The organism is Nocardioides sp. YR527, from assembly GCF_900101045.1.
Classification (GTDB): Bacteria; Actinomycetota; Actinomycetes; order Propionibacteriales; family Nocardioidaceae; genus Nocardioides.
In genome coordinates this window covers 391,554-447,916 of the sequence record NZ_FNFN01000006.1, presented here as the reverse complement: position 1 = coordinate 447,916, position 56,363 = coordinate 391,554, and the positions used below count along the sequence as shown (strand labels likewise).

The window sequence follows — 56,363 nt, the reverse complement described above, 5'->3', positions numbered from 1 at the left end:
GGGCACAGGTGGCCCTCGACGTACGCGACCGGGTGGAGGGCACGCCCGGGAGGTCGCTGGGGATCCCGACCTGGCACTACGGGCACGAGCCGCCCAACGTGTTCGCCGGAGCGATCGCGAAGTACTTCCGCAACGCCACCCGCGAGGCAGTGCTGCTGGAGGTCTGCGACGGCGGGATCGTCTTCCTGCCCGGTGCCGGCGGCACCGTGCAGGAGATCTTCCAGGACGCCTGCGAGAACTACTACGCCGACGCGAGCGCGGTCGCGCCGATGGTGCTGGTCGGGCGCAGCTACTGGACCGAGGAGCTGCCGGTCTGGCCGCTCCTGCAGGCTCTCGCCCGCGGTCGCGCGATGGAGGGCCACATCCACCTCGTCGACACGGCCGAGGAGGTCCTCGACGTCATCGCGGCCGACGCGCCCGGATGACGTCGCGGTAGTGGTCGACCAGGGCGGCGTTCACCGCGCCCCAGGACTTGTGCGCGACGCTCTTGCGGGCCTCGCGTCCCATCCGCAGCCGCAGCTGCGGGTCGTTGTGGAGCAGCGCGACGTGGGAACCGAGATCGTCGCGGCTGCCCGGCTCGTAGAAGAACCCGGTGACGCCGTCGGCGACCAGGTCCAGCGGCCCGCCCGATCGCGGCGCGACGACCGGGACCCCGGAGGCGAGCGCCTCCTGGACCGCCTGGCAGAACGTCTCGTGGGAGCCGGTGTGCGCGAACACGTCGAGGGAGGCGTACGCAGCCCCCAGTTCCTCCCCCTGCAGCACGCCCAGGAAGGTCGCGTTCGGGAGCAGCTGGCGCAGCTCGCGCTCCTGCGGTCCGCCACCGACGAGCACGACCTTGTACGCCGGGTTGTGGGCCAGCGCGGTCAGCAGGTGGAGCTCCTTCTCCTGAGCGAGGCGGCCGACGTACCCGACGATGGTCTCCCCACCGGGCGCGAGCTGCGCGCGCAGGTCGTGGTCGATGCGGCTCGGGTGGAAAAGCTCGACGTCGACACCTCGCGGCCACAGCCCGGTGCGCTGTACGCCGAGACCCTCGAGCTGGGTCAGGGCCGACGAGCTCGGCGCCAGGGTGCGGTCGGCCGCCGAGTGCGCCTGACGGGTGAGCATCGCCGCGGCCTGCGGGCCGCCGACCGCCTTGTACTTGTCCCAGAAGCCGACCAGGTCGGTCTGGTAGATCGCCACGCTCGGGATGCCGAGCTCCTTGGCGACCAGCACCGCCTGCCGACCGAGCAGCGCGGGTGAGGCCACGTGGATGACGTCGGGGCTGAACCGGCGCATCACCGCCCGCAGCTTGCGCCGCGTCTCGAGGCCGACGCGGAAGTCCTTGTAGACCCAGAACGTCGCTCCCCTGGTCCGGGTCACCGGGAACCCGGCGTACTCGGTGGGCCCGGTGGGTGCCACGACCTCGACGGTGTGGCCGTCGACCGCGAGATGCTCCAGCACGCGGCGTACGGAGTTCGTCACGCCGTTGACCTGCGGCAGGAACGACTCCGTGACGATGAGGACACGGAGCGGCTCCGAGTTGGCGGCGACCAGCGGGACCCGATCGAGGCTGATGCTCATGTTTCTGATCGTGAGCGCCGTCCGGCAACGCGACCCCCGACTTGGTTGACGCGTCGGTGAACCTCCTGTGGCCAGAACTCCGTGCCGGGCGTCAGGTAGTCCAGGCGGTGTCATCAGCGGAAACGCCGCATGACCCTCAGAGATCTGTCACCGCACCTCGGTCGGCGACAGAAGCCGGACAGCCGGCGTTCCTAGGCTCGCAGGATCGCGATGTGCTGAGACGCGCATCGTGACAAGGGGGACGTACGCGGACCGGTGCACAACCGGGCCCGGTCCGCGTACGTGCTAGTCGGCGGCGGCCAGCTGGCCGCAGGCGCCGTCGATCTCGCGGCCGCGGGTGTCGCGGACGGTGGTGGAGATGCCCTTGGCCTCGAGGCGGCGTACGAACTCTCGCTCGTCGGCCGGGTCGCTCGCGGTCCACTTCGTTCCGGGTGCGGGGTTCAACGGGCAGAACATGAACTGACGTGCACGCTCCGATGCACGAGGTTATCGACCGTGGCGGTAGGGAGTTGGGAATCGACGACTCCTGAGGCATTGGCGTCAGCCCGTGGCCGCGGTTCCGGGAGGTGGCCATGCACGCGGGAATGGAACGTCGAGCGTGTGCTGGTCCACGTGCTCATGGGGCGCTGCGGCGAGGATACGCCCGTCGACTGCGACCGCAGCTCCGCTGCGCAGCATCGAATCTAGGAGTTCGTGGCTGATGTCCTCGGTTGTGCGGTGCAGTAGACGGGCGGCGTCCACGAGCCATGGCTGCCGGTGTAGGTAGGGCTCGACCTCGTCGGTCGTGATGCCGCTACGGATCATCAGGGCGAAGGCGAAGATGCGCCGCGCGCCGTACCAGACGGCACCGTCGGGGTCATCGACGAGGCGCTGGGCCCGGCGCAGGGCATGGTCAAATGCGGCTGGAGTGTCGGCTGGGAGGGGCCCGTGGGCCGTCAGCAGCACCCGCGGGCGTAGGTCGGCCAGCCGAACGAGCGAGGCCACCGCTGCCTTACCCGCATCGGGGCCGTCAGCGGCAAGGCTGACCCAGCCGACGTCGTAGTCAGACAGGGCATCCCCGACGACCAGGAGGCGTTCGTCGGGTTGCCAGAACGCCAGGTGACCGGGGGTGTGCCCCGGGGTGGTGATCACCTCCCAGTCGGCGTTGCCCAGCGTGAGGATGTCGCCGTCCCCAAGGGCCTCGTCCACGTCATATGGCGGAACCGGCTGGTCGAGGTACTCCGCCGCGCAGCATCCAGGATCGCGGCGTTTGAGGGCATCGGAATCGGGTGTGCTTGCGGCGATACCCACACCGCGTTGCTGCAGGAGGGAGTTGCCGCCGACATGGTCGGAGTGCCAGTGGGTGTTGACCACGCGGTGGAGGCGGCCGGTGTGCCGTTCGACCCAGGCCGCGGTCCGGTCGGCGTGACCGACGAAGCCGCTGTCCATCAGCGCCGGTTCGCGTCCGTCAAGGAGTAGGAGGTTGGCGTCGGGGAACGGGCGCTGCTCCCAGTGCACCCAGGTCGGCAGCTCGTGCGGCACCGACTCGTTCGTACTCACCATGATGCCTCGATTCCCTTGAGCTGCTCCCAGTAGCGGCGGTGGGCGTGCTGTGCGTCGGGGCTGGTCATCTCGTCGGGCAGATCGCGATCCTGTGGATCTGAAAGCGCCGCGATGTCGCGCAGTGCAGGGGCCTGGAGAGCGCGTTTGGTGTAGGCGTACTGGGCGAGGCAGTCCTGCGGCGTGAGGTCGGCAATCGCAACGGCGCGCTCGAGCAGGTTGTCGGCGGGGACGAGGTCGTGCACGACGCCCATCGCGTGGACCTGGGTGGAGGTGAACCTGTCCCCGTGCAGACTCAACCGTGCGGCGGTCGGCTCGCCCCAGGCGTACTGGAGCATCCGCAGGTAGACCGCCGGCATCGGAATCCCGATCGGGACCTCGTTGATGCCGAACCGGGATACGTCGTCATCGACGGCGATCCGGTGGTCGCACACCGCTGCGGTGATCAGCCCGCCTGCGAACGCGTGTCCGTTGATGGCAGCGACAGTGGGGCGCCGGTAGGTGAACAGACGCATGTTGGTGGCGCGGTAGTCGCTGAACCATGCCGCCACGGCGTCGCGGTCACCGGCGAAGAGCGGGAAGTGCTCGCCGAGGTCCAGGCCCGCTGAAAATCTGCCAGCGGTTCCGGTCAGCACCACCGGTGAATCCGGATGGTCCTGCTCAAGGGTGTCGAACGCCTCGTGGAGGTCGGCGAAGAAGGCCCGGTTCTGTGCGTTCACCACGTTGGTGTTCATGGTCACCACGGCCACGTGGCCGTGTCGATCGATCGTCCAGGTCATGACGGTCCCTCCGGGGTCCCGATCTTGAAGATGTGGGCAGCATTACCGTGGAGGAACGCCGCCCGGGTCGGCTCGTCCAACTCCAGATCGTCGAGTCCAGACATGCAGTCCGGGGCGGGCCAAGCCGGGTGGTTGGAGCCGAAGAGCACCTTGCGGCGGCCATGGGAGCGTAGGTAGTCGACGAGTTCGCGGGGGTAGCGGGTGGCTTTGTATGCCGAGGTGTCGATGTAGACATTGGGGTATTTCGTGGCCAGCGAGATCATCTCAGCGGTCCATGGTGCGCCGGTGTGGCCACCGACTATGCGCAGGTCAGGGAACTCCAATGCGACGTGGTCGAGGTAGGGAATCGGCCTGCCGGGTTCGGAGGGGCACAGCGGACCGGTGTGCCCAACCTGCGTGCAGAAGGTCAGGTCGAGATCACAGCATGCGGCGTAAAGCGGGTAGTAGCGTCGGTCGTCGGGCGGGAGGTCCCACAGCCAGGGAAGGATCCGCAGGGCCCGAGCGCCATATTCCTCGACGCAGCGACGAAGCTCCACGATGGCCTCCATCGGCCGGCGCAGGTCGACCGAAGCCGCCATGACGAACCGATCGGGGTGGTCACGCACGATCCGCCCGACCTCGTCATTGCTGATCATCGGCCCGGTCGGGCCGTACCATGCGTTCAGGACACCTATGCCGACTCCCGCCTCGTCCATCTTCTCCAGGGTCCACGAGATCGGAACGTCGCCCTCGGGAATGGTGCCCTTGGACCAGCGGCGCAACGAGTCCAGGAACGGCTGCCCCAGCCAGTATCCGGTCGGGTGCTGCATCCAAGCATCGATCACAGCGGTCGTGGATTCCGTCCTGGAGTTCGCCTCAGGCGTGGTTGTCAGGTCCTGCATTGATCACTCCTCCGGCGGTCGCCCATTCAGCGCCCGCGCTTCGTGCTGTGGCACCCAATGTGGCGTAGTCGGTCTGATGTGGGCACCCCCTAAAGAGGATTGCGGCGGGCGCCGGAGGCGGTTCAGATCACCGCTTGTTCGATCAGCAGGGCGGCACCGATGGCCACCATCGCCGCTGCCGAGAACCGGCTGACGGCACGTGCGGCGGAAGGCCGCGCGCGAAGCACCAGCCGCGCACCGGAACCGATGAGCAGGTAGACGACGCCACAGTTGGCGATGTGGACCAGGCCCAGACAGAGGATCTGCACCCCGACCGGCCAGAAGCTGTCTCGGTCGGTGAACTGCGGCAGCAACGCCAAGAACAGCAGGAACACCTTCGGGTTCAGACCACTGACCCCGAACCCTTTCGCCAACACGCCCAACCATGATGCGGCCTCGCTGGCATCGGCCCCAGCGGTCGCGTGTGGCTCGGCGGGATGGAGCCAACCGCGCACGCCCATCCAGATCAGGTAGGCCGCGCCGGCAACCGTGACTCCCGCCAGGACCAACGGGGCGCCGGCAAGAACTGCGGCGATCCCGGCTGCTACCGCCACCGTCGCAAGCAGGTGACCGCCGAGCAGCCCGGCCACCGCAACAGGCACGTTCGAGCGTCGTAAACCAGCGTCGATCACATAGGCCCAGTCCAGTCCGGGCGTGATCACGAAAAGCATCGAAACCACCCAGAACGCAGCCACATGTCCGATATCCACAGCCGGAAGACTAGGTCCAAAGACGCGCAAGGTGTTCCCAACTTTCCCCCGAACGAGGTCTGGTCATGGAAGAATCAACCGCATGGACGACGTAGATAGGAAGATTCTTGCTGAGCTTCAGCAAGACGGCCGGCTCACCGTCACCGAGCTCGCCGAACGAGTCCAGCTCAGCCTCTCCCCCTGCCATCGCCGGGTACGCGGCCTGGAACGCTCCGGCGCGATTGCCGGCTACCGCGCCTACCTCGACCCTCAGGCACTGGGACTCACCTTCGAATCCCTCGTATTCATCACCATGACCGCCGCGGACCGCCTCACCCTCGACGCCTTCGAGAGCGCCGTACGCGAACTCCCGAACGTCCTCGAGGCACAACGACTCTTCGGAGACCCCGACTACCTGCTCCGCGTCATGACCCGCGACCTACCCGCGTTCCAGCAGCTCTACGACGACCACCTCGCGACCCTGCCCGGCGTCCAGCGGCTCACTTCCACTCTGGTGATGAAGACCGTCGCCGAGAACCGACCTCTGCCGCTGGGATGACGCCCGTTCGCGACTCTGCGGTCTGCACACCGTCGTGGGACGGGGCCGCTCGAGCCGCCCGGAGCCGGAGAATCACCGCCGACTGGACGTTCGTCGCACCACCGAGCGGGCGGCGTCCTGACGACTCAGTGTTGTCTACTCGGCGGCAGCGAGCTGGCCGCAGGCGCCGTCGATCTCCCGGCCGCGGGTGTCGCGGACGGTGGTGGAGATGCCCTTGGCCTCGAGGCGGCGTACGAACTCACGCTCGTCGGCCGGGTCGCTCGCGGTCCACTTCGATCCGGGTGTGGGGTTCAACGGGATCAGGTTGACGTGGACCCAGCCCCAGTCGCCGTAGGAGTTGAGGACGTCGGCGAGCAGGTCGGCGCGCCAGGCCTGGTCGTTGATGCCGCGCATCATCGCGTACTCGATGGAGACGCGGCGCTTGGTCACGCGCGCGTAGTTCCAGGCGGCGTCGACGGTCTCCGCGACCGAGAAGCGGGTGTTGATCGGGACGAGCTCGTTGCGCAGCTCGTCGTCGGGGGCGTGCAGCGAGAGGGCGAGGGTGACCGGGATGCCCTCCTCGGTGAGCTGCTTGATCCGCGGCACGAGGCCGACGGTGGAGACGGTCACGTGGCGCGCCGAGAGCCCCAGGCCCTCGGGCGCCGGCGAGGTGAGGCGGCGGACCGCGCCCATCAGCGCCTTGTAGTTGGCCATCGGCTCCCCCATGCCCATGAAGACCACGTTGGAGAGACGACCGGGGCCGCCGGGGATCTCGCCGCTGGCCATCTGCCGGGCAGCGACGACGACCTGGTGGACGATCTCGGCGGTCGACATGTTGCGCTCGAGGCCGCCCTGGCCGGTGGCGCAGAACGGGCAGGCCATGCCGCAGCCGGCCTGGGAGGAGATGCAGACCGTGGCGCGGTCGGTGTAGCGCATCAGCACCGACTCGACCAGGGCGCCGTCGAAGAGCTTCCACAGCGTCTTGACGGTGGTGCCCTTGTCGGCCTCCTGCTGACGGATCGGCGTCATCAGGTCGGGCAGGAACGTGTTGACGAGCTCTTCTCGCTGGTTGGCGGGAAGGTCGGTCATCTGGGCGGGGTCGTCGACCAGCCGCTCGAAGTAGTGCACCGAGAGCTGCTTGGCCCGGAACCCCGGGAGCCCTGCCTCCTTCGCCGCGTCCTGACGGCCGGCCAGGTCGAGGTCGGCGAGGTGGCGCGGCGGCTTTCCGCGGCCCTTGGGCGGCGCCATCACCAGGGGCAGGCGGCGCCCCTCCATCGCGGCGGCCTCGGCCTCAGGGCTGTGCGGGGCCGGTACGTTCGCAGGATCGGGCTCGGTCACTGCTTCATTGTCCCACCGGGGTGCTGCCTACGGCTAAACCTGGATCCGGCCCGCCCGGTCAGCCCGTCTTCAGCAGGATCCAGAAGACCAGCGCGCCGACACCGACCACCACCAGCACGGTCAGGATGATCCCCAGCCAGACGAACTCGGCCAGGCGGCGGGTCTTGCGCGGGATGAGCAGGGCCAGGGGCACCAGCAGGGTCAGCGCCACCCACGGGAACAGCTCCTCGGCCCGCTCCTGACCGAGCACCCATGCCAGCAGGGCGCCCCAGGTGCCGGGCACCAGGATCGCGTACGCCAGGCCGATGTAGAAGCCGACCAGGGCTGCCACGGTCGGGTGCGAGTCGTGCAGCCACGCCCACACGCCGCCGGACCCCGAGGACTCCTCCTCCGGGCCGGGATCTGCCTCGACGTCTGGATCGGAGTCCACGTCGAGGTCCGCGGGACGCTGGTTCACTCGTCAACGGTAACGCCGAACCACGTCATCCTTGGTAAAGAATCGCTGCCGCGACGAACTCGACTCGGCAGGGTCGAGCTCTCAGTGCTCCGCGGCGACGCCGCGCACCTGGATGGGTCGGCCGTGGCGTACGAGGAAGAGCATCAGGCGGGGCCTGGTCAGAAGACGGCGTAGTGAAGGATCAGCCAGACCGGGGCGACGGTCGCCAGGAGGGAGTCGAGGCGGTCCATGATGCCGCCATGACCGGGGATGATCTGGCTCATGTCCTTGAGGCCGAGGTCCCGCTTGATGACCGACTCGACGAGGTCGCCCAGGACGGCCATCACGCAGGCGACCACGCCGAGCGCGACACCGATCCACCAGGACGCGTCGAGCAGCCATACGACCAGACCGACGCCGGTGGCGACGGTGAAGACCACCGATCCGGCGAAACCCTCCCACGACTTCTTCGGGGAGATCACCGGCGCCATCGGGTGCTTGCCGAAGAGGACCCCGGCCACGTAGCCGCCGATGTCGGACATGATCGTGAGCAGGACCCAGACGATGATGCCGCGTACGCCGTCGTCGGAGAGGCCGCCCGAGGTCCAGTCGCCGCCCTCGCCGAGCATGAGCGCGACGAACGAGCCGAGGAACGGCAGGTAGAACAGGGTGAGGACGGAGGCTGCCGAGGTGCGTACGTAGCCGTCCACGCCACGGCGCAGGACCCACAGCATGATCACCAGCGCGGAGACCGCCGTGGCGGTCACCAGCGCGTCGGCGCCGAAGAAATAGGCCGCCAGGACCATCACCGTGCCGCCGATCATCAGCGGCTGCTCGGGGACGTCCATGTCCTTGGCCATCAGGCCCCGGTGGAGCTCCCAGACCGCGGCCACGACGCAGCCGACGACGATCAGCATGAACGCCGTCTTCACGAACATCAGGCTCAGCGCGATGGCAACCAGGAGGACGACGGCGGAGCCGATCGCCGCGGGCAGGTTGCGGCCGGCACGGCCGTAGTCCTTCTTCGGCGGCTCGGAAGCTGACGGAGAAGGAGACGGCGGCGTCTGGCTCACAAGGGATTCCTTCATGCTCAGGTCCTTTTCTGGTCGCGGTCCGACTCGCTTGTGGAACTCGACCCCGTGCGGGTAGATCTCGACCCGCTTCGCGGCTTCGCAAGCTCAGCCGCTGCGCTCGCTCGATCTCTTCGCGTTGTGACCCTGCGACTTCGTCGCAGGGTCACAGGCTCAGACCTCGAGCAGCTCGGCTTCCTTGGACTTGAGCAGCTCGTCGATCGCCTCGGTGTGCTTCTTGGTGAGGCTGTCGAGGCGCTTCTCGGCACCGGTGACGTCGTCCTTGCTGGCCTCGCCGTCCTTCTCGAGCTTCTCGAGACCCTGCTTGGCCTTCTGGCGCACCTGGCGCACCGAGACGCGACCCTGCTCGGCCTTCTCCTTGGCGAGCTTGATGTATTCCTTGCGGCGCTCCTCGGTCAGCTCAGGGAAGACCGCACGCAGGATCTTGCCGTCGTTGGACGGGTTGACACCGAGGTCGGAGTCGCGGATCGCCTTCTCGACGTTGGCCATCGCGCCGATGTCGAAGGGGGCGATGTTGATGATCCGCGGCTCGGGGCTGGTGAACGAGGCGAGCTGCTGGATCGGCGTCGGGGTGCCGTAGTAGTCGACCAGGATCTTGCTGAACATCTGCGGGGTCGCCCGGCCGGCACGAATCGTGGCGAAGTCCTCACGCGTGGAGTCCACCGACTTCACCATCTTGCTGTCGGCCTCGTTGAGGATGTCGTTGATCACCGGATGCTCCTGTGCGCTCGTAAGTGTTGTGGGTGTGGGTGGCGTGTGGGCTCGTGCCGCTCAGCCAGCGGTGACGAGCGTACCGATCTTCTCACCCTGGACGATCCGGTAGACCGCCCCCTCGTCCTCCGCACCGTAGACGACGATCGGCATCTTGTTCTCCATGCAGAGGGCGAACGCGGTGGCGTCGGCGATCTTGAGCTGCTTCTGCAGCGCCTCACCGAAGGTGATCTCATCGTACTTCGTCGCCGTCGGGTCCTTCTTCGGGTCGGCCGTGTAGATCCCGTCGACGCCGTTCTTGGCCATCAGGACCACCTCGGCGTGGACCTCGAGGGCGCGCTGGGCGGCGACGGTGTCGGTGGAGAAATAGGGCATCCCGGAGCCGGCGCCGAAGATCACGACGCGGCCCTTCTCGAGGTGACGCATGGCCTTGCGCGGGATGTAGGGCTCGGCGACCTGGCCCATCGTGATCGCGGTCTGCACGCGGGTGTCGACACCCTCCTTCTCGAGGAAGTCCTGCAGCGCGAGGCAGTTCATGACGGTGCCGAGCATGCCCATGTAGTCGGCGCGGGACCGGTCCATTCCGGCCAGCTGGAGCTCGGCGCCGCGGAAGAAGTTGCCACCGCCGACGACGATCGCGACCTGCACGCCGGAGGCGGCGACAGCGGAGATCTCCTTGGCGATCGAGGCGACCACGATGGGGTCGACCCCGACCTCGCCACCGCCGAAGTTCTCTCCGGACAGCTTGATCAGGATGCGCTGGTAGCGGGTCATGCCGTGGCCTTTCCTGGGGCGACGTCGTGCGGGGTGGTGCGTGCGGGGGTGACGTACGAAAGGGCCGGTCCGATGATCACCATTCGGTTCATCGGACCGGCCCCTTTCGTCGTACGTTGTTGCTCAACCTAACTGATCGCGCGCTGTTCGCGCGGAATCAGGCTCGGTCAGGCGCCGACGTCGAAGCGGGCGAACTGCTTCACCTGCGTGTTGGCGGCGTCGAGGACCTGCTTGACGGACTTCTTCGACTCGAAGACCGACTCCTGGTCGAGCAGGACGATCTCCTTGAAGAACGCCTTGATCCGACCCTCGACGATCTTGGCGACGGCAGCCTCGGGCTTGCCCTCCTCGAGCGTCTTCTTGGTGAGGACGTCCTTCTCGGCGTCGACCACGTCGGCCGGCACCTCGTCGGAGGTGAGGTACTGCGCCTTGAGCGCGGCAGCCTGCTGGGCGGCCTGCTTCGCGGCCGCCTCGTCACCCTCGTAGGCGACCAGGACGCCGAGGCTCGGCGGCAGGTCGGAGGCCTTCTTGTGCAGGTAGACCGTGGTCTCACCCTCGAAGTAGGCAACCTGGCCGAGCTCGATCTTCTCGCCGATGGTGCGGGCGAGTTCCTCGACGGTCTCGCCGACCGTCTTGTCGCCGAGCGAGACGGCCTTGAGGGACTCGAGGTCGTTGGCCTTGTTGGCGTCGGCAGCCTCGGCGATCTGCTGGGCAGCAGCGACGAAGCCCTCGTTCTTGGCAACGAAGTCGGTCTCCGAGAGGAGGCTGACCAGCGCGTTGCCGGACGCGGCCACGAGGCCGGCCGAGGTGGTGCGCTCCGCGGCGCGAGCGGCGGCCTTGGCCGTGCCCTTGACGCGAAGGATCTCGACAGCCTTGTCGAAGTTGCCGTCAGCCTCGTCGAGCGCCTTCTTGCAGTCCATCATGCCGGCCTGGGTCAGCTCACGGAGCTTCTTGACGTCGGCAGCGGTGTAAGCCATGTGTGTCTTCCTCTGACTTGTTAAGTGGCTCTTGGGTGGACGATGAGGCTCAGGCCTCGGCCGGGGCCTCAGGGGTCTCGGCGGGGGTCTCCTCGGCCGGAGCCTCGGTGGTCTCAGCAGCCTCCGCGGCGGGGGCCTCAGCGGCCGGGGTCTCCTCGGCCTTGGCCTCCTCGGCAGCCGGGGTCGCCAGGAGCTCGCGCTCCCACTCGGCCAGCGGCTCCTCGGCGGTGGCGCCCTCGGTGCCCTCGGTCTTGCCACCGGAGCGGGCGATGAGGCCCTCGGCGACGGCGTCGGCGACCACGCGGGTCAGCAGGCCGACCGCGCGGATGGCGTCGTCGTTGCCCGGGATCGGGAAGTCGACCTCGTCGGGGTCGCAGTTGGTGTCCAGGATGCCGACGATCGGGATCCTGAGCTTGCGAGCCTCCTCGACAGCGAGGTGCTCCTTCTTGGTGTCGACGATCCAGACGGCGGAGGGGGTCCGGCCCATCTCGCGGATGCCGCCCAGGGTCTTCTCGAGCTTGTCGCGCTCCCGCTTCATCTGCAGGAGCTCCTTCTTCGTGCGGCCCGAGCCGGCGACGTCGTCGAAGTTGACCTCGTCGAGCTCCTTGAGGCGGTTGATCCGCTGGTGCACGGTCTGGAAGTTGGTGAGCATGCCGCCGAGCCAGCGCTGGTTGACGTAGGGCATGCCGACGCGGGTCGCCTGCTCGGCGATGGCCTCCTGGGCCTGCTTCTTGGTGCCGACGAACATGATCGTCCCGCCCTTGGCCACGGTCTCCTTGATGAAGGCGTAGCTGCGGTCGATGTAGGCCAGCGACTGCTGCAGGTCGATGATGTAGATGCCGTTGCGGTCGGTGAGGATGAACCGCTTCATCTTCGGGTTCCAGCGACGGGTCTGGTGTCCGAAGTGGACGCCGCTCTCGAGGAGCTGGCGCATGGTCACGACTGCCATGATGTTTTTTCTCCTAGGTGGTGGCCCGCGCGTGCACCGCTGGTGGCTCGACCTTGCGTTTCTCGAGGTCGGGCGGGTGTTGGCGCGAGCCGGTCGGTTTTCAGTTTCGCGCCCATCGGTGGTGATGGGCCCTGACGCCTGCGCGCGGTCCGACCTGAGCATGCTGCTCGGGACTGAGGGCCGCGCCCGCGGGCGACCGGTGTCTCGGAGCGAGGCACCGTCGCGGTCTGCTGGCGTGCGAAGTCAGCCCACAGGGGGCTGCCGGTCCAAGACTAGCCGCCGACCGGGTTCTCGGGCCAATCCTCCGTGACCAGCTCCGGCGCGGGCCGATCAGTGTCCACAGGGGTGTCTCGGGACGGGGTTGTCCACAGGACGTACGACGCTCGTTGTGCGGGTCCTCTATCCGGGGTTGTCTGCTCGTCATGACCTCGTACCGCCTCTCCGACCGGGCCCGCGCCCTCGTCGCGGCCCTGTTCCTCGTCGTCCTCATCGCCCCGGCAAGCCCAGCCCTCGGAACGCCACGTGCCGAGGTGGCGCCGTCCGGCGCCGCGCTGGGCGGGGCCGTGGGTCACGGCGAGGGTCCGAGCCCGGTCGGAGAAGCCGAGGAGGTCCCCCGAGGCGTATGGCCGCTGGCACCCCAGCCGGAGGTCGTACGCCGCTTCGACCCGCCAGATGCCCCGTGGGGTTCGGGTCATCGCGGCGTGGACCTGGCCGGGTCTCCAGGCGCGGTCGTACGCGCCGCGATGGCCGGGACGGTCGCCTTCGTCGGACTGATCGCCGGCAAGGCGGTGGTGACTGTCGATCACGGAGCCACGCGGACCACCTATGAGCCGGTCGCGGCCACCGTGGCCGTCGGCGACCCGGTCGCGACCGGAGCGCCGTTGGGCCGGCTCGGTATCGCCGGCTCCCACTGCTTCCCGGCCGCCTGCCTGCACTGGGGCTGGATCCGCAACGCGGACGATGTCTACCTCGACCCTCTGCTGCTCGTCGACGCGCCGGAGCCGGTCCGGCTCCTCCCCCTCTGGCGCAGCGACCCGGTCAGGTAGCCCGACTCACCGAACCGCGTCCGTCCCCAGGGTTTGTAGACGGACAAGACGACGGCGATCGTGAGGGCGGTCAGCGAAACGGCCGGTGGGAACCGAAGGTTGCTGACGTCTCCTGTCAGCTCGCCGGTCGCGGTCAGGACCTCGCCGATGATCCGCACCTGCTCCATGCCCGGCATCAGGACGAAGAGGATCAGCGCCACCAGCACGATATTGACGACCAGCTTCACCGCGACCCACCAGAACCGCACCAGCCCCCACTTGCTCCCCCAGCCGAGCACCGCCCCGGTCGCCAGCACGATCAGCCCCGCCGCGAGCATCGGGCCCGCGAGATAGGTGCCGATCACCTGCAGCGCCAGACCACGGTCGGCGGCGTCGCCTGATCCCGAGCCGACCGCGGCCATGATGCCGACCACCACGTCGATGCCGAGCCAAGCTCCCACCCCGAGGAGATGGAGCACGGGCACTGCCTTGCGTACGCCGGGCCGCAGCCGCGCCGGCCTGTTCGACATCGAGTTCCTGGTCATGCCCTCAGACTGGCCGGGCACCGCCGTCCCGGCGTCCGCGCGACCGCGGTGACTGCGTACGCGATCTGGCGTAGGCCCCGCCGAGTCGGCGATTGTGGCGGCCGAGAATTGAGTTGTGGGCCACGAAAGTCGAGTTCCGCCACCCGCAACCACGGTTTCGGCCACCACAACTGCCGACTCGGGCGACGCGGGTGACGTCTCGGCGGGTCAGGCGCGGGGGTGGGCCTGGCGGTAGGCCTTGCGGAGCCGGTCGCTGCTGACGTGGGTGTAGATCTGGGTGGTGGCCAGGCTCGCGTGGCCGAGGAGCTCTTGGACCGAGCGCAGATCGGCGCCACCCTCGAGGAGATGGGTGGCGGTGCTGTGGCGCAGCCCGTGGGGGCCGAGGTCAGGGGCGCCGGGGACGTCCGCGAGGCGGCGGTGGACGAGGGTGCGTACGGCGCGCTGGTCGAGCCGGCCGCCACGAGCGCCGAGGAACAGGGCCGGGCCCGAGGACTCGGTGACCAGCTGCGGGCGGCCACGGACGACCCACCGGTCGAGCGCCCGCACCGCGGGGCCCCCGAAGGGCACCATCCGCTCCTTGCGACCCTTGCCGAGCACCCGGATGACCCGGCGCTCGTAGTCGACATCGCCCAGGTCGAGGCCGACGAGCTCTCCGACGCGGGCGCCGGTCGCGTAGAGCATCTCGAGCAGGGCGATGTCGCGCATCCCCACCGGCGTGCCGTCCTCGGCCGCGGTGATGGCAGCGGCGATGAGGGACTCGACCTCGTCGGGGCGCAGTACCGGCGGAAGCGTGCGGTGGGCCTTGGGCGAGCCGAGCGCGGCACCGGCATCGACCGGCGCCCGGCCGGTTCGGACCAGCCATCCGCAGAAGACCCGGGCCGCGGTGGCCCTCCGGGCCAGGGTCGTACGTGAGTGGCCGGTCGTCTGCTGCTTGGCCAGCCAGCTGCGCAGCGTGCGCAGGTCGATCGCCTCGGGCTCGGTGCGGCCCATCCGGCCGGCGTGGTCGAGGAGGCTGCGGATGTCGCCCACATAGGCCCGGACCGTGTGGTCGGAGAGGCCGCGTTCGGCGGAGAGGTGTCGCTCGTAGTCCCCGAGCAGCGCGGCGTAGACCTCGGGGAGCTCCGCTTCCGTGGACCCGCCTTCCGGGTCCCCGTCGGGATCAGCGCTCACCGAGCCAGGATAGGTGTTTTGCCCAGTCCTCATGTGCGAGCCGCGCCCGGGGCCAGCTGCCACCCGTCAGGGAACCGCTCGGCAAGACCGAGCGCTTCGAGTCGCGACAGCGCGGTGCCGGCCGTCTTCGGGTGCAGGCAGGCGGATCTCGCGATCGCGAGCTGTGAGGATGGGCTGCCCACCGGCACGGCGTCGAGGACCTGCTTCTCGACAGAGGTGAGCGAGTCGCGGCGGCGTACGGGGCCCCGGGGTTCCTCGGGGACCGCCTCGCCCATGTCGCCGACGAGCTCGCGCACGTCGAGACCGTCGGTCACCAGGACGCCCTTCCCGCTGCGGACCAGCTCGTGAGTGCCGACCGAGGTCATCGCACCCACCTGACCCGGCACCGCCATCACGGGCGTGTTGATGCTGTAGGCCCAGTGTGAGGTGTTGAGGGAGCCGCTGCGCGCTGCGGCCTCGACGACCACGGTGCCCCGCGCGAGGGCCGCGATGATCCTGTTGCGGGAGAGGAATCGATAGCGGGTTACGGGGAACCCGGGCGCGATCTCCGAGATCACCGCTCCGCTCTCGGCGATCGCGTCGATCAGGCGCCGGTGGCGCAGCGGGTAGGGAACGTCGACGCCACCCGCGAGCACGGCGACGGTGCTCCCTGGCGGCCCGGTGAGCGCGCCCCGGTGAGCGGCCGCGTCGATGCCGACCGCTGCCCCGGAGACCGTCACGAAGTCGTTGACCGCGAGATCTGCCGCGATCCGTGCCGCGGCGTCGGCGCCGTAGGCGGTCGCGTCCCGGGACCCGACGATGGCGACCGACCGGTCGAGGTCGCTGAGCAGAAGCGGCCCGCGCACCCACAGACCGAGCGGCGTGCCGGTGCGGTATTGAAGCGGCTCCTGCCCGGCGAGCCGCTGGACCTGAGCGGGCCACTCCTCGTCGCCTGGGATGACGTAGCGGAACCCGGCGTTGGTCGCGCGCTCCAGGTCGCGGTCGGGGTGGATCTGGGCCAACCGCAGCCTCGCTTCGAGGCCGTCGTCGCCGAGCTCGGGATCCTCCTCCGCAAAGCGCTGGTAGACCTCGGTCGCGGTGGATCCCACGATGCAGGTGTCGAGCAGCGGGGTGCCGGGCTCGATCAGCTGGGTCAGCGCGATCCGGGCCAGGCGCTCGCGCTCGAGGTCGGTGAAGGGCGGTGCGACGGGCGCCGCGGTCATGCCGACCTCCCCTCGAACGCCGATACCGTGAGCGAGCCGCCGTTGCGCAGCGCGAGGGCCGTCTCGGTCTCGGTGACCCCCGGCCAGTCGACCCCGGCGAGGTCGGCGACCGTCCACGCGAGGCGATGGACGCGCACCGCGCCGCGACGGGTCAGGGCGCCGGAGAAGATGCGCGAGTCGATGAGCGCTTCGGCCGATGGGGGCAGCGGCCAGTTGTCGCGCAGCGCGATCCCGCTGGCCTGTCCGTTGAGCCGCCAGCCGAAGTCGGCGTAGCGCTCGCGCTGACGGCGCCTGGCAGCGGTGACCCGTTCACGGATGTCGGCGCTGGTCTCCGAGCCCCACGGGTCGTGGTTCTGCTCGGACATCGGCCGCAGCGTACGGATGATGTCGATGCGGTCCGTGATCGGTCCGGAGACCTTCCGCTCGTAGGACTGGCGCTCGTTGGACCGGCAGATGCAACCGTCCTTGGTGACCGAGGCGTCGAAGTTGCCGCACGGGCACGGGTTGGCGGCGAGCACGACCAGGGCCCGCGCCGGCAGCGTCACCGACTCCTCGCCTCGCGACACCGTGATGTCGCCGCTCTCCAGCGGCTCGCGCAGGCACTCGATGACGTCGCTCTTGAACAACGGGAACTCGTCGAGGAAGAGAACGCCGGCGTGGGACAGCGAGACCTGGCCCGGACGGACTCTGCCCGTGCCACCGCCGACGATCCCGGGTTTGGAGGCGTCGTGGTGCGGGGCCGCGAACGGCGGCCGGGTCAGCAGCCCTCGGTCGACGTCGAGCACCCCGGCCAGCGACTGCACCGCCATCACCTCCAATGACTCCTCACGGGAGAGATCGGGCAGGATCGTCGGGATCCGCTCGGCGATCGAGGTCTTCCCGCAGCCCTTCGGTCCCTTGAGCAGCAGGTGGTGTCCGCCGGCGGCCGCGACCTCGACCGCATAGCGGGTCTCGGGCATGCCACGAAGGTCCGACATGTCCATGTCGTCGAGCCTGCGATCACCCCGCCAGCCGAGCAGGCTGCCGCCGGTGCCGGTCGCGACCGGCGGCGCGTCGGGCACCGGCTCGCCGCGCAGCTCGGCGACCACTTGGCCCAGCGACCGGAACCCCAAGATCTCCATCCCTGGCACCATCCGCGCCTCCGCCACCTGCGGCTCCGGCACCACCACCCGAGCGATCCCGGCGTGGGAGGCGGCGAGCACCATCGGGAGCACACCGGAGGTCGGCCGCAGCCCACCGTCGAGCGCCAGCTCACCGATGAAGACCGTGCGTTCCAGCCCGGTCGTCTCGAGCTCGCCACCGGCCGCGAGGATCGCCAACGCCATCGCGAGGTCGTAATGAGACCCGCCCTTCGGCAGGTCGGCCGGTGAGAGCAGCACCGTGATCCGCTTGGTCGCGGGCCATTCGAGGTCTGAGTTGATGATCGCCATCCGCACCCGGTCGCGCCCCTCGGCCAGCACGCTGTCGGCACGCCCGACCAGCGTCACTCCGACCAGACCCGGGGAGACATCGGCCTGCACGTCGACCAGATGACCGACCGCGCCCCGAAGGGCGACGCCATGAGCTCGCGCGTATCCCATCACAGGCCCCTGACGTGATCGACCAGCGCCGAGCCACGGGGCGCGTGCATCACCGCGACGAGATCGATCCGGATCCCCGGAGCGCGCACGTCGTGCTGCTCCAGCCAGGCGATCGCCAACCGCTTGAGCCGGTCGAGCTTGGTCTTGTCGACCGCCTCGTGCGGAGTGCCGCACCCGTCATGGCTGCGGGTCTTGACCTCGCAGACGACGAGGGTGTCACCCTCGCGCAGGACCAGGTCGATCTCCCCGTCCGTGCATCTCCAGTTGCGGTCGAGCACGGTCATGCCCGCCTCGACCAGGTGCCTCTCGGCGACCGATTCGCCGTAGTTTCCCAGCGCGATCCGCGCCGGCGCCGTTGAACTCATCATGGACCTCCTGCCATTCGGCTTCGAGGTCCAGACTCATCGCGAGCACCGACAATCAGAGCTGGGTCCGGGGCGCCTGGGGATAACCCCGGATCGAGATCGCCCTGTGGACAGAAACTGGCCCGAGATCAGCCGGCCATCAGTCCAACGGCTGGTCGATGTCGGTCGGGTTGAGCGTCTCGACGTTGACGTCCTTGAAGGTGAGCACCTTGACCGCCTTCGCGAACCGGGCCGGCCGATACATGTCCCACACCCAGACGTCGTTCATCGACACCTCGAAGTAGACGTCCCCCGAGTCCGTACGCGCCCGCACGTCGACCTGGTTGCACAGATAGAAGCGGCGGTCGGTCTCGACGACGTACTTGAAGATGCCGACCACGTCGCGATATTCGCGGTAGAGGGTCAGCTCCATCTCGGTCTCGTACTTCTCGAGATCCTCGGCGCTCATGGCATCGCTCGCTGACGCTCGCTCATGCCTAGGACTCTAGGGCCAACTCGCGGGAAGTTCCGGGAAGACTCCACGAGCGCCGGTGATATGCCGACGGCCCCAGGCGCTCCAGCGCGGCGATGTGGGCGGGCGCGGAGTAGCCCTTGTTGTCGGCCCACGCGTACTCCGGGAACTCCGAGTGCAGCGCAACCATCAGTGCGTCGCGCGAGGTCTTCGCCAGGATCGAGGCGGCGGCGACGGCGGCGCACTTCATGTCGGCCTTGATCATCGTCGTCACCGGCGGCACCTCGACCTCCTCAACCATCGCTGAGACCTCACCGAAGAGCCCCTCCTGCACGGGCGGGGTCAGATAGTTGTGGTTGCCGTCGAGCAGCAGGGCATCAGGACGTACGTCCAGGGCATTCAACGCCCGCTGACCGGCCAGCCGCATCGCGGCCATGATCCCGACCTCGTCGATCTCGGATGCCAGCGCGTGCCCGACGGCGGAGTCGACGGCCCACCGGCGCACCTTCGGCGCGAGCATCTCGCGAGCCTCGGGAGTGAGCAGCTTGGAGTCGCGTACACCCTGGGGTGCTGTGCGGGTCACCGCGGAGATCACCACGATCCCGATCGAGACCGGCCCGCAGAGCGCGCCCCGCCCCACCTCGTCGACGGCACCGAGATGGGTGACGCCCTCGCGCAGCATGGACCGCTCGACTCGCAGGGTTGGCGCACTGCTCACTGTGACGGCACGTCCTCGAAGCTCTCGGGCCGGTGGATCCACTTCGCCCGGTCCAGCGGCCAGCCCAGCGCCACGACCTTGCCGACCACGTTGTCCTCCGGCACCCAGGGCACCAGCGCGCAGTCGGTCTCGTTGGCCGTGCACATGTGCACGGTCGAGTCTGCCGAGTTGGCCCGGTTGTCGCCCATCACGAACAGGGAACCCTCGGGCACCGGACCGGCCTCCCAGTGGCGGTTGCCGGGCATCGGCCCGAAGCACTCGCCCTCCTTGTTGGGGCGGCCGCACTTGGTCTGGGAGGGCCGGGCGTACGGCTCGTCGATCGGGACGCCGTTGACGATCAGCCGACCCTGCTTGTCGCAGCACTCGATGACGTCGCCGGGGACCCCGATGACGCGCTTCACCAGGTGGCCCCCCTCGGGGTAGAGGCCGATGACCGCGAGCGCCTTGCCGAAGATGTTGCTGGGGCCCGCCGACTCGTCGACACCGAGCCAGGAGCCCGGGTCGGAGAAGACAACGACATCGCCGCGCTTGGGCGTGCCGGCGAGCCAGTAGGACGGCTTCTCCACGAGCACCCGGTCGTCGGTCGCCACCGACGGGCCGCCCTGCAGGCCGGGTTCCATGGACTCCGAGGGGATGTAGAAGGCCTGCACGAACAGGGCCTTCACGACGACCGCGACCAGCACGGCCAGCACGACCAGGACGATGCCCTCCTGCCAGGCCGACAGACGGGGCTTGTGCTCCTCCTCGCGGCGCGGGCCGTTGGCCCGGCCCGGCTGTTCAGAGGCCCAGCGCGGGGCCTGAGGAGAAGACGAGAACGACCGCGATCCCCCTGTCTCGGGCCCGTCCCAGCGGGCCTGGGGCCCTACGCCGACGGAAGGATCGCGGTCGTTCGAAGTCACGCGGTGAGTCTAGAGACTCCCTCCACAACGAGCCTCATCGACTCGCTATGCTCAGGGGCTTCTCAGGCCTCGGTCTGGGGCAGATCGGGCGTCGCTTCGCTCCGCCGATCAAGCCCCAGCCGCTCATGCTTCGCGGCGCTCCTTGATCTTGGCCTTCTTGCCGCGCAGGTTGCGCAGGTAGTAGAGCTTCGCGCGACGGACGTCACCGCGGGTGACGACCTCGATCTGCTCGAAGATCGGGGAGTGCAGCGGGAAGGTGCGCTCGACGCCCACGCCGAAGGAGACCTTGCGGACGGTGAAGGTGCGGCCGATGCCGGAACCGTGGACGCGGATCACGACGCCCTGGAAGACCTGGACGCGGGACCGGTTGCCCTCGACGACCTTGACGTGCACCTTGACGGTGTCACCGGCGCGGAACTCCGGCAGGTCGTCGCGCTTGGAGGCGTTGCCGACCTCTGCGAGTACGTTGCTCATCATTTCTCCTCACGCTCGCCACAGGCCGATCGCGGTCATCCATGCCCCTATCAGGGCGATCTTTGGCGGTGGTCCAGCCACGCTGGCCGGCGGCGTACGGTTCCCCCTGTGGCAGGAGCCCGTCGCGACACCTCCGGGTGTCATCTTCGGAGCGTGCTTCGGCCGACTGGACCGGCTCACAAGTCTGCCACAGCGCCGCGGGCCGCCGGGAATCGAGACGGCGCGGAGCGCGGAGACGTACGCGGCGCGCCCGCGCCCCGTGCGAGGATGCCCTCCGTGACCGACACCGACTGGCCACCGCACACCTACGTGACGCGCCCCTACCGGCAGCGGATCCCGCGCGGTCCGCGCGTGGACCGGCTGCTCCGTGAGGTCACGGTGGCGCTGCCGCCTCACATCGCCGACCTCGACCTGGCGCTGGAGCGGCCGGTGGCGGCGATGACGACCGCCAGCGCGGGCGCACTCCGTCATCTCGACCTGGTCCACGGCCGGGCGATGGACGGGCTCAACCACCTGCAGCTGCGCACCGAGGCGATCGACTCCTCCAAGATCGAGCACGTCGAGGCCAGCATGGCCGACTACGGGCGGGCCCTGCTCGGCATCGGCGCCAGCTCCTCGGCAACCTCGATGGCATCCGCGACCCAGGCGATGCAGCGGCTGATCAGCGAGGCCGACACCACCCGCAAGATCACCTCCGACGCGATCCTGCGCGCCCACCGGGACCTGTTCGCGCGCCATCCCGACGAGGCGGCCAACGCCGGCAGGTTCCGCGTCGTCCAGAACTGGGTCGGCGGCTCCGACTACGCGCCCCGCGACACCCTCCACGTGCCACCTCCGCCGGAGACGGTCGACGACTACATCGAGGACCTGGTCGCCTTCGCCAACCGCGACGACCTCTCCCCCATCGCCCAGGCGGCGATCGTGCACGCCCAGTTCGAGTCGATCCATCCCTTCATCGACGGCAACGGCCGGATCGGTCGGGCGCTCATCCACGCCGTGCTCCGGCGACGCCGCGCCTCCCGGCACCTGGCCGTCCCGATCGCCTCGGCGCTCGTCGCCCACCGCGACCGCTACTTCGCTGCCCTCAACGACTACCGGGCCGGCACCGCGTCCACGATCATCGCCATGCTCGCCGCCTCGACGACGATCGCGACGACGGAGTCGTGGAAGACGGCCGAGACGCTGGAGAGCATCCGGCGTGGCTGGGGCGAGGCGGCCGGTGACCCACGGCCCGGGTCGGCTGCGTACCGTCTTCTCGACCTGCTGACCGAGGAGCCCATCCTCAACGCCGAGCTGGTCACCAAGAGCCTCGGGATCGAGGACGCCGAGGAGACGATCGACGGCCTGGAGCGGGCCGGGATCCTCACCCGCGCCAAGGGCACCCGCCGTTCCCCGGTGTGGGTCGCGGCGGCGGTGCTGGCCGAGATCGAGGACCTCAGCGCCCGCATCCAGCACCAGGCCCGGCAGCTTCCGTACGGCCCTCGCTGAGGCTGTTCGTCCAGGAAGAGTCGTCCAGGAAGGTATCCCGTACGCCGCGAGGCCCGCCCCGGCGAACCGGGACGGGCCTCGTGGTCGAAGCGATGGATCAGCCGAGCTCGGAGTAGCCCGGCTCGTGGAGAACGGTGTCGATACCGGCGACCTCGTCCTCCTCCTTGGCGCGGAAGCCGACGGTCTTCTCGATCGCGAAGCCGATGACGAAGGCGATCACGAACGAGTAGACGATCACGGTGAGCGAGGAGAGGACCTGGGCACCGAGGAGCTTGAAGTTGCCACCGAAGACGACGCTGCCACCGGTGAGCGTCTCCATGCCGAAGATGCCGACCCACACGCAGCCGATGAAACCGGCGACGAGGTGGATGCCGACGACGTCGAGCGTGTCGTCGAAGCCGAGCTTGAACTTGAGCTCGACGGCCAGGGCGCAGATGGCACCGGCGACGAGGCCGAGGACGAGGGCCCAGACCGGGCTGACGAACGCACAGGCCGGGGTGATGGCAACCAGACCGGTGACGATGCCGGACGCGGCACCGACGGCGGTCGGCTTGCCGTCCTTGAACTGCTCGACGACGATCCAGCCGATCAGGCCGGCGGCCGGGGCCAGCAGGGTGTTGAGGAAGATCAGCGAGGTCTGGCCCTCGTCGGCACCGAAGACACCGGTGTTGAAGCCGAACCAGCCGAACCAGAGGATCGCGGTGCCGATCAGCACGAGCGGTACGTTGTGAGCGACCGTCTCCTCCTTGGAGAAGCCGACCTTGCGACGACCGAGCACGAGCGCCAGGGCGAGCGCCGCGGCGCCGGCCGACTGGTGGATCACGGTGCCGCCGGCCCAGTCGAGGGAGCCACCGAGGCCGTAGACGTTGTTGGCGAGCCAGCCGTAGAAGTTGCCCTCGGAGTCCACGCCCCAGATCCAGCGGAAGGTCGGGAAGACCACGAAGGTCGCGAAGAAGACGGCGAAGATCATCCACGGCCAGAAGCGCGCGCGGTCGGCGACGGCCCCCGAGACCAGGGCGACGGTGATGATGCAGAAGGCGACCAGGAAGGCGTGGCCACCGAAGAGGTTGCCCGCGTCGCCGCTGCCGGCGGAGGTGACGAGGTCGGTCATCCCGAAGTCCTCGAACGGGTTACCGAAGAGCTTGCTGCCACCGCTGGTGCCGTTGCCGGCGATGCCGGTGCCACCGTAGAGGACATAGAGGATGGTGACGACGGCGATCGAGCCGAAGCTCAGCATCATCATCGAGACGACGGACTTGGCCTTCACCAGGCCGCCGTAGAAGAACGCGAGACCAGGGGTCATGAAGATGACCAGGGCCGCGCACAGGAGTTGCCATGCAAGTTCGACAGACATTCAGTGCCTCATAGATTTGAGTCTCGGGATGGGGCTGTGACGTCACGCGAGCCACATCGCTCGTCGTACGTATTGCCCGGCATCGTTGCGACGCTTCGTTTCAGGAACAGATGTCTGGTGTTACAGAAAAGTAACAGAGTGGTCGGTTGACGAACCGTTACCGTCGACGAGCGTGCGGCTTCGTCAGGATGACGGCACCTGGCGGGGCCTCGAGGTCACGTCGAAGCCGGAAACCGGCCTTCTTGTACATCTTCTGATTCCGCTCGCTCTTCGCCCCGGTGAAGAGCTGGTACGTCCTGGTGTCCTCCGGCGCGACCGCCTGGATGTGATCCAGCAGCTGACGCCCGAGACCCCGCCCCTGCATGTCCGGGGCGGTCATCAGCCGTCCGATCTCCCAGATGTCGCCCTCGAGCCGGGCACGGACCGAGCCCACCAGGCGCCCTGCGGAGCGGACCACGTAGACGTCGTGGGTCTCCAGCGCGCGCAAAGTGTCGTCGAGCGACTCGTGCAGCGGCGGGATCGCGACGCCGGGGTTGTCGTGCATCTCCTGCACCCAGCAGGCGAGCTGGAGTGTGTGCAGCTCGGGCACATCGGCGCGTACGGCGGGCACGATCTCCCACTCGGTGGCGGCCTGGGACGCGTGGAGCAGGTCGGGGCGGCGTACGGAGGTCCGGGCCACCGCCTGGTCGTGACGCCACTGCCCGATGCGCTTGTGGTCACCGCTGAGCAGCACCTTCGGGACCTCGAGGTCACGCCAGGAGGCGGGCTTGGTGTAGACCGGGTACTCCAGCAGGCCGTCCTCGTGGGACTCCTCCACGAGCGACTCGGCGTTGCCCATGAACCCGGGGAGCAGACGTACGACGGCCTCCGTGATCGCCATCGCGGCGACCTCTCCCCCGTTGAGGACGTAGTCGCCCAGGGAGATCTCGCGGACCTCGGCGCGGGTCGCCGCGTGGTCGAGCACGCGCTGGTCGATGCCCTCGTAGCGACCGAGCAGGAAGACCAGCCGCTCCCGGGTCGACAGGTCACGAGCCAACGCCTGGGTGAACGGCTCGCCGCTCGGGGTGGTCACGATCACGGTCGCGCCGTCGATGGCCAGCTCGTCGAAGGCCTCACCGAACGGCTCCGGCTTCATCACCATCCCGGCGCCACCGCCGTAGGGCGTGTCGTCGACGGTGCGGTGGCGGTCGTGGGTCCAGTCGCGTACGTCGTGGACGTGCATCTCCAGCAGCCCGGACTCGATCGCCTTGCCCGGCAGGCTCAGCCGGAGCGGCGCGAGGTAGTCGGGGAAGATGGTGAGGTAGTCGAGCCTCACCTGGCGTCGTCCTCGTCCTCGGCGAACGGCGTGACCAGGCCGGGGCGGTCGGCGATGACGACCTTCCTCTCGTTCAGGTCGACGACCGGCACCAGCGCCTTCACGAACGGCACCAGCGCATCGCGCCGGTCCGGGGTACGGATCGTCAGCAGGTCCTGGGCTCCCCCATGGACCAGCGCCTTCACCGTGCCCAGCTCACGGCCCTCTTCGTCGAAGGCGGTCAGGCCGACGAGCTGGTGGTCGTAGTACTCGTCGGGGTCCTCGGGGGTCTCCTCGGCCGGGACGTCGGCGAAGAGCAGCGTCCCACGAGCCGCTTCGGCCTCGTTGCGGTCGGTGATCTCCTCGAAGGCGACCTGGAGCACCTGCCCGTGCCAACGGGCGCCCTCCACGGTCAGCTCCTTGGCGGCGAACGCCGATCCCTTCGGCGGCTGCGCCCGCAGCACCGTGCCCTCGGCGAACCGCCGGTCGGGCTCGTCGGTCCGCACCTCGACGGTCACGAACCCCCGGATCCCGTGCGGCTTGCCGATCCGTCCGACCAGCACCTCGATCAATTCCACGAGGTGAGCCTAGAGGGTGGCGTACGTCGGGCCGAACTCCTCAGCGATGGGCGGCGCCGCTCGCTGTAACACGTCGTTCGTAGGACTACTCGCCCTATCAGATAGGGCGAGTAGTCCTACGAACGACGTGTTACACGAGTTCGGCGGCCCGAAAAGAGCAACAGGCGCCACCCCCGCGATGGGGATGGCGCCTGTCGTGAGTTGATGCAGCCGTGCTCAGCGACCGCCGTCGACGTCGACGAAGTCGATCCGCGCGCCGCCCTTGCCGGCCAGCGCTGCGATGACCGTACGGAACGCGGTGGCGGTGCGGCCGCCGCGGCCGATCACCTTGCCGAGGTCGTCGGGGTGGACCCGGACCTCGAGGACGGAGCCGCGACGAAGCTGCTTGTCGCGCACGCTCACCTCGTCGGGGTTGTCGACGACTCCTCGGACGAGGTGCTCGAGAGCTTCGGCGAGCATGCTGCTCAGGCCTCGGCCTCAGCGGCCGGGGTCTCCTCGGCCTTGGGCTCCTCGGCCTTGGGCTCCTCAGCCTTCGGCTCCTCGGCCTTCTTGGCGGACTTCTTCGTCACGGCCTCGGAACCGGCGGAGGCGTGCGCCTCGGCGAGAGCCTTGTTGAAGAGCTCGAGCTTGTCGGGCTTCGGCGGGGCGACCCGCAGGGTGCCCTCGGCGCCCGGGAGGCCCTTGAACTTCTGCCAGTCGCCGGTCACCTTGAGGATCGCCTCGAGAGCCGGGGTCGGCTGGGCGCCGACGCCGAGCCAGTACTGGGCGCGCTCGGAGTCGACCTGGATGAAGCTCGGCTCCTCCTTGGGACGGTAGAGACCGATCTCCTCGATGACAGCGCCGTCGCGCTTCTTGCGCGAGTCGACGATGACGATGCGGTACTGCGGAACCCGGATCTTGCCCAGGCGCTTCAAGCGGATCTTGACAGCCACTGTTGGTGGTATTCCTTTGGAATCGAATATGGGTGAAGAGGCCCGTGTCGGTGTGGGGACACCCGTCAGGCAACTTCGGCGGGCACTGTTGCGCTGGGTGAGAGGGTCCCTGCGCACAGGACACGCGCCTCAGTTTGCCAGAGGTGGACGGAAGCGGCGAAATCTCAGGCGTAGATCTTCCCGCGGAGCACGACGGCGGCCGGACGCGCCAGCACGGTGAGGTCGTCGAGGGGATTGGTGTCGTAGACGACGAAGTCGGCGGGGTCGCCCTCGGCGAGGCCGGGGTTGTGGCCGAGCCACTCCCGGGCGCGCCAGGACGCGGCGCCGAGGACGACGTCGGCCGGAAGACCGAGCCGGTGCATCGCGAGGACCTCGACCGGGAGTACGCCGTGCAGCTGGTCGCCCGCGCCGTCGGAGCCCGCGTAGAGGGCCACGCCCGCCTCGTAGGCGCTCATGATCGTCTCGCGACGGCGCGCGTAGAGGTCCTCCATGGTGGCGGCGTACGTCGGGAACTTGGGTGCCGCGGCGGCGGCCAGATCGGGGAAGATCTCCAGCTGGGCGACGGTGGGGACCAGTGCGGTGCCCTGCTCGGCCATGGCCTCGACGAGGTCCGGGGTCAACCCGGTGCCGTGCTCGATGCAGTCGATCCCGGCCTCGATCAGGCCAGGCAGGACCTCGTGGCCGAAGCAGTGCGCCGTGACCCGCGCGTCGTTGTCGTGGGCCACCTTGATCGCCTCGGCGAACGACTCCTCCGGGAAGGAGGGCTTCAGGTCTCCCTCGGCCCGGTCGATCCAGTCGCCGACGAGCTTGACCCAGCCGTCACCGGAGCGGGCCTGCCGCTCGACGGCCTCGGCCAGACCCTCGGGCTCGACCTCGTCGGCGTAGTTGCGCATGTAGCGCTTCGTACGTCCGATGTGGCGGCCGGCGCGGATCAGCCGGGGCAGGTCCTCGCGGGACTGGACCCAGCGGGTGTCGGCGGCGGAACCGGCGTCGCGCAGGAGCAGGGCACCGGCGTCCCGGTCGGCGAGAGCCTGCGCCTCAGCGGTGTCCTGGTCGACCGCGCCGTCGGGCCCCAGCCCGATGTGGCAGTGGGCGTCGACGAGGCCGGGGACGATCCAGCCCGAGGCGCCGGTCTCCGCCCCCGACGGCCGCTCGTAGGTGATGCGGCCGTCGAGGACGTAGAGGTCCCGCACCTCTCCATCGGGAAGGACCGGGCCGGAGAAGCGCAGAGCAGTCATGTGACGCAGGTTACCTAGTTTCCGGAGGTCGGCACCTTCACCCCGGCCGCCTCGAGGATCGGGAAGTGCTGGGCGAGCGGGATGACCTGGCCGGTGACGACATTGTTGTCGTCCCACCCGATGGAGGTCGGTACGCCGACGAGCTCACCGTCGTCGTTGACCGCGGCACCACCGGAGTTGCCGCTGGAGATCCGGGCGGTGACGTCGAAGACGGCCCGATCCTCCCCCTCGAAGGAGAGGATCGTCGCCACGTTGCCCTCGGCGACGGTCGGCGGCTGGAAGAGCACGCCCTCCTTGTCGGCGAAGCTCTCCTTCGGCAGCATCGGGAATCCGATCGTGGCGATGAAGTCGCCGCGGTCGACCGCGTTGGAGTCGCCGAGCGAGATCGTCGGCAGGTCCAGCGAGGACGGGTTCACCGGGTTGCCCTCGCCGTCGGCGATGATCTGCACGACCGCGCTGTCGACCTCGCCGTCGGACTGGATGACCTTGGCGAGGTAGTCGGGCTCGCCGACCTTGTAGCCCTCGGCCGGGTCGGTCAGGTGGATGTTGACGACCTCGGGAGACACCTCGCCCTTGGCGGCGTACTCCGGGATCTTCGCCGGGTCGGCGACGTGGGCGTTGGTGAGGATCTTGCCGTCCGCGGTGACGATCGACCCGGATCCCATCGCGATGGTGTCCTCGGTCGGCGCGTAGGTGATCCAGACGGCGGCCCGCTGCGCGCTGTTGAGCTCGTCCTTGGTCAGGCCGGTGTCCTGGGCGGCCGGGTCGCCGCCGGGCACCACGAACATCGCGACCACCAGTCCGATGACCACGACCGCGGCCGCGGCCCCGATCCCGCCCCACAGCAGCAGCTTGTTGCGGCGCTTGGCGGCGGCACGCGCGACCTCGACCTCGGCGGCGTAGATCGGGATGACCTTGAGGATCTCGCCGGCGACCGGGTGACCGAGGCGGATCTCGGTCTCCTCGTCGATCTCCTCCCGGATCAGCGGCTTCCCCTTCAGGAACGACCCGGTCTGGGAGCCGTTCTCGAAGGTCCAGCCGCCGGGGATGGCCACCAGCCGGGCGTGCTGGCGGGAGACGCCCTGGTCCTCCAGCACGACCGAGTTGTCGGCCGCACGGCCGATGGTGACCGTGACCGGGTGGCGGAAGCGGTGCTCCTTGCCCTCGGCGACCAGCAGCAGGTCGGGGCCGCTCGGCGGGGTCGGCGGCTGGCCGGGAGCGGCCGGGCGGGCCATCCCGGGCGCGATCGTCATCTCGGAGATGTCCTGGGTCGCCGAGGGCGCCGGGGGCGCGGGCGGCAGGTTGCCGGGCGGGGGCGGAGCCGCCGGCGCCACCCCGGAGGGCGGAGCCGCCGTGGCGCCCGCCATCGCAGGCGGAGGCGGCGGAGCCGGCGCCTGAGCACGCGGAGCACCCGCTGCGACCGGCGCGTCGTCGAGGGTGACCGTGATCGTCGAGCCCGGTCCCGCCGGGCCGAGCTGGATCTCGGTCGCACCGGTCAACGGCACCTCGGTGACGCGGCTGCCGGAGACGTACGTCCCTCCGGCGGAGCCGACGTCGACCAGCTTCCACCCGGACGGGTCCGGGCGCAGCTCCGCATGAGCGCGGGAGACCGAGGAGGACGAGAGCACCACGTCGGCATCGATCGAGCGGCCGATTCGGACGATCTTGTCGGGCGGGAAGCTGAGCGCACGTCCCGATACGTCTACGCGTAGCGTCTGCATGCACGAATCATGCACCGAAATGGCCCGATCCAAGCGTCGCGAATCGAAGATTCGCAGAACTCGGACCGGGCCAATTCCGCTATCGGTGGGTCTTCAGGCCGTGTCCGTAAGCAAACAGCGGGTCATAGTCGGAATCGCCGATGTTGATCGGCTCCTGGTCGACCGAACGGGGCCAGGTCACCGGGAGCTTCCCGGTGAAGGGGCGCTTGCCGAAGAGTACGTCGGCGACTCCCTTGCCCTCGCTGCCCGGCAGCCAGGAGGCCACCAGGGCGTCGATCTGCCCGAGCAGCTCGGGCGGGATGATCATCGGACGCCCGGAGACGACGAGCACCGTGCAGGTCGCCGCGGCCGCGCAGACCGTCTCGATCGCCTCCGTGTCGGCGTCGCTGAGCTGCATCGTGAGCGCCGGCCGAAGCACGCCACCCTCACCGGGGTCGTAGCCCCAGCGCGGGCCGCCGACGTCACCGAAGCCCTCGGCGTACGGGTGCTCGCCGACGACCACGACGCCGTGCGCCCCGGCCGGGACCGGCGCGGAGGCGTCGGGCGAGTGGGTCACCTCGCCTCGGGCCGCGGACTCGATGCCGTCGAGGATCGTGTCGCCGGGGATCTGGTGGGTCGAGTTGCCCTGCCAGGTGATCGTCCAGCCGCCGGCCTGGTCGCCGATGCTGTCGGCCTTGCTGCCCGCGACGTAGACGTCGTCGCGGCCGGAGAGCGGCAGCGCGTGCCTGTTCCGGAGCAGTACCTGCGACTTCGCCACCGCCTCGCGCGCGACGCGACGGTGGTCGGCACTGCCGATCTCGTCGATGTTGCGCCGGTCGGTGAACGGCTTCTCGAAGAGCCCGAGGTCGAACTTCGCGGTCAGGATCCGGGAGACCGCATCGTCGATGCGGGCCATGGGGACCTTGCCGTCCTCGACCGCAGCGGTCAGCGTCTCGATGAACTGCGGGTAGCCGACCGTGTCACCGGAGAACGGCTCCATGAACATGTCGAGGCCGGCATTGACCGAGGTGGCCACCTGCTCCGCGTACGTCCCCGGGATCTGGTGGATCCCCCGCCAGTCGGAGATCACCAGGCCGTCGAAGCCCTGCTTCTCCTTGAGCCAGCCGGTGACGAGCTCCTTATGGGCGTGCATCTTGAGCGGGTTGCCGAGTCCGTCCTCGGTCCAGTCGACGCTGGAGAAGGACGGCATCACCGAGCCGACGTCGTGCTTCTTGATGGCGGTGACGTACGGCGAGAGCGCCAGCTTGTCGAACTCGGCGCGCGAGGCCTGGGTGATGCCCTGGTCGATGGTGTAGTCGCCCTCACCCGTGCCGAACGTCGTGAAGCCGTCGCCGGCGAAGTGCTTGGCGGTGGCCAGGACGCGGTCGGGATCGTCGAGCTCACGCTTGTCACCCTGGAAGCCCTCGATCATCTGGGCCATCTGGGCAGCCAGCTTCGGGCTCTCGCCAAAGGACTCGTACGTCCTCCCCCACCGGTCGTCGCGGGCGACGCAGACGCACGGGGCGAAGGTCCACTGCGGCCCGGAGGCTCGGGTCTCCTCCGCGGTGATGTGCCCGATCCGCTCGGCGAGCTTCGGGTCGCGGGTCGCGCCGAGGCCGATGTTGTGCGGGAACACGGTCGCGCCGTTGAGGTTGCCGTGACCGTGGACAGAGTCGACGCCGTAGAGCAGCGGGATCCCCAGCCGGGTCGAGAGCGCCTGCTCCTGGAAGGCATCGACCGTGTCGGCCCAGGCCTCCGGGGTGTTCTCGGCCGGGGTCGAGCCGCCGCCGGAGAGTACGCTGCCGAGCCCGAGCTCGGCGATCTGTGCGGGGTTCGCGGCGACGTCTGCGCGCTCGGCCTGGGCCATCTGACCGACCTTCTCGGCCAGCGTCATCCGGGCGAGCAGGTCGGCGACGCGGGTCTTGGTCGCCAGACGTGGGTTCTTGTAGGGCAGCGTGTGGCCAGAGCGCGTGAGCGCATCGGTGGACACGCCGGCGGGCGCGCTGGTGGGCGCCGCACTGGATGCGGGGGCAACGAAGAGCGTGGCGCAGAGCAGACCGGCGAGAGCCGAGGCTCCACCGATCGCGCCGCGCCGTCTGTGTGATCGCACGGGACAGGCCTCCTGAGAGTGATCTGCCGGCACCTCGGCATTGGGGTGCCAGGACTCGTGAGAGCGCTCCCAGCGTGACGGCGATCACACCGTCGGTCAATGGCTACGCGTGCGTAACCCCGTGAATTTCCTCAGATCTGGTCAAGCAACCAGGACGGTCCCAGGGCCGTGGCACCGCCGCAGCGTGCCTGCAGCATCCGGTCGGCGGTCACCAGCGTCACCCGGTCACCCTTCTCCATCGCCTCACGGACGGCACCGACGATCGCGGCGTCCCCGTCCTTGGGCGCATGGACGGTGAGCACGTGGGCGTCGCGGCCGGGACGTACGCCGCCCTTGGCCTGTCCCTCCAGGACCAGCACGATCCGGTCGTGCGGGAGGTCGGCCACCAGGAGTGCCTCGTGCAGCCTGCGCGCGGCGCCGGCCCGGTCCTTCCACCAGCCGTCCGGACGGGCACCGACAACATTGGCGCCGTCGACGACCAGAACCGTAACCACGCCGCCAGGATATGCACCCGCCCCGGCGCAAGCCGCTGGGACCCTCAGCAAGAACCGCGCACATGCACCGAAGTCGCAGGCCGCGAGGGCCTCCGAGGTGCCACTTCCACGCATGTGCGCGGAAGTGGCTGGACCGTCAGTTCACGGCGATCCGGGCCAGCACCGAGGTGATGAACGGAGCTTTCCCTGCCCGGTAGGCCGGTCTGTCCTCGTCGTCGGCCGAGGCTAGCCGGCGTTTGATCGCGGCGTAGGTCTCGCGGTCCTCGGCGTTCGTGCGCAGGTGGTCGCGGAAGGCCAGCCAGGTCGGCCAGCCCTCCGAGGACTCCTCGACCACGTGCAGGTGATGGGTGCGAAGAGCGATCGACGGCGAGCACCACGACCACTTCCGCTGCTCGACATCGCTAGGCTCGGGGGCCGCGACCCAGGCAACGTCTTCCAGCGCAGGAAGAGAGCTCCCCACCGCCTCGTACGAGCTCACCACGGCGAGCATGTCGATGATCGGCTTGGCCGGAAGGCCGGGCACCGACGTACTTCCGATGTGCTCGACCGGGCGCACCAGGTGCTCGGCCAGGAGTGGTTCCACCAGCGACCGCGCCGACTCGAAGGACCGTGCCCACTGCGGGGAGTGGTCGACGACGACGATGCGGTCGAGGCGGGTCACTTCAAGAACTTGGAGAAGTCCCCGGGCAGGTTGAGCTCGGCGGCAGCCTTCTCGTAGTCGATCTCCTCGCCACCCGGCACGCCGAACGGGTTGGCGGCAGCCGGCTTCTTCTCGGCGTCTGCCTTCGCCTGCTGGGCGGCCTTGGCCGGGTTGCCGGACTTGCGCGCGCCCTTGCCCTTCTTCTTCTGGGCCACCTGCTTGGCGCCGGCGCGCTTGCCGAAGCCGGCACCGGGCGCGCCGGGCATCCCGGGCATGCCGCCGCCGGAGGCGAGCTGCTTCATCATCTTCGACGCCTCGGTGAAGCGCTGGATGAGCTGGTTGACGTCGGAGACCTGGCGGCCCGAGCCCTTCGCGATTCGGGCGCGGCGGGAGCCGTCGAGGATCTTCGGGTTGGCGCGCTCGGCCGGGGTCATCGACTGGATGATCGCCTGGATCCGGTCGATCTCGCGCTCGTCGAAGTTGTCGAGCTGATCGCGGAACTGGCCCATGCCCGGCAGCATGCCCATCAGCTTCGACATCGAGCCGAGCTTGCGCAGCTGCTGCATCTGCTTGAGGAAGTCCTCGAGCGTGAACTCGCCGGTCGCGATCTTGGCCGCGTCCTTTTCGGCCTGCCCCTGGTCGAAGGTCTTCTCGGCCTGCTCGATCAGGGTGAGCATGTCGCCCATGTCGAGGATGCGGCCGGCCATCCGGTCGGGGTGGAACAGGTCGAAGTCGGTCATCTTCTCGCCGTTGGAGGCGAACATGACCGGCTTGCCGGTGATCTGGACGATGGAGAGCGCCGCACCACCGCGGGCGTCGCCGTCGAGCTTGGTGAGGACCACGCCGTCGTAGCCGACACCGTCGAGGAAGGCCTGCGCGGTGTTGACCGCGTCCTGACCGATCATCGCGTCGACGACGAAGAGGACCTCGTCGGGGTTGACGGCCGCCTTGATGTCGGCGGCCTGCTTCATCAGCTCCTCGTCGATGCCGAGGCGGCCGGCGGTGTCGACGATGACCACGTCGTGGAGCTTGCGCTTGGCCTCCTCGACGGCGTCACGGGCGACGTCGACCGGGTCTCCGACGCCATTGCCGGGCTGGGGCGCGTAGACGGGGACGCCGACACGCTCACCGTTGACCTGGAGCTGGTTGACCGCGTTGGGCCGCTGCAGGTCGGCGGCCACCAGCAGCGGCGCCTTGCCCTGCTCCTTCAGCCACAGGGCAAGCTTCGCGGCCAGGGTGGTCTTACCGGCACCCTGCAGACCCGCGAGCATGATCACCGTCGGGCCGGTCTTGGCGTAACGGAGTCGGCGGGTCTCGCCACCCAGGATCGTGACCAGCTCGTCGTTGACGATCTTGACGATCTGCTGGGCGGGGTTCAGCGCCTGGCTGACCTCCTCGCCGCGCGCCCGCTCCTTGACCCGGGCGACGAACTCGCGCACCACCGGCAACGCGACGTCGGCCTCGAGCAGCGCGATGCGGATCTCGCGAGCGGTGGCGTCGATGTCGGCTTCGGTGAGGCGGCCCTTGCCCCGAATGTTCTTGAACGTCGTGGCGAGCCGGTCGGAGAGCGTGGCGAACAAAGCGGTCCTTCAGCAGAGTGGTGGTCTTGCCAAGACTAACGAACAGATGTGCGCGAGATGGCATCCGGCTGGGAAGGGGCGGTGGATGCTGACCGAGGTAACTCGGTCAGCGATCGCCTCCCTCGTGGAGTTCCGCGAAGGAGGCGATCGCTCGCCGAGTTACCTCGGTCAGCATTCGAGGGCCGCGCGGACCGCGTGCGCCGCCTCGGCCGCCCGATGCTCGGCGAGGACTCCGGCCGAGGCCTCCTGGAGGTAGAACACGTCGACGGCCTGCGGGCCGAGGGTGGAGATATGGGCGGACCGGACGGCGATCTCCATCCGCGCCAGCGCGACGGCGACGGTGTAGACGACCCCGGGACGGTCGATGGTGCGCACCTCGAGGACCGTGGCCTTGCTGGATGCCTCGGGACGTACGACGACCGAGGGCTCGCTCCCCCGCGCGGCCGCGCTCGGCGCCAGCCTGGTCGTCGGGTCGAGGCGGCCCTCGGTGATGGCGGAGAAGCGGGTGCGCAGCACCGCGGCGTCGACATAGGAGTCGTCGAGGTCCCACACGCTCACCCCGAAACCGCCCTGCTGCCAGGCACGACAGGCTCTGACCGGCAGCCGCGCGACCGCGAAGGTGGCGGCCAGGTCGGCGAGCAGGCCGAGCCGGTCGGTCGCGATCACCCACACCCGGGCGCCGTCGGCGAGCGGCTCGGCACGGAAGGAGGTCGAGCCCGAACGTACGCTCTCGGGGATCTCCACCGCGGCCTGCGACCGCTCCCCCGCGGCGACGCCGGTGTCGAGGACCCGCGCGGCCCGGCGGGCGAGGTCCAGGATGAGCCGGGCCCGCCAGCTGGTCCAGGCCTGGGTGCTGGTCGCCCGCGCGTCCGCCTCGGTGAGCGCGGTGAGCAGGGCGAGCGCCTCGGCGTCGCCCATCGTGTCGACCACCAGGTCGACGGTCGCCGGGTCGTCCGGGTCACGGGTGGTCGCGGTCACCGACAGCAGCAGGTGCCAGCGCACCAGCTGCGAGATCAGCCCGACCTCCTCGTCCGGGAACCCCATCCGGGTGGCGATCCGGCGGGCGATCGGCTCCCCCGCGACGCTGTGCTCGGTCAGCGAACCCTTGCCGATGTCGTGGAGCAGCGCCGCGACCAGCAGCACGTCGGGGCGAGCCACGCGCGGCAGCAGCGCGACCGCCTCGATGCAGGTCTCGATGGTGTGCCGGTCGACGGTGAAGCGGTGGATGATCGAGGCGTGCGGGAGGAGCCGGATCCGCTCCCACTCGGGCAGGATCCGGGAGACCGCGCCGGTCTCCTCCAGGGTCTCCCAGACCGCGAGCAGCCCGCGTCCGGACCCCAGCAGCCGTACGAAGAGCCGACGGGCGTCCTCCGGCCACGGCTCAGTCAGCGCCGGGGTGTCCTTGGCCAGTCGCGCGGCGGTCGGCGGCGCCAGCGCGACCCCGTGCTCGGCGGCCAGCGCCGAGGCGCGCAGCAGCATCAACGGATCCCGCGCGGGACGGGCGCCCGGGACCAGCACCACCTCGCCGGACGCGAGCGCCAGCCCGCCGCCCAGGGGCGTCAGCCGCGGGCGGCGCGGTGCTCCGGGCCGGGATCGCTCCAGGACCCCGTCGACCCGTCGCCAGGCCAGGCGGGAGAGGTGGGCGAGGCGGCGGCCGATGGTGCGTACGTGGGCCTGTGCCGTGCGGGCGTCGGCCAGCTCGAGCCTCTCGGCGAGCTGGTCCCACATCTCCGGCACGACCCGGTCGGTGGCCCGGCCGCCGATCTCCTGCACGAGATCACGGACGTCGAGCAGAGCGCGGCGCGACTTCTCCAGGTCGACCGCGGGTACGTCGACCAGCCAGGTCGCCACGATCGCCTTGATCACGACCGCGTCCCGCAGCCCGCCGTACATCTCCTTCAGGTCCGGCACCGAGGCGTGGGCGAGCTCACCGGCACGCCGGTGCCGCTCCACGCTCATCGTCCTCAGCTCGGGCAGCAGGGCCCGGGCGTGCTTGCGCCAGTGCGCCAGCATCGTCGTACGCAGCCGCAGCACCAGGCCGCGGTCGCCGGCCAGGTGCCGGATGTCGAGCAGCCCGAGGGCGACCCGGAGGTCACCGGTCGAGGCCGAGAGCATCTCGGAGAAGGAGCGCACCGAGTGGTCGAGCTTGGGGGCGGTGTCCCAGAGCGGATACCAGACCTGCTCGGCGACCGGGCCGACGACGATGTCGTCGTCGTGGACCAGGACCACGTCCCAGTCGGAGAAGGGCGCGAGCTCCCCGCGCCCGTATCCCCCGACCGCGACCAGGGCGACCCCGACCTCGGGGCCGCCGGCCGCGGCGTACGCCTTGGCGCACTGCTCGTCTGCCTCGGCTGTGCGCGCCGCCCGGCCCTCAGCGGTCACGCGCAACCTCCTTCATGGATTCAGATCGCGGCGTCGTCGCGGTCGCCGGTGCGGACCCGCACGATGGTCTCCAGCGGGGAGACCCAGACCTTGCCGTCACCGATGCGCTCGGTCTTCGCCGAGGTCTCGATGGCGCTGACCACCGACTCGACCTCCTCGTCGGGCACGGCGATCTCGATGCGGATCTTCGGCACCAGAGCGACGTCGTACTCAGCGCCGCGGTAGACCTCGGTGTGACCCTTCTGTCGGCCGTAGCCGGAGACCTCGGAGACGGTCATGCCGGTGACACCGACAGCTTCCAGGGCGACGCGGACGTCCTCCCACTTGTGGGGTTTGATCACTGCGGTGACGAGCTTCATTTCTCTCCTCCGGTGGGATTCGATGGACCGGCACTCGGACGAAGCCTAATGGTCGAGCGGTCCACTGGATCAGAGCGCCTCGGCGTCGCGCGCACCGGTCCGGACCCGGACGACGGACTCGATCGGGCTGAGCCAGACCTTCCCGTCGCCGATCCGTCCGGTCTGGGCGGTCTTCACGACGATCCCGACGACGTCGGTCGCATCCTCGTCCTCCACCACGATCTCGATGCGGATCTTCGGCACCAGGGCGATGTCGTACTCCGCGCCGCGGTAGACCTCGGTGTGGCCCTTCTGCCGGCCGTAGCCGGAGACCTCGGAGACGGTCATGCCGGTCACACCGAAGGCCTCCAGGGCCTCGCGCACGTCCTCCCACTTGTGGGGCTTGATCACTGCGGTCACGAGTTTCACGAGAGGGCGCCTCCAGAGGTCCTTGATCCTGTCATCTTCGCCGCCACCTTCACCCGGGGACGTTTCGACACCCCGAAGCGTCTGTTTCCACTGTGTAACAGACCATTTCCCCGTACGTCGCCGAAGCGTCGAAACAGCCGGGAATTCACCCGCGCCGAACCCGCGCGGCGCCACCAAAGGTCGCTACCCTCGTCGCATGTCGCACTACGCCGTCGAGATCGACCTCGATCACGCCAACACCAGCCATGTGCAGGTCATCGACCTGGCTGCGCCGATCGCCTCGGCGGACGGCGGGAAGCGGGTCCTCGACGTCGGCTGCTGGACCGGCGAGATCGGCCGGATCCTCACCGAGCGCGGCTGCGCAGTCACCGGCATCGAGATCGATCCCGAGGCGGCGAGCCTGGCCGAGAAGGTCCTCGAGCGGGTGGTCGTCGCCGACGTCGACGCGACCCCGCTGACCGAGATCGTCGAGCCCGGCTCCTTCGACCTGGTGATCTTCGCCGACGTGCTGGAGCACCTCGTCGACCCGCGGGCGGCGCTCGAGCAGGCTCGTGACCTGCTCGCCCCCGACGGGCGGGTGGTCATCTCGATCCCCAACGTCACCCACGGCTCGGTCCGCCTCGCCCTGCTCCAGGGCCGCTGGCAGACCACCGACACCGGTCTCCTGGACCGCACCCACATCAAGTTCTACTCCCGCGAGGGGCTGCTGCAGCTCTTCACCGACGCGGGCTACGCGGTCGAGGACCTGCGTGGCACCACCGCCGACCCGCTCAACGTCGAGGTAGCGGTCGACCCGGGCCTGCTTCCCGAGGTGGCCGTGGAGTGGGTACGCCAGCAGCCCGACGCGCTGGTCTACCAGTTCCAGCTCTCCGCCCGGCCGCTCGCCGACGGCGAGCTCGCGCCGGCCGCCCCCGAGCTCGTCCAGGCCGCGCCGGCCGACGAGGTCCGGCTCCGCGACGTACACACCCGGAAGTTCGAGGAGGTCACCCGCTCCCGGCTGGCCACCCGGGACCACATCCTCGGCATCCAGGCCTCCGCCAACTCCGCCCAGGCCCGGGTCGGCACCCTGTCCAAGCAGCTGCGCGAGGCCCGCGAGGTCAACCGGCGCCGCCGCGAGCGCATCGAGCGGCTGCGCGGCAGGGTCGCCGGCCTCGAGGCCGACCTGACCTACGCCACCCGCCACCCGGTGCGGAACTTCGGCCGACGAGTCGTCCGCCGCCTCCGTCGCGCAGCCCAGGGCTGAGCACCGAGTCGGCTCGTCCTGACCAAGATCCCGGCCGAGTCGGCTCGTTATGACGCGCCGACTCGGCGGTGAATCCGGTCAGTTTGCGCCGACTCGGCGTTCACGGGGTCAGCGGACGCCGTTGGAGTAGGCCTCGCGTACGTCCTTGTAGTTGCCCCAGCGGTTGTTGATGAAGTCCTTCTCCCAGTCGTGGACGGCGTTGTCGCGGCTGACGGACTCGAAGTGGAAGAGGGTGACGTCGTGGAGCCAGACGAGGCGCAGGCCCAGTGAGCGACGGACCTTGAGGCACAGGTCGACGTCGTTGTAGTTGATCGGCAGCCGCTCGCTGAAGCCACCGGCGTCGAAGAAGACCTCGCGCCTCATCGCGACGCAGGCGCCGGTCAGCGCGGAGGTCTCCCTGTTGATGTGCAGCTCACCGTGGTTGCCGCGCTCCTCGGGGCGGGCCCGGTAGTAGGCGTGGGTGATGGTGCCGCTGCCGTAGACCAGGCCGGCGTGCTGGATGCGGAAGTCCTCGAAGAGGAGCTTGGGGCCGGTCATACCGACGTCGGGCTCGCGCAGCGGCGCGATCAGGTTCTCGATGACGCCCTCGGAGTAGGCCTCCATGTCGTCGTTGAGGAAGACCAGGACGTCACCGGTCGCATGGGCGGCGCCGACGTTGCACTTGGCGCTGAAGCTGAACTTCTCGGTGAACTCGACCAGCTTGACGTCGGCGCCCTCGATCGCCCGCAGCGCCTCCAGCACCGGGGCCGGGGTCGGGGTGTCGTAGACGATCACGAACTCGACGTTGCGGTGCTCGGTGGAGGCCACCACCGAGCGGACGGTCTCGACGACCATCGCGCGCTTCTCGCCCCACACGATCGCGCTGGTGCCGATGGTCGGGATGATCACGCTCACCGGGGTGTCCAGGTCGGGCTCCCGCTCGACCCGGTAGAGCCCGGGCGAGACACCGTGCGAGGCCGTGGCCCGGATCCCGAGCCGGTCGAGATGGGCCTGCACGGCGCGTACGCCGGCGTCCCAGGCGTACGGCTTGGCGTGGTTGTCCGCGGCGGCGGAGCCCGGCACCTGGCGCCAGTGGTAGAGCGCGCCGGGTACGTGGACGATGCGTCGCGCGCGCTCGCTGACCCGCAGCACGAGGTCGTGGTCCTGGGAGCCGTCGAAGCCCTCCTGGAAGCCGCCGACCTCCTCCACGACGGAGCGGCGCAGCACCGAGAAGTGGGTGCAGTAGTTGTGGTGGCGCAGTCGCTCCGGGGACCAGTCGGGCTTGTAGTAGGCATCGCGGAGCTCCCCCGCGTCCGACATCAGGTCCTGGTCGCTGTAGGCGTAGTCGAGGTCCTCGAACCGGTCGTAGGCACGGACCATCTTCTCCAGCGCGTTCGGCTCGAGCACGTCGTCGTGGTCGAGCAGGGCGACCAGCTCGCCGCTCGCCTCGGCCAGCGAGGAGTTCGAGGCGGCAACGATGCCACCGTTCTCCGCGCGCTCCACGATGCGCACCCGCGGCTCGTTCGCGGCCAGCTCCCGCAGCCGCGGCAGCACCCACGCAGCCGGCGAGCGGTCGTCGCTGAGAACCCACTCCCAGTCCTCGTGGGTCTGGCCGAGAACCGACGCGATCGTGTCCTCGAAGGCATCGGCGGGCGGGTTGTAGACAGCGGTGATCAGCGATACCCGGGGCGATGGCATGGTCTTCAGCCTATGACCCCTGTGGATGGTTCGCAGCGCCCGACACGAGGCGCTCAGCCGTTTGTGGATGGTCGTCATCTCAACTTCTCGGCGGGTTCACCGAGTGTCCAGAAGACGACGGCAGCCGCCCCGGAGGGAGGGTCGGGGGCGGCTGCCGAGCCAGGGGTGGCGTACGTCAGAAGCGCAGGCCACGCAGGTAGGAGTAGCCCACCTCCGCGGTCTGGATCGGGGTGACGTCGGGGCTGTCGTTCTCCACGATGTAGTCCTCGACCTGGTGGGCGCGGAAGATCTTGGCGAAGTCGATGAACCCGGTGCCGAGATCGACGTGGTCGCCGGTGGCCTCGTTGCGGTCCTTGACGTGGTACTGGCGGACCTCGAGCGGAGCCCGGTCGACGACATCGATCGCGAAGTCGATCGCCTCGTCGCTGGACATGCCGAGGTTCACCCCACCGGTGACGGCCCAGTAGAGGTCCACCTCGAGGTGGACGTAGGCCGGGTCGAGCTCCCGCATGAACACGTCCCAGGGCGTGACCCCGCCACCGAGATCGGTGGTGAACTCATGGGCGTGGTTGTGGTAGCCGTAGCGGAAGCCGCGCCGCTTCGCGGCCGCCGCCTCGTTGTTCATCTGGTCGGCCCAGGCCTGCCAGTCGGAGAGCGAGCTGGAGGCCAGGTAGGGGACGTTGAGGTAGCGGACTCCGAGCGTCTCGGAGTTGTCGAACTTGGTCTCGAGCGCCGCGAAGCTGCTGCTCAGGCCGTCGTGGCTGGAGTTGGAGCGGATCCCGAGCCCGTCGAGGACGCCTCGGATGTCCGCGGCGGTACGCCCGTAGAGACCGGCCAGCTCGACACGGTCGTAGCCGATCTGCGCCAGCTTCTTCAACGTCGCGTCGACACCTGCCCCGGTCATGATCGAGCGCAGCGTGTAGAGCTGGATGCTGATCTTGTCGGCCGGGACCCGGCGACCGCCGTGTCCACGGCCGGAGCTGGCGGCGGCCTGTGCCGGCGCGGCCAGAGCACCACCGACCCCGAGTGCGGCTGCACCCGCGGCGGCGCCACGGATGAGGGAGCGCCGGCTCAGCCCGCGCTGTTCGAGTGAGCGCTGCAGCGCACCGTCACCGTCGAATCCAAAACACATCTCGTAACTCCTTCTTTTGTTGGTGTTGCGGGTCAGTCGGCGGTCGAGAACGCCGCGTCGAAGGAAGCCTCAGGGGCGTCGAAGGCGAGCCGGCGGACGAACTCGAGCGCCTCGGGAGCGCCGATGAGGCGGTCCATGCCGGCGTCCTCCCACTCGATCGAGATGGGGCCGTCGTAGCCGATGGAGTTGAGCATCCGGAAGCACTGCTCCCACGGCACGTCGCCGTGGCCGGTCGAGACGAAGTCCCAGCCGCGGCGCGGGTCGGCCCAGGCGAGGTGGGAGCCGAGCCGGGCGTTGCGGCCGTTGCCGGTCTGCATCTTCGTGTCCTTGCAGTCCACGTGGTAGATCCGGTCGCGGAAGTCCCACAGGAACCCGACCGGGTCGACCTGCTGCCACACCATGTGGCTGGGATCCCAGTTGAGCCCGAACGCCTCCCGATGACCGATCGCCTCCAGCGTCGCGACCGTCGACCAGTAGTCGTAGGCGATCTCGGAGGGGTGCACCTCGTGGGCGAACCGCACCCCGCACTCGTCGAAGACGTCGAGGATCGGGTTCCACCGGTCGGCGAAGTCCTGATAGCCGGCCTCGACCATCTCCGCAGAGACGGGCGGGAACATCGCGACGTACTTCCAGATCGAGGAGCCGGTGAAGCCGACGACGGTCTTGACGCCCAGGTTCTTGGCCGCCCGGGCGGTCATCTTCATCTCCTCGGCGGCCCGCTGACGTACGCCTTCGGGGTCGCCGTCGCCCCAGATCTTGGCGGGCAGGATGTCGCGGTGGCGCTGGTCGATCGGGTCGTCGCAGACCGCCTGGCCCTTGAGGTGGTTGGAGATCGCGAAGACCTGCAGGTTGTGCTTGGCCAGCAGGTCGAGCTTCGCCCGGACGTACGTCTCGTCCTCGGCGGCCTGCCAGGGGTCGAGGTGGTCGCCCCAGCAGGCGATCTCGAGGCCGTCGTAGCCCCACTCGGAGGCGAGGCGGCAGACCTCCTCGAACGGCAGGTCGGCCCACTGGCCGGTGAAGAGCGTGATCGGTCGGGTCATGGTGTGTGTCCTTCCTCAGGGGAGCAGAGATGCAAGCAGGTCGCGGACCTCGGTGGCCTCGAACCGGTCGCGCTTGACGGAGGCGTCGGAGCAGACGAGCACGGGTCCGTGCTCGGGGTCCTCCGGCAGCCGGCCGTGGCTGCCCGAGACCGGGGCGGGGTCGAGCGGCACCACGCTCATCGCGTAGCGCAGCCCGGCCGTCTTGCGGGCCAGAGTGGTGGCGGCGCGCAGCTTGACCCAGCGGTCCTCGGGGTCGAGGAACAGCTCGGCGGGGTCGTAGCCGGGCTTCTTGTGGATCTCGACGCCGCGGGCGAAGTCGGGTGCGTTCGCGTCTTCGAGCCAGTAGTAGTAGGTGAACCAGGCATCCGACTCGGCCACCACGACCAGCTCGCCCGCGCGCTCGTGGTCGAGTCCGTACGCCGCCTGGCCGGCGCGGTCGAGCACCTCGGCGACCCCGTCGAGGTCTTGGAGGAGCTTCCGGACCCGTTCAAGGTCGGCCGGGTCCTTGACGTAGACGTGGGCGATCTGGTGGTCGGCGACCGCGAAGGCGCGCGAGGTCCACGGGTCGAGCAGCTCGCCGGTGGCGTTGTGGTGGACGTGCAGGAGGCCCTCGCGGCGCAGCAGCCGGTTGACGTCGACCGGGCGGGAGGCCTTCGTGATGCCGTACTCGCTCAGCAGCACGACCCGGACGCCCGCGGCCTCGGCGTCGTCGAGCAGCGGTGCCAGGGTGGCGTCGACGTCGCGGGCGGCCTGGGCCGCCTGCGGGCTGTCGGGGCCGAACCGCTGCAGGTCGTAGTCGAGGTGCGGGACGTAGACCAGGGTGAGGTCGTGGTCGGGCATCACCTTGCGGGCCGCCGCGACGATCCAGGCCGAGCTCTTGATCGAGGCGGTCGGCCCCCAGTAGGTGAACAGTGGGAACGGCCCCAGCTCCTCGGTGAGGGTGTCGTGGAGCTCGGGCGGCCAGGTCCAGCAGTCCGGCGACTTCTTGCCGTCGGCGTGGTAGGCCGGGCGCGGGGTGACGGTGGTGTCGACGTCGGCGCCCATGGCGTACCACCAGCAGATGTTGGCGACCTTCGCGCCGGGGCGCCGGCGGCGGACGACGTCCCAGAGCTTCTCGCCCTTGACCAGGGCGTTGTGCTGGCGCCACAGGAGCACCTCACCCAGGTCGCGGAAGTACCAGCCGTTGCCGACGATGCCGTGCTCGCGCGGCAGCGCGCCGGTCAGGAAGGTCGACTGCACCGAGCAGGTGACCGCGGGCAGCACGGTGCCGAGCTCGGCGGTGAACCCCGACTCCCCCACCTGCCGCACCCGCGGCATGTGCCGGAGCAGCTCGGGAGTCATCCCGACCACGTCGATGACCAGCAGCTTCTCATTCATGCCGCCGCCTCCGTAGCGCAAGCGCCATCGTACGGACGCGGCGGCCTGAGGCCTATGGTCACTCGCTGACGCTCGCTCATGCGGAGGCCTCCTGCAGCTGTTCCAGACCGGCCTCGAGGAGCCGGTCGCGTGTCCAGGCCAGCTCGGCCGCGATGCCCGCGACCAGACCGGCGTCCTCGTTCGGGCGGATCCGCTCGGGCAGGACCCCCCAGGTGTACGTCTCGACCTCGAGGTGGTCGGTGTGGGCCACCGGGCCGCCGAGGAGCGCGTCGAGCGTGCCGGCGAGGTGGTCGCGGGTGCTGCGCAGCGGCGGGGCCGGATCGGCATGGAGAGGTACGTGGAAGTGCACCCGCCAGGGATGCTCGGCCGGCAGCGGGCGATGGCCGGTGAGCGCCTCGGGCAGGTCGTCGCGGCTGTCCACCCGTCCTCCGCGCGGCTCGCGGGTCTGGTGCAGGAAGCGGTCCTCGGCGTAGGACGCGAGCGCCTCCCGCGTCGCCGGATCGCTGGGGTCGTCGGCGTGCAGGGCCGCGGAGACCTGGACCTTGACGACCGGCAGCCCGGCCACGTGCAGCCGGTCGAGCGCCTCGGTGGCGTCCTCGAACTGGGTGGCGAGATGGCAGGTGTCGACGCAGATCCCGAGGTGGTCGGGGTCCAGCCCGGCGAGCCGGGTCACCGCGTCCCGGGTCGTCTCCACGACACAGCCGGGCTCCGGCTCGAACCCGACCCGCACCGGCCGGCCGTGCTCGGCCTCGATCCCGGCCAGGCCGTCGGCGAGCTCGCCGATCAGCTCCCGCGCCGCCCGGTCTCGGTCGGTGAACCACGGCGTACGCCAGCCCAGCGGGAGGGTGGAGATGCTGCCGCGTGCGGCATCGTCTGGCAGCAGCGCCGCCAGCACCCGGGCGCAGTCGAGGGTGTAGTCGAGGCGGCGTCGCGTCGACCAGTCCGGTGAGTAGACGTCGCGCTTCACCACCGGGGCGTGGAACCCGGCGTACGGGAAGGCGTTGAGGGTGACGACCTCGAGTCCGTGGCGGTCCAGGCCAGCGCGCAAACGCTCCAGGATGGACGGGTCGGCGGCCAGCTCGTGGGCGGTCGCGGCCGGGAGCCAGAGGCCGAGGCCGAGGCGGGAGACCCCGAGCCGGGCCCGCACCTCGCCGGCGTAGCGGCGCAGCTGGTCGAGGATGCCGTCGACGTCCTCGGCGGGGTGCACGTTGCTGCAGTAGCCGAGGTGGACGACCGTGCCGTCGCGGTGCCGGAACCTCATGCGCGCTCACCTCGCAGCAGCGAGTTGCCCGCGAAGGTGTCACCCTGGCCGGTCTCGGGAACATCGAGCAGGAGCCGTCCGCTCTGCCCGAAGAACTCCACCGGGTTGCGCCACAGCACCCGGTCGACGTCGTCCTCGGTGAAGCCGGCCGCGAGCATCGCCTCGCCGGTGGCCCGGGTGCGCAGCGGGTCGCTCTTGCCCCAGTCAGCGGCGGAGTTGACCAGCACCCGGTCGAGGCCGCGGCGCTGCAAGATGGCGACCATCCGGTCCGGATCCATCTTGGTGTCGGGGTAGATCGAGAAGCCCATCCAGGCGCCCGCCTCGTCGACGACATCGACGGTCATCTCGTTGAGGTGGTCGACGAGGACCATCCCGGGCTCCATCCCGGCCGCCTCGACCAGGTCGAGGGTGCGGCGGGTCCCGGCCAGCTTGTCGCGGTGCGGGGTGTGCACGAGCGCCGGCAGCGCGAACTCGCGGGCCAGCTCCAGCTGACGGCTGAACGCCTTCTCCTCGTCCTCCGTCATCGAGTCGAAGCCCACCTCGCCGACCGCGACCACGCCGTCCTTGGCGAGGTAGCGCGGCAGCAGGTCGAGCACCGGCGTGCAGCGCGGGTCGTTGGCCTCCTTCGGGTTGAGCGCGATCGTGCAGTGGTGGGCGATCCCGAACTGCGAGGCCCGGAACCGCTCCCAGCCGACCAGCGCGTCGAAGTAGTCGACGAACGAGTCGACACTGGTCCGCGGCTGGCCGAGCCAGAACGCCGGCTCCACCAGGGCTTGGACCCCGGCGGCTGCCATCGCCTCGTAGTCGTCGGTCGTACGCGAGCTCATGTGGATGTGCGGGTCGAAGATGCGCATCAGGACTCCCGAGTGGTCTGGGTGGGGGCGGGCAGGAAGGACAGCGCGTCCGCGGGCACCTCGCGGCCGGCCGCGCGCCGCTCGGCGGCGTAGTCGGCGACCATCCGGCGCAGCTCGTCGTCGGCTCTCTCCAGGCCGGCGACCAGCCGAAGAGGTACGCCGACGAAGAGGCACTTGAGCACCGCCTGGCGCCACGCGGCGTCGTCGAGCCGCGAGGCGTACGTCCCCAGGGCCGCGGCCACCAGGCGCGGGTCGTTGGTGCGCAGCGCGTCGTGGACCAGGTCGAGGGCGCGGTCACCGATCAGGTCCTCGATCTGCCCGAGGCCGAGCAGGACCGCCCGCCTCTCGTCGGCATCGCCGAAGCGGTAGAGGTCGTGCACCTCAATGCTCAACGCGTCCGGATCACCGGCCAGAGCACCGCCGAGCGCCGCCAGCAGCCGGAGGCGTACGCCGTCCTCGACCCGCTCCGCGCCGGGCTCGGCCGAGGTTCCGGGCGTGCGCCCGATCTCCCTGGCCGCGGCCGGGAATCGGGTCCGGATCCGGGTGGGCTCGGCCTCGATCTCGGCGCACCACGCGTCGAGTGTCCGCTCGTCGGCAACCGTGTTGGTCTCGACACGCTCGCTGGCGCTCGCGGCTCGACCGACGGGGGCATTGCTGGTCGAGCCGCCGGAGCCGCTAGGCGGAGGCGTGTCGAGCGTTGTATCGAGCTTGTCGAGATGACCAACACGGTCACCTTCAGCTGACGCGTTCATGCGCGCACCTCCTCAGGGTCGGGCAGCCCCTCGAGGGTCTCGCGCAGGAACGCGAGGGAGCGCTCGGCGACGACGGGGGCGGCGTGGGACTGGCGGGGCAGCTCGAGCGCGGCGAGCCCGGTGTAGCCGATCTCGACGAGGGTGCCGAGCGCGGCGGCGAAGTCGACCTCACCGGTGCCCAGCTCCAGATGCTCGTGGACGCCCTCGACCATGTCGTCGACCTGCACGTTGGCCAGCAGCGGACCGGCCAGACGGATGGTCTCGGCCATCCCGCGCGGCTCGTTGCAGACCACATGGCCGAGGTCGAGGGTGACCCGCAGCAGCTTCGGGTCGTCGAGGCGCCGGCGCAGCTCGAGCACGGCGTCGAGGGTGTCGACGAAGTGCCCGGGCTCGGGCTCGACGGCACACACGACGCCGCGACGGGTGGCCAGGTCGAGGACCCGCCACACGCCGTCGCACAGGCGTCCCCAGGCCCGGTCCTCGTCGACGCCGTCGGGCAGGGTGCCCGACCAGAACGAGACCGCCTCCGCGCCGAGGTCGGCGGCTACCTCGACCGCCCGGTGCAGGTAGTCGACCCGACGGGTCGCGTCCGGGCCCGCGTGCAGCAGGGTCGGGTAGTGCTTACGGAGCGGGTCGAGGATGTAGCGAGCGCCTGTCTCGATCACGACCGACAGGCCGAGCTCGTCCAGCCGGCGGCCGACCTGCGCGACCCGGCCCGCCAGGTTCGGTCGGAAGGGGTCCAGATGAAGGTGGTCCAGGGTCAGCGCGACCCCGTCGTAGCCCAGCGCGGCCAGAAGGCTCAGCGCGTCCTCGAGCCGGTGGCTGTGCATGCCGTTGGTGCCGTAGCCGAACCGCAACGCGCTCGCCGTGCTCATGTCGGTGACACCACCTTCGAGGCGGCCTTGACGATCGGGCCGGCGGCCAGCAGCGCGACCGCCGCGAGCGGGGAGCGGCGGGCCACGAGCGCGGCCTGGAGCGGGATCATCCCGCGGATCCCGGCGCCGGTGGCGTGCCGGACCGTACCGGCATCCGGCGAGGAGACCGCGGCGAGCTGGGCGGAGCCGACACTGTGGGCGTACGTCGCGGCGAGGGCGACGGGCAGCACCGCCCGCCCGTGGCCGGCCGCGACGGCCGCGGTCGCGACCGTGGCCGCACCTGCGAGACCCGCCGTGACGGGCCGGGTGCCGTGGACCTCGCCCCGGCTGAGCAGGGTGACCCCGGCGGTGTGGGCGGCGAGGAGGCCGGCAGGCACCAGCCCGGCCCGCGTACGTCCGCTCGCGCTCGCCCCGAGGAGCACGTCGAGCCCGCGGGCCGCGGCCATCGCGACCGGCCCGGCCGGGGTGTCCTTGAGGACGGTGTCGTAGGCCCACACCGTGCCGGCCAGGGCTGCCGCTGTCGCCGCGGCCGGACGGCCTCCGACCAGGGCGGCCAGCCCGACGCCCGCCGCGGTCAGCCCGACGGCGACCCCCAGCGCCTGCCGCGGGCTCACCCGCCCCGACGGGATCGGCCGCTCGGGGCGCTCGACGGCGTCGAGGTCCCGGTCGGCCCAGTCGTTGAGCGCCATCCCGGCCCAGTAGAGCGCCACCGAGGCGGCCGGCATCGCGACCGCCCGGACCGCAAGCGGACCGGCCGCGGCGGCCCCGGCCAGGGTGTCGCCCGGCACGGTGAGGGCCGCCGGCAGCCGGACGAGCTCGGCGAAGGCTCGGACGGAAGACGTCATGCGCCCACCTGGCCGACCCGGCCGCACCACGCGACCAGCTCCTCCCACTGGGTGCCGAGCCGGTGCTCGACCGAGCCCGCCGGGTCCTTGAAGAAGAACCCGAACGGAAGCGGTCCGCTCTCCCCCGCCTCCTGCGCGCGCAGCGTCAGCCGGGCCAGGTCGAGCACCAATGGTGCGGCCAGCGCCGAGTCGCAGCCGCTCCAGGTGAACTGCAGCGACATCCGTACCCCGAGAAAGCCCTCGAAGGAGACGTGGTCGATGGCGGTCTTCCAGTCGCCGTGGTCGGGGACGTAGTCGATGTGCATCGGCCCCTCCACCGGGTGACCGAGCATTGCCTCCAGCCCCTGGGCCTTGGTGACGAGCTTGCTCTGCGCGTTGGCCGGGTCGGCGAGCGTGGCGCCGTCCCCGCCACCGAGCATGTTGTAGGAGGCCCACGCGTTGACCTGCAGCGCCCGCGTCGAGAACATCGGCGCCAGCGCCGACTTCAGCAGCGTCTCCCCGGTCTTCCCGTCCGAGCCCGCCCACGGGAGCCTGGTCCGGTCGGCGAGGGCGACGAGCACCGGGAGCCGCGGCCCGGGACTGGGCGTGAACGAGACCACCGGGCATCCGGCCCGGTAGGCGGCCAGGACGTAGACGGAGCTGGCCGGCAGCGGCGACTCGCCCGCGGCCAGCGCCGCGTCCAGGGCGTCGGGATCGGCGAGCGGCCCACCGTCGGTGACCTCGGCCGGCGGCTCGGTGCTCGCCACGTCCACCACGACCACCCGCTCGAGCCCGTGCTCCTCGCGGAAGGCCACCAGGTCGGCGGTCAAACGTTCGACCGCGACACCCTGCGGTTCAGCGCTCGCCGGGTCATAGCCCGTACGCAGCCGCCTCTCGACCTCCGCCAGGTCGCCCGCGATCGCCGGCAGGATCCCGGACGGCACGACCCCGCCCGCGGCGAGCCGCTCGGCCCGCTTCACCAGCGGGTCCGCGCCCAGGTCGTGCCCGCCGATCACCAGATCGTCGAGCGAGGGCAACCCGGCGGCCGCGACCTCCGGCTGCTCGGCGACCAGCCCGACCCGCCCGGCGAGCCCGGCCCGTACGGCCAGCGCCCCGACCGTCGTGGTGACGCCGACCGAGCCGCGGGCGCCGACCAGCCAGAGCCCGACCCCGCCGCTCATCGGTCCGCCTCGCAGCGGAAGCGCGCGGCCCCGGCGACCATCTGGATGCCGCCGAGCACGTGGGAGAGGAACTCCGGCTCGGTGTAGGACTCCGAGGTGTGCCCCATGCCGGTGTAGAAGGCGCGGCCGCCGTCGTAGCGGTGGCACCAGGCGATCGGGTGCGGGTTCCCCATGGCGTACGGGGCCGGGTCGTAGCTGCGCTCGTCGAGGTCGGCGAGGACCCGGATCGAGTCGGCCGGACGGTCGCGGAAGCTGTACCACTCGTCCCAGCGGGTCCACCGCCTCGGCAGCTCGGCCGTCGCCGCGGTGTTGTGCGCGTGCACCTTCACCGTCGCGGTCTGCTGGGCGGGGTGACCGGCGAAGTAGGCACCGACGAGGCCGCCGTACCAGGGCCAGTCGTACTCGGTGTCGGAGGCGGCGTGCACGCCCACATAGCCGCCACCGCCCTGGATATAGCGCTCGAACGCCGCCTGCTGCCCCGCATCGAGCACATCACCGGTCGTGGAGAGCCACAGCACCGCCTCGTACGCCGCCAGGTCGGTGTCGTTGAACACCGCCGCGTCCTCGGTGGCGGTCACCGTGAAGCCGTTCTCCGCTCCCAGCCGCTCGATCGCCGCGATGCCGTCAGGGATGGATCCGTGCCGGAACCCGGCGGTCTTGGAGAACACCAGGACGTCGTACGTCCCGTGCCCATGACCCCCGCCAGGGCGGTCGGCGGTGGCGGACGGCGCCGGCGCCAGTGCGGCGACGGCCACCAGTGCCGCGCCCGCGATCAGAGTTCTGAACCTTCTCGATCCGTACTTCATGATGAGGTCCCTTCCGAGCTGAGTGGCTGAGTCATTCCAGAGGTCGATTCAGGGCGCGGGCGCGGCGGCGGAGTGGGTCAGGTGGGGATCTCCTGCCACGTCCTGGTGTCGGAGCTGGTCTCGACGGCGGCGAGCACGCGCTGCACCTGGAGTCCGTCGGCGAACGTCGGCGTCGGCTCGGTGCCCTCGCCGAGCGCCCGGACGAGGTCGACGACCTGGTGGGTGAAGCCGTGCTCGTAGCCGAGGCCGTGGCCCGGAGGCCACCAGCCCGCGACCCAGGGGTGCTCGGGCTCGGTGACCACGATCCGGCGGAAGCCGCCTTCGGCGTCCGGCAGGGTCGCGTCGTGGAAGTGCAGGACGTTCATGTCCTCGAAGTCGAAGGCCAGGCTGCCCTTCGATCCGTTGATCTCGATCCGGATCGCGTTCTTGCGACCGGTGGCGAACCGGGTGGCCTCGAAGGAACCGACCGCTCCCCCGGCGAACCGCGCCAGGAAGAGCGCGGCGTCGTCGACGGTGACCGGACCGCGCTCGGCCCCGGCGGTCGCGGAGAGCCCGGACGAGCTCTCCGCGACCGGGCGCTCCTTGACGAACGTCTCCAGCATCCCGGAGACCTCCAGGATCCGGTCACCGGTGATGTGCTGGGTCAGGTCGATGATGTGGGCGCCGATGTCACCGAGCGCACCCGAGCCGGCCTTGGTCTTGTCGAGGCGCCAGCTCAGCGGGGTCTCGGGGTCGGCCAGCCAGTCCTGGAGATACTGCGCACGCACGTGGTGGAGCTCCCCGAGCCTGCCGTCGGCGACCAGCTTCCGAGCCAGGGCGATCGCGGGCACCCGGCGGTAGGTGAACCCCACCATGGCCCGCACCCCGCGCTCGGCTGCGACCGCCGCTGCCGCGGCCATCCGCTCGGCCTCTGCCACGCTGTTGGCCAGCGGCTTCTCGCACAGCACGTGCTTGCCGGCCTCGAGCGCGGCGATCGCGATCTCCGCGTGGGTGTCCCCGGGCGTGCACACGTCGACCAGGTCGACGTCGTCGCGGGCGATCACGTCGCGCCAGTCGGTGACGCTCTCCGCCCAGCCGAACCGGGTGGCGGCCTCGGCCACGCGGGTCGCGTCACGGCCGCAGAGGACCTGCATCCGTGGGGTCAGGGGAAGGTCGAAGAAGCGGTGGGCACTGCGCCAGGCGTGGGAGTGGACGGCGCCCATGAAGGCATAGCCGATCATCCCCACCCCGAGCGTGGCGTTCTGCTCGGTCATCGGAACTCGATCCTGTGTTTCGGTGGTGTCGCTCCGTGCCCGAGCACGGAGCGATCTTGCGGTCTGGCTGGGTCGAGCTCGGTCAGGACTCGAAGGCCGTGGGCAGGAACTCGTCCACGTTCTCCTCGGTCACGACCGGGGCGTCCAGCTGGATCGTGCGCGGCACGGTCACCTCGACCAGGTCGGACATCGCCTTGTCCTGCACCAGGAGCCGGGCGAGCTTGATGCCGTCCGCGGCCTGCGTGGAGGGGTAGATGACCGTCGCCTTGAGGACGCTGTCTCCGGACTCGATCTCGCGCATGGCGTTCGCCGATCCGGCGCCGCCGACCATGGTGAACTCGTCACGGCCGGCGTTGTTGATCGCGGCCAGGACGCCGACGCCCTGGTCGTCGTCGTGGTTCCACAGGAAGTCGATCTTCGGCGCCGCCTGGAGCAGGTTGCCGGCCGCCTTCTCGCCGCCCTCGACGGTGAAGTCGGCGGCGACCCGGTTGTCGACGTCGAGCCCGCACTCGGCCAGCGCGTCCTTGAAGCCCTGGCTGCGGTCCTGGGTCAGCGGCAGCGAGTCGATGCCGGCGATCTCGGCGACGATGGCGTTCTCGTTGCCGTCGGCCTGCTCGCAGACGTACTCCCCTGCCGAGACGCCCATGCCGTAGTTGTCGCCGAGCACGGTGACGCGCGCGGCGTTGGCGTCGTTGAACTCACGGTCGACGTTGATGACCGGGATGCCGGCCTGCATCGCCTTGAGCGCGACCGGCGTCATCGCGGCGCCGTCGAAGGGCAGCAGCACGATGGCGTCGACCTTGTCGTTGATGAAGGTCTCGACCTGGCTGATCTGGAGGTTGACGTCGTTGGTGCCCTCCGCCAGGCGCAGGTCGACGTCCTCGTAGGAGTCACCCGCGGCCTTCGCCTGCTCGCTGATCGCGCCCATCCAGCCGTGGTCGGCGGCAGGTGCCGAGAAGCCGATGACGACCGTGTCGCCCTTCTCGTCGTTGGAGCCGGCCTCCGCGTTGGACGTACCGCCGACGTTGTCGGACTTCTCGGGGGTGTTGCTGATGCAGGCCGAGAGGGCGAGCACCGAGAGGCCGGCGACGACGATCTTTGCTGTGGACTTCAGTTTCATGAGGTGCTCCTAGAGCGTGGAAGGGTGGAAGTGGGATGAGTCCGAGACCCGAGGACGGCTGGCAGGGCTACGTCGGGCGGTCATGACCCGGGTTGTCGTGAGAACCGCTTCTGCAGCAGCACGGCGGCGATGATGATCAGGCCCTTGGTGAACGCCTGGGCGGAGATCGAGAGGTTGTTGATCACGAAGACGTTGGTGAGGGTCGCGAAGATCAGCACGCCGAACACGGTGCCGACGATGGTGCCGCGGCCGCCGGAGAGCAGGGTGCCGCCGATGACGACCGCCGCGATCGCCTCCAGCTCGTAGAGCTGGCCGTGGGTGGCGCTGCCGGTCGTGGTGCGGGCGATCAGCATCACCGCGGCGATGCCGCAGCAGAGGCCGACGAGCACGTAGAGGAGCACGGTGTGGCGGCGTACGTTGATGCCGGCCAGACGCGAGGCCTCCGGGTTGCCTCCGATGGCGAGGGTGCGCCGGCCGAAGGTGGTCCGGTTGAGCAGGACCCAGCCGATGACGGCCACGACGACGAAGATCCAGACCAGGACCGAGATCCCGAGGATGTCGCGGGAGAACGCGTCGGTGAAGCCCGGCACGCTGACGATCTGGGTCTTGCGCGCCGAGATGATCTCGGCCAGGCCGCGGGCGCTGGCCATCATCGCGAGCGTGGCGATGAACGGCACCACGCCGCCGTACGCGATCAGCAGCCCGTTGACCAGGCCGGCACCCGCGCCGACCAGGAGCGCGGTGGTCACGATGAAGATCCAGTGGATGTCGTTGGCCATCGTCTGGGTGGCCACCGTCGTGCACCAGACCGAGGAGAGCGCGACCAGCGCGCCCACCGACAGGTCGATCCCGCCGCCGGTGATGACGAACGTCATCCCGATGCTGACCACGCCGATCACCGCGGCGAACCGCAGGATCGTCATCACGTTGTCGACCGAGGCGAACCGCTCACCGCCGGTGGCGACGCCGACCAGAGCCAGCAGCGCCAGAGCCAGGACCAGACCGAGGTTGTGGCCGGCTCCGCTGCGCATCACCTGGCCGAAGCGACCTGGCTCGACCTGGCGGGCCGCTTCCTTCTCGACCCGAGCCGTGTCCTCCTGGGTCACAGCATCCGTGGGGGTGTCGCTCATGCGACCTCTCCTTCCATCACGAGGTCCAGGACCTTCGACTCATCGATCTCGGTGGCGGGTCCCTCGTGGACGACGGCGCCCTCGCTGATGACGAGGACCCGGTCGGCGAGACCGAGCACCTCCTCCACCTCGCTGGACACCACGACCACGGCGACACCTTCGTCGGCCAGGCGGCGGACGAGGTTGTAGATCTCGGTGCGCGCCCCGACGTCGACGCCCCGAGTGGGCTCGTCGAGGAGCAGCACCTTGCACTCGCGCAACAGCCATCGGGCGAGCACGACCTTCTGCTGGTTGCCGCCCGACAGATTGCGGACCGGCCGGTCGACCCCGGCCGGACGTACGTCGAGCGAACGGCTGAGCTCCTCGGCGGCCCGGCGCTCGGCGCCGCTGTCGAGGAAGCTGGCCTTGGAGAACCGGCTCATCGACGAGACGGTCACGTTGCGGTAGACCGCCTGGTCGAGCAGCAGCGCCTGACTCTTGCGCTCCTCGGGAGCCAGGCCGATCCCGGCGGCCACCGCGGCCCGCACCGAGCCTCGGCGCAGCCGGCGGCCGTTGACGGTGACCGTGCCCGCGCTGGAGCGGCGAGCGCCGTAGACGGTCTCGAGGATCTCCGAGCGGCCGGAGCCGACCAGCCCGGCCAGACCGACGATCTCGCCGGCGTGGACACGGAGGTCGACGTCGTGGAAGCGGTCGCCGGACAGGCCGGTGGCCTCGAGCACCGGCGCTGCGTCGCGGGCAGGCGGCGTCGTGGGGCGGTTCGGGAAGACGTACTCGATCTGGCGGCCGGTCATCAGTGTGATCAGCTCCGAGGTCGGCGTCTCCGCGACCGGGAGCCCGGTGGCGACGGTGCGGCCGTCCTTGAGGACCGTGATCCGGTCGCCGATCTGGCGGATCTCCTCGAGCCGGTGGGAGATGTAGATGATCGCGACACCCTCCGCGGTGAGGCCGCGCATCACCCGGAAGAGGTTGTCGACCTCCTCCTGGTCCAGGACCGCCGACGGCTCATCCAGGATGAGCAGGCGGGTGTCGTGGGACAGCGCCCGCGCCATGCTGACGATCTGCTGCCCGGCGGGCGAGAGGTCGCCGACCAGGCGGTTCGGGTCGACCTCGCTGTGACCGAGCCGGGCCAGGAGCGTACGCACCCGCTGGGTCGCCTCCGCGCGGCGGCTGAACCCGGCGGTGGCGAGCTCGTGGCCGAGGAAGATGTTCTCGGTCACGGTGAGCCCGGGCACCAGGTCGAGCTCCTGGTAGATCGTCGAGATGCCGCGCTTCATCGCGGCGACCGGCGTGGTCAGCCGGACCGGCTCGCCCTCCCAGAGGATCTCCCCCTCGTCGGGCTGGTACGCCGCCGAGAGCACCTTGATCAGCGTCGACTTGCCGGCACCGTTCTGACCGAGCAGGCAGTGCACCTCCCCCGCGCGGACGTCGAGGTCGACTCCGCCGAGGGCGAGCACGCCGGGGAACCGCTTCACGATCCCGGTCATCTCGAGCAGTACGTCACCCCCCTCTGCGCTGGCGGCGGGGCCGTCCGGCGACGGCTTCGGACTCTGGGTCATCGGGTTCCTCCGTGCAGTTCTGGCAGGTCGGCGAGGGTGGTGGGGTCGGAGAGCACCGGCTCCAGGGAGACCAGTGCGCCGCCGCGGACGGCGGCGGTGGGGCCGAAGGCCGAGATCGCGACCCGGGTGCCGCCGGCACGCGGCGCGAGGACGTCGGCGGCCAGCCGTGCCTCGACGGCCGGACGCAGCCACTCGCCGAGCACGGCGAAGTAGCCGCTGAGCACGACGGTGCCTGGGTTGAGCGTGTTGACGAGGACGGCTGCGCCGGTGCCGAGCCAGGTGCCGACCTCGTCCAGCGCGGCCAGGGTGCGGCCGTCGGCGAGCCGGGCCCGCTCGACCAGGGTGGCGAGCCGCTCCTCCAGGGTCAGCACGGGGTCGCGGACCGGGTCGTCGGGGTCGGTGGCCGCCTCGAGCAGCGCCCGCAGGCCGACCACGGTCTCCCAGCAGCCGGTGCGGCCGCAGCCGCAGAGCCGACCGCGAGGGTCGATCGGGAGGTGGCCGATCTCCCCGGCCCAGCCGTGCCGGCCCGGGGCCACTCGGCCGCCGCTGACGATCGCGCCACCCAGTCCGACCTCGCCGTAGAGCACCACCATGTCGGCGCGGTCGGCGTCGGTGGGGTCGAGCTCGGCGGTGGCGGCGAGGGTGGCTTCGTTGGCCACGCGCACCGGCGGCACGGGCCGCACCGACCCAGCCGCGGCACCCAGCCGACGGCGTACGTCCTCGGCGGCGTCGATGTCGCGCCAGCCGAGGTTGGGGGCGAGGGTGACCCGCTGCGTGGCGGTGTCGACGAGACCCGCGACGCCGACGGTCACGCCCGTGACGGTGGTGCCGGCGGTCCGTGCCTCGGCGAGGGCGTCGGCGACCAGCCCGGCGAGCTCGGCCAGTACGCCCTCGGGCGGAAGACTGCGGCCGTCGATGCCGCGGCGGGCCTCGGCGATCACGGTCCCGGCGAGGTCGACGGCGACGACGGCGAGGTGGTCGACGTTGATCTCCGC

At 70.1% G+C, this 56,363-nt stretch carries 56 protein-coding genes and 1 pseudogene (2 of these 57 cut by a window edge); 5 read left to right on the top strand and 52 right to left on the bottom strand.

Annotated elements, in window-relative coordinates; translation table 11 throughout:
- Positions 1-425: the final stretch of an LOG family protein gene (locus tag BLT25_RS20445; protein ID WP_091049759.1), read on the top strand. It extends 688 nt beyond the left edge of the window; 425 of the gene's 1,113 nt are visible here — the last part of the coding sequence; the start codon falls outside the window, past its left edge; it ends in the stop codon at positions 423-425.
- On the opposite strand, the gene BLT25_RS20440 is transcribed toward BLT25_RS20445, so the two are convergent.
- The 6 genes and pseudogenes from BLT25_RS20440 to BLT25_RS20420 all read right to left on the bottom strand — a co-directional run bounded on the left by BLT25_RS20440 (position 400) and on the right by BLT25_RS20420 (position 5,508).
- Complete coding sequence (locus BLT25_RS20440) at positions 400-1,560, bottom strand: glycosyltransferase family 4 protein (RefSeq protein WP_091049757.1); 1,161 nt, start codon at positions 1,558-1,560, stop codon at positions 400-402. The two genes, BLT25_RS20445 and BLT25_RS20440, sit on opposite strands and share 26 nt — an antisense overlap.
- 285 nt (positions 1,561-1,845) lie before the next feature.
- Positions 1,846-2,007 (bottom strand): annotated as a pseudogene (locus BLT25_RS29520) (23S rRNA (adenine(2503)-C(2))-methyltransferase RlmN); the annotation flags it as partial.
- Positions 2,008-2,100: 93 nt separating this feature from the next.
- On the bottom strand, positions 2,101-3,099 hold the full coding sequence (locus BLT25_RS20435) for an MBL fold metallo-hydrolase (protein WP_218131426.1): 999 nt from the start codon (positions 3,097-3,099) through the stop codon (positions 2,101-2,103).
- Positions 3,096-3,878 carry an enoyl-CoA hydratase/isomerase family protein gene (locus BLT25_RS20430; RefSeq protein WP_091049751.1) on the bottom strand — a complete coding sequence of 261 codons (783 nt, stop codon included), beginning with the start codon at positions 3,876-3,878 and terminating at the stop codon, positions 3,096-3,098. Before BLT25_RS20430 ends, BLT25_RS20435 begins: the two co-directional genes overlap by 4 nt.
- Complete coding sequence (locus BLT25_RS20425) at positions 3,875-4,759, bottom strand: amidohydrolase family protein (RefSeq protein ID WP_091049750.1); 885 nt, start codon at positions 4,757-4,759, stop codon at positions 3,875-3,877. Before BLT25_RS20425 ends, BLT25_RS20430 begins: the two co-directional genes overlap by 4 nt.
- 122 nt (positions 4,760-4,881) lie before the next feature.
- Positions 4,882-5,508: a LysE family translocator gene (locus tag BLT25_RS20420; protein WP_218131425.1), complete on the bottom strand. Its 627-nt coding sequence runs from the start codon at positions 5,506-5,508 to the stop codon at positions 4,882-4,884.
- Positions 5,509-5,590: 82 nt separating this feature from the next.
- Here BLT25_RS20420 and BLT25_RS20415 point away from each other — a divergent pair, with 82 nt between their 5' ends.
- Positions 5,591-6,046: an Lrp/AsnC family transcriptional regulator gene (locus BLT25_RS20415; protein WP_091049747.1), complete on the top strand. Its 456-nt coding sequence runs from the start codon at positions 5,591-5,593 to the stop codon at positions 6,044-6,046.
- Positions 6,047-6,181: 135 nt separating this feature from the next.
- Here BLT25_RS20415 and rlmN read toward each other — a convergent pair whose 3' ends face one another.
- From rlmN to rpsB, 7 genes are all read right to left on the bottom strand, one after another.
- Positions 6,182-7,300 carry a dual-specificity RNA methyltransferase RlmN gene (gene rlmN / locus BLT25_RS20410; RefSeq protein WP_091050105.1) on the bottom strand — a complete coding sequence of 373 codons (1,119 nt, stop codon included), beginning with the start codon at positions 7,298-7,300 and terminating at the stop codon, positions 6,182-6,184.
- Between the two features lie 121 nt (positions 7,301-7,421).
- Positions 7,422-7,820 carry a hypothetical protein gene (locus tag BLT25_RS20405; protein WP_091049746.1) on the bottom strand — a complete coding sequence of 133 codons (399 nt, stop codon included), beginning with the start codon at positions 7,818-7,820 and terminating at the stop codon, positions 7,422-7,424.
- Positions 7,821-7,978: 158 nt separating this feature from the next.
- Positions 7,979-8,887: a phosphatidate cytidylyltransferase gene (locus tag BLT25_RS20400; RefSeq protein WP_091049743.1), complete on the bottom strand. Its 909-nt coding sequence runs from the start codon at positions 8,885-8,887 to the stop codon at positions 7,979-7,981.
- Between the two features lie 156 nt (positions 8,888-9,043).
- The gene (gene frr / locus BLT25_RS20395; protein WP_218131437.1) at positions 9,044-9,598 is read right to left on the bottom strand and encodes a ribosome recycling factor; all 555 of its coding nucleotides are present in this window, start codon (positions 9,596-9,598) and stop codon (positions 9,044-9,046) included.
- Between the two features lie 63 nt (positions 9,599-9,661).
- On the bottom strand, positions 9,662-10,375 hold the full coding sequence (pyrH, locus tag BLT25_RS20390; RefSeq protein ID WP_091049739.1) for a UMP kinase: 714 nt from the start codon (positions 10,373-10,375) through the stop codon (positions 9,662-9,664).
- A gap of 167 nt (positions 10,376-10,542) precedes the next feature.
- The gene (gene tsf / locus BLT25_RS20385) at positions 10,543-11,352 is read right to left on the bottom strand and encodes a translation elongation factor Ts (protein WP_091049737.1); all 810 of its coding nucleotides are present in this window, start codon (positions 11,350-11,352) and stop codon (positions 10,543-10,545) included.
- Positions 11,353-11,401: 49 nt separating this feature from the next.
- Positions 11,402-12,301, bottom strand: coding sequence for a 30S ribosomal protein S2 (gene rpsB, locus BLT25_RS20380; RefSeq protein ID WP_091049735.1), 900 nt, complete (start codon positions 12,299-12,301; stop codon positions 11,402-11,404).
- Between the two features lie 422 nt (positions 12,302-12,723).
- On the opposite strand from rpsB, the gene BLT25_RS20375 reads away from it, so the two are divergent.
- On the top strand, positions 12,724-13,347 hold the full coding sequence (locus tag BLT25_RS20375) for a murein hydrolase activator EnvC family protein (protein WP_091049733.1): 624 nt from the start codon (positions 12,724-12,726) through the stop codon (positions 13,345-13,347).
- Here the strand turns inward: BLT25_RS20375 and BLT25_RS20370 are convergent.
- The 9 genes from BLT25_RS20370 to rplS form a co-directional block, all read right to left on the bottom strand.
- Entirely contained in the window at positions 13,266-13,871 is a 606-nt protein-coding gene (locus BLT25_RS20370; protein WP_143033805.1) for a hypothetical protein, read from the bottom strand. The two genes, BLT25_RS20375 and BLT25_RS20370, sit on opposite strands and share 82 nt — an antisense overlap.
- A gap of 207 nt (positions 13,872-14,078) precedes the next feature.
- The gene (locus BLT25_RS20365; protein ID WP_091049730.1) at positions 14,079-15,041 is read right to left on the bottom strand and encodes a tyrosine recombinase XerC; all 963 of its coding nucleotides are present in this window, start codon (positions 15,039-15,041) and stop codon (positions 14,079-14,081) included.
- Positions 15,042-15,070: 29 nt separating this feature from the next.
- Entirely contained in the window at positions 15,071-16,243 is a 1,173-nt protein-coding gene (gene dprA, locus BLT25_RS20360; RefSeq protein WP_091049728.1) for a DNA-processing protein DprA, read from the bottom strand.
- Positions 16,240-17,823: a YifB family Mg chelatase-like AAA ATPase gene (locus BLT25_RS20355; RefSeq protein WP_176884100.1), complete on the bottom strand. Its 1,584-nt coding sequence runs from the start codon at positions 17,821-17,823 to the stop codon at positions 16,240-16,242. The genes dprA and BLT25_RS20355 overlap by 4 nt, the downstream gene beginning before the upstream one ends.
- Positions 17,823-18,188 (bottom strand): YraN family protein, encoded by a 366-nt coding sequence (locus BLT25_RS20350; protein ID WP_091050102.1) that lies wholly within the window; start codon positions 18,186-18,188, stop codon positions 17,823-17,825. Before BLT25_RS20350 ends, BLT25_RS20355 begins: the two co-directional genes overlap by 1 nt.
- Before the next feature lie 139 nt (positions 18,189-18,327).
- Positions 18,328-18,636, bottom strand: a complete 309-nt coding sequence (locus tag BLT25_RS20345; RefSeq protein WP_045550889.1) for a DUF2469 domain-containing protein — start codon at positions 18,634-18,636, stop codon at positions 18,328-18,330.
- Between the two features lie 28 nt (positions 18,637-18,664).
- The gene (locus tag BLT25_RS20340; protein WP_256328699.1) at positions 18,665-19,357 is read right to left on the bottom strand and encodes a ribonuclease HII; all 693 of its coding nucleotides are present in this window, start codon (positions 19,355-19,357) and stop codon (positions 18,665-18,667) included.
- On the bottom strand, positions 19,354-20,256 hold the full coding sequence (lepB, locus tag BLT25_RS20335; protein ID WP_091049721.1) for a signal peptidase I: 903 nt from the start codon (positions 20,254-20,256) through the stop codon (positions 19,354-19,356). Before lepB ends, BLT25_RS20340 begins: the two co-directional genes overlap by 4 nt.
- Positions 20,257-20,379: 123 nt before the next feature.
- Positions 20,380-20,730 (bottom strand): 50S ribosomal protein L19, encoded by a 351-nt coding sequence (gene rplS, locus BLT25_RS20330; RefSeq protein WP_091050100.1) that lies wholly within the window; start codon positions 20,728-20,730, stop codon positions 20,380-20,382.
- Positions 20,731-21,006: 276 nt separating this feature from the next.
- Between rplS and BLT25_RS20325 the strand changes: the two genes are divergently transcribed.
- On the top strand, positions 21,007-22,218 hold the full coding sequence (locus BLT25_RS20325) for a Fic family protein (RefSeq protein WP_091049719.1): 1,212 nt from the start codon (positions 21,007-21,009) through the stop codon (positions 22,216-22,218).
- A gap of 97 nt (positions 22,219-22,315) precedes the next feature.
- Here BLT25_RS20325 and BLT25_RS20320 read toward each other — a convergent pair whose 3' ends face one another.
- The 14 genes from BLT25_RS20320 to BLT25_RS20255 form a co-directional block, all read right to left on the bottom strand.
- On the bottom strand, positions 22,316-23,572 hold the full coding sequence (locus BLT25_RS20320) for an ammonium transporter (RefSeq protein WP_091049718.1): 1,257 nt from the start codon (positions 23,570-23,572) through the stop codon (positions 22,316-22,318).
- Positions 23,573-23,729: 157 nt separating this feature from the next.
- Positions 23,730-24,887 (bottom strand): tRNA (guanosine(37)-N1)-methyltransferase TrmD, encoded by a 1,158-nt coding sequence (gene trmD, locus BLT25_RS20315; protein WP_091049715.1) that lies wholly within the window; start codon positions 24,885-24,887, stop codon positions 23,730-23,732.
- Positions 24,884-25,444: a ribosome maturation factor RimM gene (gene rimM, locus BLT25_RS20310; RefSeq protein ID WP_218131424.1), complete on the bottom strand. Its 561-nt coding sequence runs from the start codon at positions 25,442-25,444 to the stop codon at positions 24,884-24,886. The genes trmD and rimM overlap by 4 nt, the downstream gene beginning before the upstream one ends.
- Before the next feature lie 216 nt (positions 25,445-25,660).
- On the bottom strand, positions 25,661-25,903 hold the full coding sequence (locus BLT25_RS20305) for an RNA-binding protein (protein WP_091049713.1): 243 nt from the start codon (positions 25,901-25,903) through the stop codon (positions 25,661-25,663).
- 5 nt (positions 25,904-25,908) lie between these two features.
- Entirely contained in the window at positions 25,909-26,376 is a 468-nt protein-coding gene (gene rpsP / locus BLT25_RS20300; RefSeq protein WP_091049711.1) for a 30S ribosomal protein S16, read from the bottom strand.
- A 164-nt stretch (positions 26,377-26,540) separates the two neighbouring features.
- Entirely contained in the window at positions 26,541-27,614 is a 1,074-nt protein-coding gene (locus BLT25_RS20295; RefSeq protein WP_091049709.1) for an amidohydrolase family protein, read from the bottom strand.
- 14 nt (positions 27,615-27,628) lie between these two features.
- Entirely contained in the window at positions 27,629-29,335 is a 1,707-nt protein-coding gene (locus BLT25_RS20290; protein WP_091049707.1) for an FHA domain-containing protein, read from the bottom strand.
- Between the two features lie 79 nt (positions 29,336-29,414).
- The gene (locus BLT25_RS20285; protein WP_091049704.1) at positions 29,415-31,424 is read right to left on the bottom strand and encodes a glycoside hydrolase family 3 protein; all 2,010 of its coding nucleotides are present in this window, start codon (positions 31,422-31,424) and stop codon (positions 29,415-29,417) included.
- Positions 31,425-31,555: 131 nt separating this feature from the next.
- Positions 31,556-31,918, bottom strand: coding sequence for a hypothetical protein (locus BLT25_RS20280; RefSeq protein ID WP_091049702.1), 363 nt, complete (start codon positions 31,916-31,918; stop codon positions 31,556-31,558).
- Between the two features lie 136 nt (positions 31,919-32,054).
- Positions 32,055-32,579, bottom strand: coding sequence for a GrpB family protein (locus BLT25_RS20275; protein WP_091049700.1), 525 nt, complete (start codon positions 32,577-32,579; stop codon positions 32,055-32,057).
- Positions 32,576-34,138 carry a signal recognition particle protein gene (gene ffh / locus BLT25_RS20270; protein WP_091049698.1) on the bottom strand — a complete coding sequence of 521 codons (1,563 nt, stop codon included), beginning with the start codon at positions 34,136-34,138 and terminating at the stop codon, positions 32,576-32,578. The genes BLT25_RS20275 and ffh overlap by 4 nt, the downstream gene beginning before the upstream one ends.
- 168 nt (positions 34,139-34,306) lie before the next feature.
- Positions 34,307-36,520, bottom strand: a complete 2,214-nt coding sequence (locus BLT25_RS20265) for a [protein-PII] uridylyltransferase (RefSeq protein ID WP_176884098.1) — start codon at positions 36,518-36,520, stop codon at positions 34,307-34,309.
- 20 nt (positions 36,521-36,540) lie between these two features.
- On the bottom strand, positions 36,541-36,879 hold the full coding sequence (locus BLT25_RS20260; protein WP_008363338.1) for a P-II family nitrogen regulator: 339 nt from the start codon (positions 36,877-36,879) through the stop codon (positions 36,541-36,543).
- A 69-nt stretch (positions 36,880-36,948) separates the two neighbouring features.
- Entirely contained in the window at positions 36,949-37,287 is a 339-nt protein-coding gene (locus BLT25_RS20255; protein WP_091050095.1) for a P-II family nitrogen regulator, read from the bottom strand.
- Between the two features lie 196 nt (positions 37,288-37,483).
- Between BLT25_RS20255 and BLT25_RS20250 the strand changes: the two genes are divergently transcribed.
- Positions 37,484-38,530 (top strand): class I SAM-dependent methyltransferase, encoded by a 1,047-nt coding sequence (locus tag BLT25_RS20250; RefSeq protein WP_176884096.1) that lies wholly within the window; start codon positions 37,484-37,486, stop codon positions 38,528-38,530.
- 108 nt (positions 38,531-38,638) lie between these two features.
- Here the strand turns inward: BLT25_RS20250 and BLT25_RS20245 are convergent, their stop codons facing one another.
- The 16 genes from BLT25_RS20245 to BLT25_RS20170 all read right to left on the bottom strand — a co-directional run.
- Complete coding sequence (locus BLT25_RS20245; RefSeq protein WP_218131423.1) at positions 38,639-40,207, bottom strand: glycosyltransferase family 2 protein; 1,569 nt, start codon at positions 40,205-40,207, stop codon at positions 38,639-38,641.
- Positions 40,208-40,382: 175 nt separating this feature from the next.
- Positions 40,383-41,339 carry a sugar phosphate isomerase/epimerase family protein gene (locus tag BLT25_RS20240; RefSeq protein ID WP_091049689.1) on the bottom strand — a complete coding sequence of 319 codons (957 nt, stop codon included), beginning with the start codon at positions 41,337-41,339 and terminating at the stop codon, positions 40,383-40,385.
- A 32-nt stretch (positions 41,340-41,371) separates the two neighbouring features.
- Positions 41,372-42,379, bottom strand: a complete 1,008-nt coding sequence (locus BLT25_RS20235; protein WP_091049687.1) for a sugar phosphate isomerase/epimerase family protein — start codon at positions 42,377-42,379, stop codon at positions 41,372-41,374.
- 15 nt (positions 42,380-42,394) lie between these two features.
- Positions 42,395-43,756 (bottom strand): alkaline phosphatase family protein, encoded by a 1,362-nt coding sequence (locus tag BLT25_RS20230; protein ID WP_091049685.1) that lies wholly within the window; start codon positions 43,754-43,756, stop codon positions 42,395-42,397.
- Between the two features lie 76 nt (positions 43,757-43,832).
- Entirely contained in the window at positions 43,833-45,017 is a 1,185-nt protein-coding gene (eboE, locus tag BLT25_RS20225) for a metabolite traffic protein EboE (protein WP_091049682.1), read from the bottom strand.
- A complete protein-coding gene (locus BLT25_RS20220) occupies positions 45,014-45,871 on the bottom strand; it encodes a TatD family hydrolase (protein WP_091049680.1) in 858 nt (285 codons plus the stop codon). Before BLT25_RS20220 ends, eboE begins: the two co-directional genes overlap by 4 nt.
- Positions 45,871-46,623 carry an EboA domain-containing protein gene (locus BLT25_RS20215; protein ID WP_176884093.1) on the bottom strand — a complete coding sequence of 251 codons (753 nt, stop codon included), beginning with the start codon at positions 46,621-46,623 and terminating at the stop codon, positions 45,871-45,873. Before BLT25_RS20215 ends, BLT25_RS20220 begins: the two co-directional genes overlap by 1 nt.
- Positions 46,620-47,498, bottom strand: coding sequence for a sugar phosphate isomerase/epimerase family protein (locus BLT25_RS20210; protein ID WP_091049678.1), 879 nt, complete (start codon positions 47,496-47,498; stop codon positions 46,620-46,622). The genes BLT25_RS20215 and BLT25_RS20210 overlap by 4 nt, the downstream gene beginning before the upstream one ends.
- Complete coding sequence (locus BLT25_RS20205) at positions 47,495-48,343, bottom strand: SCO3242 family prenyltransferase (RefSeq protein WP_091049675.1); 849 nt, start codon at positions 48,341-48,343, stop codon at positions 47,495-47,497. The genes BLT25_RS20210 and BLT25_RS20205 overlap by 4 nt, the downstream gene beginning before the upstream one ends.
- Positions 48,340-49,503 (bottom strand): inositol-3-phosphate synthase, encoded by a 1,164-nt coding sequence (locus BLT25_RS20200; RefSeq protein ID WP_091049673.1) that lies wholly within the window; start codon positions 49,501-49,503, stop codon positions 48,340-48,342. The genes BLT25_RS20205 and BLT25_RS20200 overlap by 4 nt, the downstream gene beginning before the upstream one ends.
- Positions 49,500-50,309, bottom strand: coding sequence for a ThuA domain-containing protein (locus BLT25_RS20195; RefSeq protein WP_091049670.1), 810 nt, complete (start codon positions 50,307-50,309; stop codon positions 49,500-49,502). The genes BLT25_RS20200 and BLT25_RS20195 overlap by 4 nt, the downstream gene beginning before the upstream one ends.
- Positions 50,310-50,386: 77 nt before the next feature.
- On the bottom strand, positions 50,387-51,562 hold the full coding sequence (locus BLT25_RS20190) for a Gfo/Idh/MocA family protein (RefSeq protein WP_091049668.1): 1,176 nt from the start codon (positions 51,560-51,562) through the stop codon (positions 50,387-50,389).
- Positions 51,563-51,644: 82 nt separating this feature from the next.
- A complete protein-coding gene (locus BLT25_RS20185; protein WP_091049666.1) occupies positions 51,645-52,682 on the bottom strand; it encodes a substrate-binding domain-containing protein in 1,038 nt (345 codons plus the stop codon).
- Between the two features lie 80 nt (positions 52,683-52,762).
- Positions 52,763-53,812: an ABC transporter permease gene (locus tag BLT25_RS20180; RefSeq protein ID WP_091049663.1), complete on the bottom strand. Its 1,050-nt coding sequence runs from the start codon at positions 53,810-53,812 to the stop codon at positions 52,763-52,765.
- The gene (locus tag BLT25_RS20175; protein WP_218131422.1) at positions 53,809-55,368 is read right to left on the bottom strand and encodes a sugar ABC transporter ATP-binding protein; all 1,560 of its coding nucleotides are present in this window, start codon (positions 55,366-55,368) and stop codon (positions 53,809-53,811) included. The genes BLT25_RS20180 and BLT25_RS20175 overlap by 4 nt, the downstream gene beginning before the upstream one ends.
- Positions 55,365-56,363 carry the 3' portion of an ROK family transcriptional regulator gene (locus BLT25_RS20170; protein ID WP_256328698.1) on the bottom strand. 282 nt of this gene lie beyond the right edge of the window, so only the last 999 of its 1,281 coding nucleotides appear in the window; its start codon lies beyond the right edge, outside the window — the gene reads right to left on this strand; the stop codon is at positions 55,365-55,367. Before BLT25_RS20170 ends, BLT25_RS20175 begins: the two co-directional genes overlap by 4 nt.

Excerpts from the sequence above, each read along its gene's own strand:
- BLT25_RS20245 (WP_218131423.1), bottom strand. The coding sequence starts at position 40,207 with ATGCCATCGCCCCGGGTATCGCTGATCACCGCTGTCTACAACCCGCCC.
- BLT25_RS20290 (WP_091049707.1), bottom strand. The coding sequence starts at position 29,335 with ATGCAGACGCTACGCGTAGACGTATCGGGACGTGCGCTCAGCTTCCCG.
- BLT25_RS20175 (WP_218131422.1), bottom strand. The coding sequence starts at position 55,368 with ATGACCCAGAGTCCGAAGCCGTCGCCGGACGGCCCCGCCGCCAGCGCA.
- BLT25_RS20355 (WP_176884100.1), bottom strand. The coding sequence starts at position 17,823 with ATGGGATACGCGCGAGCTCATGGCGTCGCCCTTCGGGGCGCGGTCGGT.
- BLT25_RS20350 (WP_091050102.1), bottom strand. The coding sequence starts at position 18,188 with ATGAGTTCAACGGCGCCGGCGCGGATCGCGCTGGGAAACTACGGCGAA.
- BLT25_RS20415 (WP_091049747.1), top strand. The coding sequence starts at position 5,591 with ATGGACGACGTAGATAGGAAGATTCTTGCTGAGCTTCAGCAAGACGGC.
- BLT25_RS20400 (WP_091049743.1), bottom strand. The coding sequence starts at position 8,887 with ATGAAGGAATCCCTTGTGAGCCAGACGCCGCCGTCTCCTTCTCCGTCA.
- pyrH (WP_091049739.1), bottom strand. The coding sequence starts at position 10,375 with ATGACCCGCTACCAGCGCATCCTGATCAAGCTGTCCGGAGAGAACTTC.
- BLT25_RS20210 (WP_091049678.1), bottom strand. The coding sequence starts at position 47,498 with ATGAGCACGGCGAGCGCGTTGCGGTTCGGCTACGGCACCAACGGCATG.
- BLT25_RS20220 (WP_091049680.1), bottom strand. The coding sequence starts at position 45,871 with ATGCGCATCTTCGACCCGCACATCCACATGAGCTCGCGTACGACCGAC.
- BLT25_RS20195 (WP_091049670.1), bottom strand. The coding sequence starts at position 50,309 with ATGAAGTACGGATCGAGAAGGTTCAGAACTCTGATCGCGGGCGCGGCA.
- BLT25_RS20180 (WP_091049663.1), bottom strand. The coding sequence starts at position 53,812 with ATGAGCGACACCCCCACGGATGCTGTGACCCAGGAGGACACGGCTCGG.
- dprA (WP_091049728.1), bottom strand. The coding sequence starts at position 16,243 with ATGACCGCGGCGCCCGTCGCACCGCCCTTCACCGACCTCGAGCGCGAG.
- rpsB (WP_091049735.1), bottom strand. The coding sequence starts at position 12,301 with ATGGCAGTCGTGACCATGCGCCAGCTCCTCGAGAGCGGCGTCCACTTC.
- BLT25_RS20250 (WP_176884096.1), top strand. The coding sequence starts at position 37,484 with ATGTCGCACTACGCCGTCGAGATCGACCTCGATCACGCCAACACCAGC.
- BLT25_RS20305 (WP_091049713.1), bottom strand. The coding sequence starts at position 25,903 with ATGCTCGCCGAAGCTCTCGAGCACCTCGTCCGAGGAGTCGTCGACAAC.
- BLT25_RS20260 (WP_008363338.1), bottom strand. The coding sequence starts at position 36,879 with ATGAAGCTCGTCACCGCAGTGATCAAACCCCACAAGTGGGAGGACGTC.
- BLT25_RS20235 (WP_091049687.1), bottom strand. The coding sequence starts at position 42,379 with ATGACCCGACCGATCACGCTCTTCACCGGCCAGTGGGCCGACCTGCCG.
- BLT25_RS20205 (WP_091049675.1), bottom strand. The coding sequence starts at position 48,343 with ATGACGTCTTCCGTCCGAGCCTTCGCCGAGCTCGTCCGGCTGCCGGCG.
- BLT25_RS20240 (WP_091049689.1), bottom strand. The coding sequence starts at position 41,339 with ATGTGTTTTGGATTCGACGGTGACGGTGCGCTGCAGCGCTCACTCGAA.
- BLT25_RS20345 (WP_045550889.1), bottom strand. The coding sequence starts at position 18,636 with ATGAGCGCCGAGGATCTCGAGAAGTACGAGACCGAGATGGAGCTGACC.
- BLT25_RS20185 (WP_091049666.1), bottom strand. The coding sequence starts at position 52,682 with ATGAAACTGAAGTCCACAGCAAAGATCGTCGTCGCCGGCCTCTCGGTG.
- BLT25_RS20215 (WP_176884093.1), bottom strand. The coding sequence starts at position 46,623 with ATGAACGCGTCAGCTGAAGGTGACCGTGTTGGTCATCTCGACAAGCTC.
- BLT25_RS20440 (WP_091049757.1), bottom strand. The coding sequence starts at position 1,560 with ATGAGCATCAGCCTCGATCGGGTCCCGCTGGTCGCCGCCAACTCGGAG.
- BLT25_RS20320 (WP_091049718.1), bottom strand. The coding sequence starts at position 23,572 with ATGTCTGTCGAACTTGCATGGCAACTCCTGTGCGCGGCCCTGGTCATC.
- BLT25_RS20230 (WP_091049685.1), bottom strand. The coding sequence starts at position 43,756 with ATGAATGAGAAGCTGCTGGTCATCGACGTGGTCGGGATGACTCCCGAG.
- BLT25_RS20430 (WP_091049751.1), bottom strand. The coding sequence starts at position 3,878 with ATGACCTGGACGATCGATCGACACGGCCACGTGGCCGTGGTGACCATG.
- BLT25_RS20425 (WP_091049750.1), bottom strand. The coding sequence starts at position 4,759 with ATGCAGGACCTGACAACCACGCCTGAGGCGAACTCCAGGACGGAATCC.
- BLT25_RS20375 (WP_091049733.1), top strand. The coding sequence starts at position 12,724 with ATGACCTCGTACCGCCTCTCCGACCGGGCCCGCGCCCTCGTCGCGGCC.
- rlmN (WP_091050105.1), bottom strand. The coding sequence starts at position 7,300 with ATGGAGGGGCGCCGCCTGCCCCTGGTGATGGCGCCGCCCAAGGGCCGC.
- eboE (WP_091049682.1), bottom strand. The coding sequence starts at position 45,017 with ATGAGGTTCCGGCACCGCGACGGCACGGTCGTCCACCTCGGCTACTGC.
- tsf (WP_091049737.1), bottom strand. The coding sequence starts at position 11,352 with ATGGCTTACACCGCTGCCGACGTCAAGAAGCTCCGTGAGCTGACCCAG.
- BLT25_RS20370 (WP_143033805.1), bottom strand. The coding sequence starts at position 13,871 with ATGACCAGGAACTCGATGTCGAACAGGCCGGCGCGGCTGCGGCCCGGC.
- BLT25_RS20190 (WP_091049668.1), bottom strand. The coding sequence starts at position 51,562 with ATGACCGAGCAGAACGCCACGCTCGGGGTGGGGATGATCGGCTATGCC.
- BLT25_RS20200 (WP_091049673.1), bottom strand. The coding sequence starts at position 49,503 with ATGAGCGGCGGGGTCGGGCTCTGGCTGGTCGGCGCCCGCGGCTCGGTC.
- rplS (WP_091050100.1), bottom strand. The coding sequence starts at position 20,730 with ATGAGCAACGTACTCGCAGAGGTCGGCAACGCCTCCAAGCGCGACGAC.
- BLT25_RS20295 (WP_091049709.1), bottom strand. The coding sequence starts at position 27,614 with ATGACTGCTCTGCGCTTCTCCGGCCCGGTCCTTCCCGATGGAGAGGTG.